Origin of the sequence: Mycoplasma razini (assembly GCF_048076865.1) — a bacterium.
Lineage (GTDB): Bacteria > Bacillota_I > Bacilli_A > Mycoplasmatales > Metamycoplasmataceae > Mycoplasmopsis.
The window spans coordinates 749,731-807,401 of record NZ_CP182212.1 but is presented as its reverse complement, the minus strand read 5'-3'; the positions used below and the strand labels follow the sequence as shown (position 1 = coordinate 807,401).

At 31.1% G+C, this 57,671-nt stretch carries 38 protein-coding genes, 8 tRNA genes and 2 rRNA genes (2 of these 48 only partly in view); 41 read left to right on the top strand and 7 right to left on the bottom strand.

Annotation, left to right across the window (positions count from 1 at the left end):
* A protein-coding gene (locus ACM0L0_RS03185; RefSeq protein WP_416738520.1) for an ABC transporter permease crosses the window boundary here: on the top strand, nt 1-1,690 show its end. The gene continues 6,752 nt to the left of window position 1, outside the view; 1,690 of the gene's 8,442 nt are visible here — the last part of the coding sequence; its start codon lies beyond the left edge, outside the window; the stop codon is at nt 1,688-1,690.
* Nucleotides 1,690-2,679: an ABC transporter ATP-binding protein gene (locus ACM0L0_RS03180; RefSeq protein ID WP_416738519.1), complete on the top strand. Its 990-nt coding sequence runs from the start codon at nt 1,690-1,692 to the stop codon at nt 2,677-2,679. The genes ACM0L0_RS03185 and ACM0L0_RS03180 overlap by 1 nt, the downstream gene beginning before the upstream one ends.
* Before the next feature lie 104 nt (nt 2,680-2,783).
* Here the strand turns inward: ACM0L0_RS03180 and ACM0L0_RS03175 are convergent, their stop codons facing one another.
* On the bottom strand, nt 2,784-2,996 hold the full coding sequence (locus tag ACM0L0_RS03175; protein WP_416738518.1) for a TM2 domain-containing protein: 213 nt from the start codon (nt 2,994-2,996) through the stop codon (nt 2,784-2,786).
* A gap of 93 nt (nt 2,997-3,089) precedes the next feature.
* Here ACM0L0_RS03175 and lysS point away from each other — a divergent pair, with 93 nt between their 5' ends.
* From lysS to fusA, 5 genes are all read left to right on the top strand, one after another.
* Nucleotides 3,090-4,553, top strand: a complete 1,464-nt coding sequence (gene lysS / locus ACM0L0_RS03170; RefSeq protein ID WP_416738517.1) for a lysine--tRNA ligase — start codon at nt 3,090-3,092, stop codon at nt 4,551-4,553.
* Between the two features lie 231 nt (nt 4,554-4,784).
* Nucleotides 4,785-6,593 carry a translation elongation factor 4 gene (lepA, locus tag ACM0L0_RS03165; RefSeq protein ID WP_416738516.1) on the top strand — a complete coding sequence of 603 codons (1,809 nt, stop codon included), beginning with the start codon at nt 4,785-4,787 and terminating at the stop codon, nt 6,591-6,593.
* Between the two features lie 914 nt (nt 6,594-7,507).
* Nucleotides 7,508-7,918, top strand: a complete 411-nt coding sequence (rpsL, locus tag ACM0L0_RS03160; protein WP_078747258.1) for a 30S ribosomal protein S12 — start codon at nt 7,508-7,510, stop codon at nt 7,916-7,918.
* A gap of 62 nt (nt 7,919-7,980) precedes the next feature.
* Nucleotides 7,981-8,451, top strand: a complete 471-nt coding sequence (rpsG, locus tag ACM0L0_RS03155) for a 30S ribosomal protein S7 (RefSeq protein WP_305938017.1) — start codon at nt 7,981-7,983, stop codon at nt 8,449-8,451.
* A 14-nt stretch (nt 8,452-8,465) separates the two neighbouring features.
* On the top strand, nt 8,466-10,556 hold the full coding sequence (fusA, locus tag ACM0L0_RS03150) for an elongation factor G (protein WP_416738515.1): 2,091 nt from the start codon (nt 8,466-8,468) through the stop codon (nt 10,554-10,556).
* 80 nt (nt 10,557-10,636) lie between these two features.
* Here the strand turns inward: fusA and ACM0L0_RS03145 are convergent, their stop codons facing one another.
* Nucleotides 10,637-12,346, bottom strand: a complete 1,710-nt coding sequence (locus tag ACM0L0_RS03145; RefSeq protein WP_416738514.1) for a hypothetical protein — start codon at nt 12,344-12,346, stop codon at nt 10,637-10,639.
* Between the two features lie 202 nt (nt 12,347-12,548).
* On the opposite strand from ACM0L0_RS03145, the gene parE reads away from it, so the two are divergent.
* The 18 genes from parE to rpmA all read left to right on the top strand — a co-directional run bounded on the left by parE (nt 12,549) and on the right by rpmA (nt 26,238).
* On the top strand, nt 12,549-14,474 hold the full coding sequence (gene parE / locus ACM0L0_RS03140; protein WP_416738513.1) for a DNA topoisomerase IV subunit B: 1,926 nt from the start codon (nt 12,549-12,551) through the stop codon (nt 14,472-14,474).
* 89 nt (nt 14,475-14,563) lie between these two features.
* On the top strand, nt 14,564-14,755 hold the full coding sequence (rpmB, locus tag ACM0L0_RS03135; protein ID WP_416738512.1) for a 50S ribosomal protein L28: 192 nt from the start codon (nt 14,564-14,566) through the stop codon (nt 14,753-14,755).
* Nucleotides 14,756-14,915: 160 nt separating this feature from the next.
* Nucleotides 14,916-16,420, top strand: a 16S ribosomal RNA gene (locus tag ACM0L0_RS03130).
* Nucleotides 16,421-16,688: 268 nt separating this feature from the next.
* Nucleotides 16,689-19,573: ribosomal RNA gene (locus ACM0L0_RS03125) — 23S ribosomal RNA — on the top strand.
* The 16S and 23S rRNA genes sit together here with 8 tRNA genes alongside, the layout of an rRNA operon.
* 112 nt (nt 19,574-19,685) lie before the next feature.
* Nucleotides 19,686-19,762: transfer RNA gene (locus tag ACM0L0_RS03120), tRNA-Pro, on the top strand.
* A gap of 5 nt (nt 19,763-19,767) precedes the next feature.
* Nucleotides 19,768-19,844, top strand: a tRNA-Ala gene (locus ACM0L0_RS03115).
* A gap of 5 nt (nt 19,845-19,849) precedes the next feature.
* Nucleotides 19,850-19,926, top strand: a tRNA-Met gene (locus ACM0L0_RS03110).
* A gap of 31 nt (nt 19,927-19,957) precedes the next feature.
* Nucleotides 19,958-20,033 (top strand) — tRNA-Ile (locus ACM0L0_RS03105).
* 1 nt (nt 20,034) lies between these two features.
* A tRNA-Ser gene (locus ACM0L0_RS03100) sits at nt 20,035-20,127 on the top strand.
* Between the two features lie 21 nt (nt 20,128-20,148).
* Nucleotides 20,149-20,223 (top strand) — tRNA-Met (locus tag ACM0L0_RS03095).
* A gap of 1 nt (nt 20,224) precedes the next feature.
* Nucleotides 20,225-20,301, top strand: a tRNA-Asp gene (locus ACM0L0_RS03090).
* A gap of 4 nt (nt 20,302-20,305) precedes the next feature.
* Nucleotides 20,306-20,381, top strand: a tRNA-Phe gene (locus tag ACM0L0_RS03085).
* A gap of 95 nt (nt 20,382-20,476) precedes the next feature.
* Entirely contained in the window at nt 20,477-23,140 is a 2,664-nt protein-coding gene (gene ileS / locus ACM0L0_RS03080; RefSeq protein WP_416738511.1) for an isoleucine--tRNA ligase, read from the top strand.
* A gap of 4 nt (nt 23,141-23,144) precedes the next feature.
* Nucleotides 23,145-23,798: a signal peptidase II gene (locus ACM0L0_RS03075; RefSeq protein WP_416738510.1), complete on the top strand. Its 654-nt coding sequence runs from the start codon at nt 23,145-23,147 to the stop codon at nt 23,796-23,798.
* Between the two features lie 47 nt (nt 23,799-23,845).
* Nucleotides 23,846-25,246 (top strand): YitT family protein, encoded by a 1,401-nt coding sequence (locus ACM0L0_RS03070; RefSeq protein ID WP_416738509.1) that lies wholly within the window; start codon nt 23,846-23,848, stop codon nt 25,244-25,246.
* Between the two features lie 65 nt (nt 25,247-25,311).
* Nucleotides 25,312-25,554, top strand: coding sequence for a hypothetical protein (locus ACM0L0_RS03065; RefSeq protein ID WP_416738508.1), 243 nt, complete (start codon nt 25,312-25,314; stop codon nt 25,552-25,554).
* A 116-nt stretch (nt 25,555-25,670) separates the two neighbouring features.
* On the top strand, nt 25,671-25,970 hold the full coding sequence (gene rplU, locus ACM0L0_RS03060; protein ID WP_416738507.1) for a 50S ribosomal protein L21: 300 nt from the start codon (nt 25,671-25,673) through the stop codon (nt 25,968-25,970).
* A gap of 7 nt (nt 25,971-25,977) precedes the next feature.
* Nucleotides 25,978-26,238, top strand: a complete 261-nt coding sequence (rpmA, locus tag ACM0L0_RS03055; RefSeq protein WP_416738506.1) for a 50S ribosomal protein L27 — start codon at nt 25,978-25,980, stop codon at nt 26,236-26,238.
* Between the two features lie 39 nt (nt 26,239-26,277).
* Here rpmA and ACM0L0_RS03050 read toward each other — a convergent pair whose 3' ends face one another.
* On the bottom strand, nt 26,278-27,006 hold the full coding sequence (locus ACM0L0_RS03050; protein ID WP_416738505.1) for a hypothetical protein: 729 nt from the start codon (nt 27,004-27,006) through the stop codon (nt 26,278-26,280).
* Between the two features lie 174 nt (nt 27,007-27,180).
* On the opposite strand from ACM0L0_RS03050, the gene ACM0L0_RS03045 reads away from it, so the two are divergent.
* The 4 genes from ACM0L0_RS03045 (at nt 27,181) to ACM0L0_RS03030 (ending at nt 32,857) form a co-directional block, all read left to right on the top strand.
* The gene (locus tag ACM0L0_RS03045; RefSeq protein WP_416738504.1) at nt 27,181-28,218 is read left to right on the top strand and encodes an NAD(P)-dependent oxidoreductase; all 1,038 of its coding nucleotides are present in this window, start codon (nt 27,181-27,183) and stop codon (nt 28,216-28,218) included.
* On the top strand, nt 28,196-29,338 hold the full coding sequence (locus ACM0L0_RS03040) for an aquaporin (protein ID WP_416738503.1): 1,143 nt from the start codon (nt 28,196-28,198) through the stop codon (nt 29,336-29,338). Before ACM0L0_RS03045 ends, ACM0L0_RS03040 begins: the two co-directional genes overlap by 23 nt.
* A 107-nt stretch (nt 29,339-29,445) precedes the next feature.
* Nucleotides 29,446-30,657, top strand: coding sequence for a hypothetical protein (locus tag ACM0L0_RS03035; protein WP_416738502.1), 1,212 nt, complete (start codon nt 29,446-29,448; stop codon nt 30,655-30,657).
* Between the two features lie 70 nt (nt 30,658-30,727).
* Nucleotides 30,728-32,857 carry a Tex-like N-terminal domain-containing protein gene (locus tag ACM0L0_RS03030; RefSeq protein WP_416738501.1) on the top strand — a complete coding sequence of 710 codons (2,130 nt, stop codon included), beginning with the start codon at nt 30,728-30,730 and terminating at the stop codon, nt 32,855-32,857.
* Nucleotides 32,858-32,921: 64 nt separating this feature from the next.
* On the opposite strand, the gene ACM0L0_RS03025 is transcribed toward ACM0L0_RS03030, so the two are convergent.
* Complete coding sequence (locus ACM0L0_RS03025) at nt 32,922-33,692, bottom strand: MAG0110 family membrane protein (protein WP_416738500.1); 771 nt, start codon at nt 33,690-33,692, stop codon at nt 32,922-32,924.
* 99 nt (nt 33,693-33,791) lie between these two features.
* On the opposite strand from ACM0L0_RS03025, the gene ACM0L0_RS03020 reads away from it, so the two are divergent.
* From ACM0L0_RS03020 to ACM0L0_RS03005, 4 genes are all read left to right on the top strand, one after another.
* Nucleotides 33,792-35,108 carry an aminopeptidase C gene (locus ACM0L0_RS03020; protein WP_416738499.1) on the top strand — a complete coding sequence of 439 codons (1,317 nt, stop codon included), beginning with the start codon at nt 33,792-33,794 and terminating at the stop codon, nt 35,106-35,108.
* Between the two features lie 140 nt (nt 35,109-35,248).
* Nucleotides 35,249-36,547 carry a potassium channel family protein gene (locus ACM0L0_RS03015; protein WP_416738498.1) on the top strand — a complete coding sequence of 433 codons (1,299 nt, stop codon included), beginning with the start codon at nt 35,249-35,251 and terminating at the stop codon, nt 36,545-36,547.
* 11 nt (nt 36,548-36,558) lie between these two features.
* Entirely contained in the window at nt 36,559-37,386 is an 828-nt protein-coding gene (locus tag ACM0L0_RS03010) for a deoxyribonuclease IV (protein ID WP_416738497.1), read from the top strand.
* Between the two features lie 243 nt (nt 37,387-37,629).
* Nucleotides 37,630-38,211 (top strand): hypothetical protein, encoded by a 582-nt coding sequence (locus tag ACM0L0_RS03005; RefSeq protein ID WP_416738496.1) that lies wholly within the window; start codon nt 37,630-37,632, stop codon nt 38,209-38,211.
* A 122-nt stretch (nt 38,212-38,333) separates the two neighbouring features.
* Here ACM0L0_RS03005 and ACM0L0_RS03000 read toward each other — a convergent pair whose 3' ends face one another.
* Both ACM0L0_RS03000 and ACM0L0_RS02995 read right to left on the bottom strand, forming a co-directional pair.
* The gene (locus ACM0L0_RS03000) at nt 38,334-41,789 is read right to left on the bottom strand and encodes a lipoprotein 17-related variable surface protein (protein WP_416738495.1); all 3,456 of its coding nucleotides are present in this window, start codon (nt 41,787-41,789) and stop codon (nt 38,334-38,336) included.
* Nucleotides 41,790-41,850: 61 nt separating this feature from the next.
* Nucleotides 41,851-42,750, bottom strand: a complete 900-nt coding sequence (locus ACM0L0_RS02995) for a hypothetical protein (protein WP_416738494.1) — start codon at nt 42,748-42,750, stop codon at nt 41,851-41,853.
* A gap of 455 nt (nt 42,751-43,205) precedes the next feature.
* Here ACM0L0_RS02995 and rpmG point away from each other — a divergent pair, with 455 nt between their 5' ends.
* The 3 genes from rpmG (at nt 43,206) to pip (ending at nt 45,476) form a co-directional block, all read left to right on the top strand.
* Nucleotides 43,206-43,358 (top strand): 50S ribosomal protein L33, encoded by a 153-nt coding sequence (rpmG, locus tag ACM0L0_RS02990; protein WP_078747366.1) that lies wholly within the window; start codon nt 43,206-43,208, stop codon nt 43,356-43,358.
* Between the two features lie 122 nt (nt 43,359-43,480).
* Nucleotides 43,481-44,542 carry a M24 family metallopeptidase gene (locus tag ACM0L0_RS02985; RefSeq protein ID WP_416738493.1) on the top strand — a complete coding sequence of 354 codons (1,062 nt, stop codon included), beginning with the start codon at nt 43,481-43,483 and terminating at the stop codon, nt 44,540-44,542.
* Nucleotides 44,526-45,476, top strand: a complete 951-nt coding sequence (gene pip / locus ACM0L0_RS02980) for a prolyl aminopeptidase (protein WP_416738492.1) — start codon at nt 44,526-44,528, stop codon at nt 45,474-45,476. Before ACM0L0_RS02985 ends, pip begins: the two co-directional genes overlap by 17 nt.
* Nucleotides 45,477-45,550: 74 nt before the next feature.
* Here the strand turns inward: pip and ACM0L0_RS02975 are convergent, their stop codons facing one another.
* Nucleotides 45,551-51,625, bottom strand: a complete 6,075-nt coding sequence (locus ACM0L0_RS02975) for an MGA_1079 family surface serine endopeptidase (RefSeq protein ID WP_416738491.1) — start codon at nt 51,623-51,625, stop codon at nt 45,551-45,553.
* 315 nt (nt 51,626-51,940) lie between these two features.
* Between ACM0L0_RS02975 and ACM0L0_RS02970 the strand changes: the two genes are divergently transcribed.
* From ACM0L0_RS02970 to ACM0L0_RS02950, 5 genes are all read left to right on the top strand, one after another.
* The gene (locus ACM0L0_RS02970; RefSeq protein WP_416738490.1) at nt 51,941-53,128 is read left to right on the top strand and encodes a phosphopentomutase; all 1,188 of its coding nucleotides are present in this window, start codon (nt 51,941-51,943) and stop codon (nt 53,126-53,128) included.
* Nucleotides 53,129-53,261: 133 nt separating this feature from the next.
* Nucleotides 53,262-54,245 carry a LacI family DNA-binding transcriptional regulator gene (locus tag ACM0L0_RS02965; RefSeq protein ID WP_416738489.1) on the top strand — a complete coding sequence of 328 codons (984 nt, stop codon included), beginning with the start codon at nt 53,262-53,264 and terminating at the stop codon, nt 54,243-54,245.
* A gap of 119 nt (nt 54,246-54,364) precedes the next feature.
* Entirely contained in the window at nt 54,365-56,251 is a 1,887-nt protein-coding gene (gadC, locus tag ACM0L0_RS02960; protein ID WP_416738488.1) for a putative glutamine/gamma-aminobutyrate antiporter GadC, read from the top strand.
* 9 nt (nt 56,252-56,260) lie between these two features.
* Complete coding sequence (glsA, locus tag ACM0L0_RS02955) at nt 56,261-57,199, top strand: glutaminase A (RefSeq protein ID WP_416738487.1); 939 nt, start codon at nt 56,261-56,263, stop codon at nt 57,197-57,199.
* 11 nt (nt 57,200-57,210) lie between these two features.
* Nucleotides 57,211-57,671, top strand: partial view of a glutamate decarboxylase gene (locus tag ACM0L0_RS02950; protein WP_416738486.1) — the beginning only. 928 nt of this gene lie beyond the right edge of the window; 461 of the gene's 1,389 nt are visible here — the first part of the coding sequence; it begins with the start codon at nt 57,211-57,213; its stop codon lies beyond the right edge, outside the window.

Genomic DNA, 57,671 nt, shown 5'->3' with positions numbered 1-57,671 from the left:
CCTCAAAGTTAGAGATAAAATTGGTAAAGCTTTAGAAAAAACTCAAGCTGGCATTGTCTATGATAAATATGGTGATGTTGATACTAATAAGACTTCTATCACAGGGCTACAAGGTTTCTTTGAATACTTCCCAGATAAAGAAAACATAATGAATGGTAAATTCTACTACATGGTGCTAAATAATTCACGTACTGGTTACGACATGAAGGCAATCAATACTACAAATTATAGAGATCCATATAGAGAATTCTTAGTACAAGGATATAAAGCTATTGCCCAAAGTAATGATGAAGCAATTGCAAAAGATCCTAAAGCAGAAACAATTAATGACTTCTTCATTTCATTTGGTGGATTATACTTCAACCCAATTTATGATGAGATTTATACTTATGTAGATGCTAATATCTTAGCTATTAAGAACAAAGAAATCAAAGAAAAATCTAATAATCAAAATATTAGATTATATGGTTACTCACCTGAATCTAAAGAAGTTAAAATCATTGGAACTAATGGTGAAGACTTGCTTAAGAAGATTAATGATCAATACAACCAAAATCCAACAGAAGATAGAATACCTTTAATTATTAATGAAGTGGTAGCTCAATCATATGGATTAGGAATTGGTCAAACAATTGAAATTAAAGCTAATAATACAGTTGATCGTTACCAAAACAAGATCAATAAAGAAATAGGTTCAAAAAATACTTCTGAACTTAGAAACAAGACTTATAAATTTGTAGTTGCTGGAATTAACCCTTCATATATTAATAATGAATTTATTATTCCTAAGGCAGCTGCAGATGAAATTGTAGGGTTAAATATGATTACATTTAATCCAGCATATAATAATGGAGCTGCATTTAATGGGGTCTTATCAAATAACCCATTACCAATGCAAATTCTTAACTCAGCTTCACTATACTCAATTAGTGGTTACTGAGCAAGTATTGATTCATTTGACACTGAAAGATTAACAAGTAAATCAATTGGTGAATTATTTGATGGATTATTTGGATCAACTACAACAGTTGAAAACTCAAAAGTTAATGGAGCAATGCGTAATATCGGATATAGTGATGTGCAAATTGCTAAATTCTTCAACCCTACATATAGTGGAAGTGAAGATGTTAATGCATTAAGAGACAGCTATATCACTGCTAAAGCAGATGCAACTAAATACATTCAAAAATTCGCTCGTATTTTTGAAGATAAGCTTTATGTGCCAAGTGCAGCTTCAATTGATTCTAAAGATATTGAAGTTAACTATACAATGACAATTGCCAAAACAGTGCAAATAGTTGTAACAATTATCTCAATTCTAACCTTTATAGTTTCTATCGTAATTCTAATTATTATTTCAACTATCTTAATTAATGAAAATGAAAAGAATATTGCTATTTGAGCAGTGCTTGGATACAATGAAAAAGAAAAACTTAAGATATTCTTTGGTATCTATATACCATTTATCGTAACTTCAATTTTAATCTCATTACCAATTGCATATGGATTAATATCTGTCTTTAGTTCATTCTTAACTAATGCAGCTAAAATCGCTATTCCACTTGCAATTACACCAGCTAATGCATTCTTAACAATTGGAGTTATCCTATTTGTATTCATTGCAACAGCTTCATTAGCTTGAATCGCACTTAACAAAATCAAAGCGATTGATTTATTGAAAGGAAAATAATGAACTTACCTCAAGAAGAACAAAACAAACAATTACCTACCTCAACAAACAATACAACTCAAGAAAACACCATTGAAACACAAATTGAAGAAGTTGTTTTAACTAAAAAAACTTCTGATGTTAAGATTACTGTTAAAAATGTTTTTGATGTTTTAGATGCTGATGGTGGTGCTAATAAAATTACTGTTGATAGATCAATTGCGAAAAAGCTAAGAAAAGCTTCTAACAAAAAAAGACCTAAAGATGACCATAAAGATTTAAAAAACTTTGATGGTAATATCATTGATGTACGTGATGTATCAAAATACTATCTAGCAGGAAATAGTGTTACTCGTGTGCTTAAGAATATTTCATTAAGCATTAAAAAAGGTGAATTTGTCATGATTTTTGGTAAATCAGGAGGTGGTAAATCAACACTTCTAAACCTAATTTCAGGACTTGATCGTCCTTCTCGTGGTGATGTTATTGTTTGTGATGATAACTTACCATATATGAGTGATACTCAATTAACTTTATTCAGAAGAAAACATGTTAGTTTCATTTTCCAAAACTATAACTTGCTGCAAAACCTTAATGGTTATGATAATGTTGAAACAGGTGCTTTCTTACAAACTGATAAAGATAAAAAGCTTGATATTGATCAATTATTTGAAGAATTTGACATTGTTGATATTAAAAATAAGTTCCCTTCACAAATGTCAGGAGGGCAACAACAACGGATTTCTATTTTAAGAGCTTTAGCTAAAAATGCAGAAATTATCTTTGCCGATGAGCCTACTGGAGCGCTTGATGAAGCAACTACAGAAATCGTACTTTCATATTTATATGATATTAATAAAAAATATGGAACAACTATAGTTATGGTAACTCACAACCCATTAGTTGAACCAATTGCTGATAGAATTTTCTATGTTAAAAAAGGTAGAATTTCTAAAATTAAAACCAATAATAAAACAATTCATCCAAAAGAATTGAATTGAACAGAATAAGAACAAAGCCAGGGGACTGGCTTTTTGTTTTATTCTTGTGTATAGGATTAAAAGTAAAAAAAGAAAATCCTGGAGATATCTTTGATATATCCAGGATTGAGTCTTTAAGGTTTGATATATAGACCTTGATTATCTTTTTGTCTTCCGGCAATAGCTAAAATTAAATCGATAATTCATCAAATCAAGAAGCCACCACCTGTTAAGAGTTTAAGTAGGAATAATCCAATACGCCCTCCGTATAAACGATCAATTCCAAATTCTCCAAGGAAGAGAGAAAGTAATAAGTTTACGATGTAACTGCGTGTACTTTTAATCATAAATATAACTCCTTTTAAATATTCTATATTTAATATATTATAAAATAAAATTAATGTATACTATAAATACTATTTTATTTTAGGAGATATTTTATGGAAAAATATACTGAACAAGAACAAATTAGACGTAATAAATTAGATTTTTATAAAGAAAATAATATTGAGGCATTTGCAAAAGCAGATGGATTAAAAGAACTATCATATTCAGATGATATTGAAGCTAAATACAATGCTTTAACAAAAGAAGAATTAGATCAACAAGCTATTCCAGTAGCGATTACAGGAAGAATCTTAACTATGAGAGGACCTTTTATTTTATTAAAAGACTACCATGGAAAAATGCAAGTTTACTTTAACAAAAAAGAACACAGTGAAGAATTAGCTAAATTAGTTGCTTCATTTGACTTAGGTGACATTATTTATGTTGAAGGTAGTGTAATGAAAACACATACAGGTCAAGTTACAGTTAAAGCAGAAAACATTAAACTATTAACTAAATCTCTTAAACCACTTCCTGACAAATACCATGGACTTGCTGATGTTGAAGAAAGATATCGTCACAGATATGTTGATTTAATTGTAAATGATGAATCAATGGCAACATTTTGAACTAGAACAAAAATTATTAGTGAAATCCGTAGATATTTTGATGAACAAGGTTATATGGAAGTTGAAACTCCTTTCTTACATGATTATTTATCAGGAGCTTCAGCTAGACCTTTTACAACACACCACAATGCACTAGATCAAGAATTTGTACTTAGAATTGCAACTGAAATTCCTCTTAAAAAATTACTTGTGGGAGGAGTTGATAAAGTTTATGAAATTGGACGTATTTTCAGAAATGAAGGTATAGATACAACTCATAACCCTGAATTTACTTCAATCGAGTTTTATGAAGCTTATTCAAACCTAGAAGGTATGATGCAACATACTGAAAAATTATTCAAGAGACTAGCTCAAAAATTAGGTAAAGAAACAGTAGTAAACAAAGGTGTTGAAATTAACTTAACAAAACCATTTGCAAGAGTAGACATGGTTGAAGCAGTTTCACAAGCAACTGGAGTAAACTTTAGAGAAATTAACTTTGAGCAAGCTAAAGAAGTAGCAAATAAATATGGTGTTAAAGTACAAAAATTCCACCAATTAGGTCACATTATTAATGAACTATTTGAAGAATTAATTGAAAAAACTTTAATTCAACCTACATTCGTGTATGGACACCCAATTGAAATATCTCCATTAACAGCTAAAGGAAGTGATCCTAGATTCACAGAACGTGCTGAATTATTCATCAATACTAAAGAATATGCCAACATGTATACAGAGCTTTCAGACCCAATTGATCAATTACAACGTTTCCAAGAACAACTTGAAGAAAAGAATAATGGAAATGACGAAGCTAGTGATATCGATTGAGACTTTGTGGAAGCATTAGAATATGGAATGCCTCCTACAGGTGGTTGTGGAATTGGAATTGATCGTTTAACAATGTTACTTGCTGAAAAAGATTCAATTAGAGATGTTCTATTATTCCCTACAATGAAAAGAAGATAATAAAAAAAGCAAAGCATTAGCTTTGTTTTTCTTTTTACCTAGATCACAGGCAAAAAGAAAAAAAGAAAACTCGCCGTGACGAGTTAATTATTAAATGAAAGGCGTGTATATTTAACGCAAGCAGCGATACCTTATAGATATCTCATTCTTGATTTCTCAAGCACTGACATTATTATACACCAATTTGGAAATTTACTAAAAAATTAAAAGAAAAAATATAAAATATATAACATGAACAAAGACAAGATTAGAAACTTCTCAATAATTGCACATATTGATCATGGTAAAAGTACACTTGCAGATAGGATCCTTGAATACACTAATACTGTAGCGAACAGAGATCTAAAAGCTCAGTTTTTAGACTCAATGGATCTAGAACAAGAACGTGGAATTACCATTAAATTGAATGCTGTGCAAATAAAATATAAAGATTATATTTTCCATTTAATTGATACTCCGGGACACGTGGACTTTAACTATGAAGTATCACGTTCTTTGGCTGCGTCTGAAGGTGCTTTACTATTAGTGGATGCTACTCAAGGTATTGAAGCACAAACATTAGCTAATGTTTACTTAGCACTTGAAAATGATCTTGAAATCTTACCTGTAATAAATAAGATTGATTTGCCAAGTGCTAATGTAGAAGAAGTAAAAGAAGAAATTGAAAATGTAATCGGAATTTCAACTGATAATGCAATTTTAGTTTCAGCTAAAACCGGACAAGGTGTTCCTGAGTTATTAGATGCAATAGTTAAATATATTCCTGCTCCAAAAGATGCTGATGATAATAAGCCTTTAAAAGCCTTAATTTTTGATAGCTATTTTGATCCATATCGTGGAGTTGTTATGCTAATCCGTGTCTTTGAAGGAAAACTTAAAACAGGTGATAGATTTATCTTTATGTCTCGTCCAGCTGAAGAGCAAGCCTACCACGTAATTGATTTAGGGGTAAGAAACCCTTATGAAACTAAGAAGGATGAATTAGTAGCAGGTGAAGTTGGATGAGTTTCAGCAGCAATTAGAGATGCTAAAGAAGTGCACGTTGGTGATACTATTACTCTAGCTGAAAACCCTACAGATAAAGCTCTACCAGGGTATAAAAAGATGAAGCCAGTAGTCTTTACTGGATTTTATCCAATTGATACTAGAGATTACATGGACTTAAAAGAATCACTTGAAAAAATTTCTTTAAGTGACTCTTCAATTACTTGAGAGCAAGAAACTTCAAAAGCTTTAGGATTTGGGTTTAGAGTCGGATTCTTAGGTATGTTACACATGGAGATCTTACAAGAACGTTTAGATCGTGAATATAAAGTAGGAATTATAGCTACCTCTCCTTCTGTAGAATATAAAGTAACTACTACAAAAGGTGAAGTCGAAATGATTTCTAACCCTACATTATTCCCAGATCGAACATTCATTGAAAAAATAGAAGAACCTTATGTGGAAGCAAGTATTTTTGTGCCTAATGAATATATTGGAAATGTAATGGAATTATGTCAAAATAAACGTGGGATTTATAAAGCATTAGAAACAGTTGATTCAAGACGTTCAAAAGTTGTTTATGAGCTTCCACTAGCTGAAACAATTTTTGATTTCTTTGACAGATTAAAGAGTACTACTAAAGGATATGCCTCATTTGAATATGAATGAATTGGATATCGCGAATCAGATTTAGTTAAAGTAGACATTTTATTAAATGGAGATAAAGTGGATGCTTTCTCAATTATTACACACCGTGAAAAAGCTTATGAAGCAGCAAGAGAACTATGTCAAAAACTTAAGGATGCTATCCCTAGACAAAACTTTGAAGTCCCTGTCCAAGCCACAATTGGTGGGAAGATCATTGCTAGAGAAACAATTAAAGCTTACCGTAAAGATGTTACTGCCAAACTATATGGTGGTGATGTAACTCGTCGTCAAAAACTTCTTAAGAAACAAAAAGAAGGTAAAAAACGTATGAAAAAACTTGGGTCAATTGAAGTACCACAAGAAGCCTTCTTATCAGTATTAAAAACTAATATTGATCCTAAAAAATAATATAAATCAAAGAATGGAACATTTGCTTCCATTTTTTCTTTGCCCTTATAAAGACAAAGAAAAAACCTTTTAGGAAGGTTAGAATAGAATTATAGGCACTATGAATAATTAATGTGACATGATGAAATATAGATTAGAAATTAGCACTTGTAATGGTGTCTAAATAGGTAAAAGTTTTTAGAAAATGATGTGGTTCTAATGCTTAAATAAAGTAAATACTAAATTATTTTTGAAAAAATTTCTTAAACTCTGTACTTTTAATAGTTTACAAATATTCTTTCAAACTATCTATTGAGGTAAAATACTGTTCAATTTTTCAAGATAAGTCAACATCAAGCACCCTATTTAAACTGATTTCTAAAAATCATCGAGATATTGTGTTTTTAAAATAAATTATCATGAACACTGTCATTAATATTCAAATTTTTTTTGCGATAAATTACTCAATTTATAATGTAAGAACCCTAATAAAATAGAAAATAACATTGTTAAATATTTAAAAGCTGATTGATGATTGGTTAAATATAAAATTAAGCTAGTTGAATCCATACACAAAAAGAAACTTATTAAAAATTGAATTCATATAGGCATTCAATAGAGAAAAAATGTTCCTAATTCTTGACATAATTTCTCCTTTTTAATGTCTTAACCAATATCTTATAAAATAAATGTTACTTTAATTATCGGCGTTTATAAATAAAATTAAAAATATGTCAATCTAACCTAAATAATTTTAGAAAAGTAAAATATACTTTCACAAAGTATCCCTAAAAATAGGAATAAAAAAAATAAAAAAGTTTGACACACTCGGCTAAGTTGTTATATAATAGTTTTGCTATTTTAGATAGCCTAAAATTTTTATTAGAATTAATCTTATTTTTATTACAAACAAAAATAAACGAAAGGAAGCAAAAATGCCAACAACTAATCAATTAGTTACAAATGGTCGTAGCTCAAAAACAAGAAAGCAAAATGCTCCTGCATTAAGCTTAAGCTACAACTCATTAATCAAAAAAGCTAAAAAAATGGCTTCACCATTTAAACGTGGTGTATGTACTCGTGTTGCAACAATGACACCTAAAAAACCTAACTCAGCTTTACGTAAATACGCTCGTGTTAAGTTATCAAACGGAATGGAAGTTACAGCTTACATCCCTGGTGAAGGGCACAACTTACAAGAACACTCTGTTGTTTTAATCCGTGGAGGTCGTGTTAAAGACTTACCTGGGGTTAGATACCACATCGTTCGTGGAACACAAGATGCTGCTGGTGTAGCAAAACGTAACCAAGGACGTAGTTTATACGGAGCTAAAAAAGCTAAATAATAAAAGCATAATTTTATTGAATTAATAACATAAACACACATTAAAAAATTAGGAGGACAATTATGTCAAGAAAGAAAAGTGCACCTATCCGTGAAGTACTTGCAGATCCAGTTTTTAATTCTGTAATCGTTACAAAATTAATTAACCAAATTATGCTTGACGGAAAGAAATCAATTGCTCAAGATATTTTATATTCAGCATTTAACATTATTAAAGAAAAAACAAATAGAGAACCAATGGAAGTTTTCTTAGAAGCTGTGGAAAACATTACTCCACAATTAGAAATTAGAACAAGAAGAATTGGTGGAACAAACTACCAAGTTCCTACAGAAGTTTCTCCACGTAGAAAACAAACATTAGCACTTAGATGATTAGTGCAATACTCTAGATTAAGAAACGAAAAAACAATGGATGTTCGTTTAGCTAACGAAATCATTGACGCATCAAACAAAACAGGTGGAGCTATCAAGAAACGTGAAGACACACATAAAATGGCAGAAGCTAACCGTGCTTTCGCTCATTTCAGATGATAGTTTTATAGGAATATATGGCTAGAGAATATGAATTAAAAGATTACCGTAACATCGGTATTATGGCCCACATTGATGCAGGTAAAACAACAACTACAGAAAGAATTTTATTCCACACAGGAAAAATTCACAAAATTGGTGAAACACACGATGGTGCTTCACAAATGGACTGAATGGCTCAAGAACAAGAACGTGGAATTACAATTACATCAGCTGCTACAACAGCTTTCTGAAAAGGAAAAAGAATTAACATTATCGATACTCCAGGTCACGTTGACTTCACAGTTGAAGTTGAACGTTCACTTCGTGTATTAGATGGTGCTGTAGCTGTACTTGATGCCCAATCAGGTGTTGAACCACAAACAGAAACAGTTTGAAGACAAGCTACAAACTACAAAGTTCCACGTATCGTTTACGTTAACAAAATGGATAAAGCTGGTGCAGATTTCGCTGCTTCAGTTGCTTCAGTTAAACATCGTTTAGGTGGAAATGCAGTTGCTATCCAATGACCTATTGGTGCAGAATCAGACTTCGAAGGAATTATTGACTTAGTTACTTTAGAAGCTATTAAATACAATGGGGAAGCTCAAGAAGAAGAATTCCCAACAGAAATTCCAGCTCACTTAGTTGACATCGTTAAAGAAAAACGTCAAGAATTATTAGAAGCAGTTGCTAACTTTGACGAAGACATGATGATGGTTGTTTTAGAAGGTGGAGACGTAACAGTTGAAGAATTCAAGAAAGCAATTAGAAAAGCTACATTAACATCAGAATTCTTCCCAGTAGTATGTGGTACATCATTCAAAAACAAAGGTGTTAAGAGAATGATCGACGCTGTTGTTGATTACTTACCATCACCACTTGATGTTCCAGCTATCCCAGCTTACGATGGAGAACACACAGTTCACGTTGAAGCTACAGATGATGGATACTTTGCTGGTTTAGCATTCAAAGTTATGACTGACCCATATGTTGGATCATTAACATTCTTCAGAGTTTACCGTGGAGTTCTAGAAAAAGGAAGCTACGTATACAACTCAACTAAAGAACAAAAAGAACGTATTGGACGTATCTTACAAATGCACGCAAACAACCGTGTTGAAATCGATGAATGTCGTGCAGGAGATATCGCTGCTGCTGTTGGTCTTAAATACACAACAACAGGTGATACTTTAATTGACGAAAAATCACCAAAAATCGTTCTAGAAAAAATGGTTTTCCCAGAACCAGTTATTTCACAAGCTCTTGAACCAGAATCAAAAGCTGCTACAGAAAAACTTTCATTAGGACTTCAAAAATTAGCTGCTGAAGACCCTACATTTAGAACATACACAGATGAAGAAACAGGACAAACAATTATTGCTGGTATGGGTGAATTACACCTTGACATCATTGTTGATCGTCTAAAACGTGAATTCGGTGTTAAAGCTAAAGTTGGAGCACCTCAAGTTTCATACCGTGAAACAATCACAATCCCAGCTGAAGTTGAAGGAAAACACATCAAACAATCTGGTGGTAAAGGACAATACGGACACGTATGAATTAAATTTGAACCAAACCCAGATGGTGGATTTGAATTCGTTGACAAAATCGTTGGTGGTAAAATTCCTAAAGAATACATTAAATCAATTCAAAAAGGACTTGAAGAAAAAATGGCTGCTGGTATTTTAGCAGGTTACCCAATGATTGATATTAAAGCTACATTATTTGATGGATCATACCACGATGTTGACTCTTCTGAAATGGCTTACAAAATTGCTGCTTCTAAAGCACTTACAAAAGCTAAAGATAAAATTGGTACAGTATTACTTGAACCTATCATGGATGTTGCAGTAGTTGTTCCTGCAGACCACATGGGGGATGTAATTGGTGACTTATCACGTCGTAGAGGACTTGTTAATGATCAAGAACAAAGAAATGATGGAGCTGTTATTGTTAAAGCTATGGTTCCACTTTCAGAAATGTTTGGATACTCAACAGAACTTAGATCTATGACAAGTGGTCGTGGAACATACCAAATGCAATTCGACCACTACGAAAAATGTCCTAAATCAATCGCTGATGAAATCATCAAACGTAGAAACATTCAAGATAAAGATGAAGATTAATTATCATTCATTCAATAATTTAGGTTGGCTTTAGCCAGCCTTTTTATTATTAAAAAAGCTACCATGAGGTAGCTTTTAACTTATTTATCAAGACTGATTTCAGACTCTATTTTATCTTTATTATCGTTTTTAGAAATATGTAAGGATTCTAATAAACTATTATTTAAATAATCTGTAATAAAGTATTTATTTGCACCAATTTGTTGAGTGGTAAAACTTTTAGAGATAAATTCTGTATATAATGTTTTATCGTTTTTATTATCTTTAGTAAGTTCATCATATTTCTTAGATATTGCAAGGATATCATTTCCTGTAATTCCAGTATTTTGTGTATTAACATAAACTTCTAAAGGCTTTCCTGTATCAATAATAGGTATAATAAATGACATAGTATTAGAAGATTCTTTTACTGGTTCATCTGCTTGATAAATGGTGTTGATCTCATCATTTAATACTTTTAAATAGTCAACAAATTTGGTATTTGAATTTTGTGCAAGAATACGAGTTGCTTGAGCTTGAAATACATTTTGATAATTTTCTTTAAATTGTTGATAACTTAATAGTGTTTTAGTTGCAAAATTTGGACCTGTTTTTTTAAAATTTGATGGTTCATAATTGATAAAGACTTGATTTTCATGTCCGGGATAAATTACTACGGAAGGAATATTACCTTTTTGAGATACATTTAATTGCATATCAATCTTATAGTATTTCACCTTTAAATTTGGATCATATTTCTTCATAATGTTATATCTTGATGAAGTGGTAAGGAATTTATCAAGATTAAATTTGGCTGATTTTGATGGAGTAACTTCTTGATATGAAATATTAGCAACAGGATTAATATTTTTCTTAGCTGCAACATTGTATGATAATGGTGATAAATAATCTGCCTTATTTTGTAATAAATCAGTTAAAAGATCATTATCTTTAATTTTAATGTCATAGTATCAATTAGGGATATTAATAGCTGTATTGTCAAATTTAGAAGTATAGTAATTATTTTCAGCTGTTCAATATGGCTTATATTCTAATTTTGAAGATATTTTAGCAAATAATGCATTAATTGGGATAGTTTTAAATCAATTTAAGTTATATGCAGGGAAGCGATTTATCACACTTAAAGTTTGATATTGACTAAGTTTTTCTTCATCTAATTTTAAATCTGTAATAACTTTTTCACTTTCTTTATTAATACCAATATCATGTTTTGTTTTATCAACTAAACTGAATTCATCAGTTGTATTGTAATAATATGGATCAATTTTGTTTTTAGTAATTAACTCACTCAAATAAATTCTAGGAACACTAATTCTAGAATCAAATTTAAAGCTTGTTCCAAAAGCATTTATATCATCATATATCACCGGAGTTTGTGCAGATACAGCCTTAATTAAGGAAGAATTAATGTTATACAATCAATATTCTAAAAAGTTATTAATAGTATTGATGTTGCTTCAAGCTTTGATCTTTTCGTTTTCTGTAAAGGTAGATATGTCATCATTGTTAATTGTCATATCAGTAATTAAAGCTTTTAAACTGTTTAGTTCGTCAGCTTTAACTTCTTTTTGTGCATTAAGATGTTTTACAACTGCTGATAAAGTATCCAAGTCATATAAATTTGATACTTTATCAGGTATTATTACATTTAATCCAGAAATTGCACTTAAATCAGCATTTATTTTATTACTTTGATTTTGGTTATTTTTATCATTACAAGCAGTGGTAATAGATGCAATTAATAATGCTTGTGTAGTTATAGCACCTAATATCAAATTTTTGAATTTCATTTTTTCCTCTATTCATATTAAAAAAATATTTATTTTATATATCTTAATGTTGCATTATTTTCTTTAAAAAATGAATTTGTGGAAAATTTTTCAATTTTTCACAAATATAACTATTGGGTAGTGCTAAGAATTTGAAAATTGTTCCACAATAAGAGTAAAAATGATATAAGAAATAAGAGAAAAAAGCTTTATAATTAAATTTATGAGTAAAACACAAGAATATAATGCAAGTAGTATTCAACAATTGAAAGGACTAGAAGCTGTTAGAAAAAGACCAGGAATGTATATCGGCGGAACTGATGTACATGGTTTGCACCATCTAGTTTGAGAAATTGTTGATAACGCAATTGATGAAGCGCTAGCTGGATATGCTACAAATATTGATGTTATTTTACATGAAGATGATTCTGTAGAAGTTATTGATAATGGACGTGGAATTCCAGTTGATAAAATGAAGGGGCAAAATCGTACAGCAGTTGAATTAATTTTTACTGAGCTACATGCTGGTGGAAAATTTAATTCAGGTGCTTATAAAACTTCTGGAGGACTACATGGTGTGGGATCTTCAGTAGTTAATGCCTTATCAACTAAATTAGTTGCTACAGTATCAAGGGATAAAAAAGTTTATGAAACTGTATTTCAGCAAGATACTATTTTAGTTCATACACACGAAATTGGTACAAGTAAGAGCAATTGAACTGCAATTCGCTTTTGACCAGACTATGCATTTTTCAAACGTGCTAAATTAAGCTTTGATAAAATCTCAGAAAGATTGAAAGAAAGCTCATTTCTAATTTCTAATTTAAAAATCACATTAGATGATCGTAAAAATAATAAAAAAGAAATTTATGAATATTCAAAAGGACTTGAATCATTTTTAAATTTTATAAATGATTCAAAGATCAGTATTACTGCTCCAGTTTCATATAAAGATAGTAAAAAGGATATTGAAGTAGATTTTGCTTTCCAATGAACTGACTCTTATAATGAAATTATTTTAAGTTTCGTAAATAATGTTAAAACGCGTGATGGTGGAACACATGAAATGGGGCTTAAGTCAGCTTTTACTAAAACCTTTAATGAATTTGCTATCCGTGAAGGAATTGTAAAAAATGGTAAGTTATTTGATGGTGATGATATAAGAGAAGGACTCTCATGTATTATTTCATTGAAGATTCCCGAAAATTTACTTGAGTTTGTGGGGCAAACTAAAGATAAATTAGGGACTCCTGAGGCTAAAAACGTAGTTGAAGAAGTTGTTTCTAAATATTTAGAAATTTGAATTAATGAAAATAAAACAGCTGCAAAAGATGTTTTAGACAAAGTAAAACGAGCTTATGAACTTCGCATGGAAGAAAGAAAGCTAAGAGAAGAAAGTCGAAAAACTAAAAAGATAGCCAATGAAAAATTAATCTTAAGTGATAAATTAACACCTGCTACTTCAAAAAACTCTGATGAAAAAGAATTATTTTTAGTTGAAGGGGATTCAGCTGGTGGTAGTGCTAAAAGTGGACGTGATAGAAAGTTCCAAGCTATCTTGCCACTTAGAGGAAAAGTAATTAACTCTGAAAAGAAAAAAATTAGTGAAGTGCTTAAAAATATTGAAATTAGTACAATCATTAATACTATAGGGGCTGGTTTTGGAAAAGACTTTGATCTAGAAAAAGCACAATATAATAAGATTATTATTATGACAGATGCTGATACAGACGGGGCTCATATTCAAGTTTTACTATTAACTTTCTTCTATCGTTTTATGAAACAATTAATTGAAAAAGGACGTGTTTATATTGCACTTCCCCCTTTATATAAGGTAAGCGGAAAAAATTCTAAGAAAATTCAGTATGCTTGAGACGAAGAACAACTAAAGGATATTTTAGAAACTATTAAAGAAGCTTATGAATTGCAAAGATATAAAGGTCTTGGCGAAATGAATGCTGATCAATTATGAGAAACTACAATGGATCCTAAGACAAGAACTTTAATTCAAGCTACAATTGAAGATGCTTCATTAGCCGAAAGAAGAGTTAGTGTACTTATGGGAGAAAATGCAGAATTCAGAAAAGATTGAATTGATAATAATGTAGATTTCTCAAATGAAGATGATTTTTTCGAACAAGTTTTATAAAAAAGAATTTTTTGTTATAATAAATGCAATTTAATTTATAATAATCTCGATAATCGATTTTAATTAGCTAACTAAAGAAAGGATTATTTATGTCAAGAAGAGATGTTCTAACAGGAAAAGGACCTCAATCAGGAAACAAACGTTCTCACGCTTTAAACGCATCAAAGAGAAAATTTAATCCTAACTTACAAAAAGTAAGAGTAATGATTGATGGTCAAAAGATGACTCTTAAAGTTAGTGCTAAAACACTAAAGACTTTAAAAAACAAAGGAATGATATAATAAAAAAATCATTCGTTCGAACGATAATAAAAAAATACCAAAAAAGGTATTTTTTTATTTTGCATTTCAAAAATCTGTTATATAATAATATCGCTTGTTAAATGAAAAGCAAATAAAGTTCTTTGAAAACTAGATATATACAATGTACATGACAGTCAATTTTTTCGAGAGTTTGATCCTGGCTCAGGATGAACGCTGGCTGTGTGCCTAATACATGCATGTCGAGCGGAGTTCTTCGGAACTTAGCGGCGAATGGGTGAGTAACACGTACTTAACGTACCTTCTAGATTGGGATAACGCTGAGAAATTAGCGCTAATACCGGATACTTATAAGAAACGCATGTTTTTTATATAAAAGGAGCCTTTAAAGCTCCACTAGAAGATCGGGGTGCGGAACATTAGCTAGTTGGTAAGGTAATGGCTTACCAAGGCTATGATGTTTAACGGGGTTGAGAGACTGATCCGTCACACTGGGACTGAGATACGGCCCAGACTCCTACGGGAGGCAGCAGTAGGGAATTTTCCACAATGGGCGAAAGCCTGATGGAGCGACACAGCGTGCAGGATGAAGGCCTTCGGGTTGTAAACTGCTGTTATTTAGGATGAAAAATAATAGAGGAAATGCTATTATCTTGACAGTACTAAATCAGAAAGCAACGGCTAACTATGTGCCAGCAGCCGCGGTAATACATAGGTTGCAAGCGTTATCCGGAATTATTGGGCGTAAAGCGTCTGTAGGTTGTTAGTTAAGTCTGGCGTCAAAACTTGGGGCTCAACCCCAAATCGCGTTGGATACTGGCTAACTAGAATTGTGTAGAGGTTAACGGAATTCCTTGTGAAGCGGTGAAATGCGTAGATATAAGGAAGAACATCAACTTGGCGAAGGCAGTTAACTGGGCACATATTGACACTGAGAGACGAAAGCGTGGGAGCAAACAGGATTAGATACCCTGGTAGTCCACGCCGTAAACGATGATGATTAGCTGATGGGAACCATCGGCGCAGCTAACGCATTAAATCATCCGCCTGAGTAGTATGCTCGCAAGAGTGAAACTTAAAGGAATTGACGGGGATCCGCACAAGCGGTGGAGCATGTGGTTTAATTTGAAGATACGCGTAGAACCTTACCCACTCTTGACATCTTCTGCAAAGCTATAGAGATATAGTGGAGGTTAACAGAATGACAGATGGTGCATGGTTGTCGTCAGCTCGTGTCGTGAGATGTTCGGTTAAGTCCTGCAACGAGCGCAACCCTTATCCTTAGTTAAATATCCTAAGGAGACTGCCCGGGTAACTGGGAGGAAGGTGGGGACGACGTCAAATCATCATGCCTCTTACGAGTGGGGCAACACACGTGCTACAATGGAAGGTACAAAGAGAAGCAATATGGCGACATGGAGCAAATCTCAAAAACCTTTCTCAGTTCGGATTGTAGTCTGCAACTCGACTACATGAAGTCGGAATCGCTAGTAATCGTAGATCAGCTACGCTACGGTGAATACGTTCTCGGGTCTTGTACACACCGCCCGTCACACCATGGGAGCTGGTAATGCCCGAAGTCGGTTTAGTCAACTACGGAGACAACTGCCTAAGGCAGGACTGGTGACTGGGGTGAAGTCGTAACAAGGTATCCCTACGAGAACGTGGGGATGGATTACCTCCTTTCTACGGAGTACACATAATAACAATTTATTGTTACTTTAATTACCTTTTTATAAAACAAATAATTTTGTCATGGGATATATCTAGTTTTGAGAGAACTTTCTCTCTATGTTCTTTGAAAACTGAATAGTAAAGATATTAATATAACAACGACATCAAAAAATAAATTAATTAGTCAATTTGTTTTGTGATACCGAGAAATTATTAGAAATAATAATTCGTTAAAATGTCTTTGAATACATCAACAACAATAGGAAAATATTGTTACAACTTTTAAATAAGTAAGAGTTTGTGGTGGATGCCTTGGGTCTGAAAGTCGATGAAGGACGTGATTACCTGCGATAAGCCTCGTGGAGCTGGATATAAGCAACGAAACGGGGATTTCCGAATGGGGAAACCTAACTAGAGTAATGTCTAGTTGCTATGGAATGAATAAAATAGTTCCATTTGCGAGACACGTTGTGAACTGAAACATCTTAGTAGCAACAGGAAGAGAAAATAAAAATGATTTCATCAGTAGCGGCGAGCGAACGTGAAAGAGCCCAAACCAGTTTTTAAACTGGGGTTGTAGGACTATCTACATAAAGTTACAAATCTTTGTTATAGCAGAATAGTTTGGGAAAACTAAGCACAGAGGGTGATACTCCCGTATGTGAAATGGCAAGGACTTTTGATAGTATCCTGAGTAGGGCGGGGCACGTGAAACCCTGTCTGAATCTGCCGGGACCATCCGGTAAGGCTAAATACTAATCAGACACCGATAGTGAACTAGTACCGTGAGGGAAAGGTGAAAAGAACCCCGGGAGGGGAGTGAAATAGAATCTGAAACCACTTACTTACAATTAGTCAGAGCCCGTTAATGGGTGATGGCGTACATCTTGCAGTATGGACCGGCGAGTTATGTTAACATGCGAGGTTAAGCAGAAAAAGCGGAGCCGCAGAGAAATCGAGTCTTAATAGGGCGACTAGTATGTTGACATATACCCGAAACCATGTGATCTATTCATGAGCAGGCTGAAGCTTGGTTAATCCCAAGTGGAGGGCCGAACCGTAGTACGCTGAAAAGTGCCCGGATGACTTGTGAATAGCGGAGAAATTCCAATCGAACTTGGAGATAGCTGGTTCTCCTCGAAATAGCTTTAGGGCTAGCGTGTGATGTTAAACTTTGATGGTAGAGCACTGAATATGGAATGGCCACGTCTAGTGGTACTGACTATAATCAAACTCCGAATATCATTGTGTATTATCATGCAGTCGGAACCGGGGTGCTAACGTCCCGGCTCGCGAGGGCAACAACCCAGATCGTCGGCTAAGGTCCCAAAATCGTGTTAAGTCAGAAAGGTTGTGAGATTTCATAAACAACTAGGAGGTTGGCTTAGAAGCAGCCATCCTTTAAAGAGTGCGTAATAGCTCACTAGTCAAGAGATCTTGCGCCAATAATGTAACGGGAGTAAAACACGATACCGAAGCCACGGGTACATTTAGTACGTTAGAGGAGCGTTCTTAATGCGGCGAAGTCAGACCGTGAGGACTGGTGGAGCGTTAAGAAGTGAGAATGCCGGTATGAGTAACGATTTGAGGTGAGAATCCTCAACGCCTATTGGGAAAGGTTTCCTGGGGAAGGTTCGTCCACCCAGGGTTAGTCAGGACCTAAGGAGAGGCTGAAAAGCGTATCCGATGGACAACAGGTTAATATTCCTGTACCACCTGCGTAAGTGATGGAGTGACGAAGAAGGATAGCACTACCTATTATCGGATTTAGGGATAAGTGATAACTGGTGAATATAGTTAAATGCGTATTCTACAACCGGGAGTCATTATGTAGAGCCACTTGTGGCAAATTGTGTGATTTCATACTTCCAAGAAAAGCTTCTAAGCGTTATAAAACAAAAGGTGCCTGTACCGAGAACGGACACACGTTCCCAAGATGAGTATTCTAAGGCGAGCGAGAAAACCAATGTTAAGGAACTCTGCAAATTAACCCCGTAAGTTCGCGAGAAGGGGTGCCAACTTCGGTTGGCCACAGTAAATTGTGAGGGGCAACTGTTTATCAAAAACACAGCTCTCTGCTAAATCGTAAGATGAAGTATAGGGGTGAAGCCTGCCCAGTGCCCGAAGGTTAAGCGGATTTGTTAGCTTACGCGAAGCATTGAAGTGAAGCCCGGGTGAACGGCGGCCGTAACTATAACGGTCCTAAGGTAGCGAAATTCCTTGTCGGCTAAATACTGACCTGCACGAAAGGCGCAATGATCTCTCAACTGTCTCAACATTGGACTCGGTGAAATTATGGTCCCAGTGAAAACGCTGGGTACCCGCATCAAGACGAAAAGACCCCATGGAGCTTTACTACAACTTCGTATTGAAACTTGGCCTAACATGTGTAGGATAGGTGGGAGACAATGAGGCTAGGACGCCAGTTCTAGATTAGTCGACCTTGAAATACCACCCTTGGTATGTTGAGTTTCTAACCTGCCACCGTAATCCGGTGGGGAGACAGTGCGTGGTGGGTAGTTTGACTGGGGCGGTCGCCTCCTAAAAGGTAACGGAGGCGTTCAAAGGTACACTCAATACGGTCAGAAACCGTATGCAGAGCGCAAAGGTAGAAGTGTGCTTGACTGCGAGACCTACAAGTCGAGCAGGTGCGAAAGCAGGACTTAGTGATCCGGCTGTACGTCATGGAACGGCAGTCGCTCAACGGATAAAAGTTACCCTGGGGATAACAGGCTTATCTTGCCCAAGAGATCGCATCGACGGCAAGGTTTGGCACCTCGATGTCGGCTCATCGCATCCTGGAGCTGGAGTCGGTTCCAAGGGTTTGGCTGTTCGCCAATTAAAGCGGTACGCGAGCTGGGTTCAGAACGTCGTGAGACAGTTCGGTCCCTATCTGATGTGGGCGTTGGAATATTGATGAGAGCTGCTCTTAGTACGAGAGGACCGGAGTGGACGTACCGCTGGTGTTCCAGTTGTTCCGCCAGGAGCATAGCTGGGTAGCTAAGTACGGAAGGGATAACCGCTGAAAGCATCTAAGTGGGAAGCCTCCTCAGAGATAAGTATTCCCTTGAAATTCCTTGTAGACTACGAGGTTGATAGGATGGAAGTGTAAGTGTAGTAATACATTTAGCTGACCATTACTAATAAATTGATAGGTTTAAAAGTTAATGTATTCAGACATTTTAATGAATTATTTAATTACTATTCAGTTTCCAAAGAACATAAAAAAATTTTTTGGAACTAAAAAAAGTTATAGTATAATATAAACGCAGTTCTTGGAGAAGTAGCTCAGTTTGGTAGAGCACTACATTTGGGCTGTAGTGGTCGCAGGTTCAAATCCTGTCTTCTTCACCATTTATGGGGGGTTAGCTCATTTGGCTAGAGCGCCTGCCTTGCACGCAGGAGGTGGTGGGTTCGAATCCCATACTCTCCACCATTTATGGCACTGTAGCTCAGTTGGTTAGAGCATCCGGTTCATACCCGGAAGGTCATGAGTTCGAATCTCATCGGTGCTACCATTTTTATACTATTTAAAACTGACTAACAGTCGGACCTATAGCTCAATGGTTAGAGCAACCGGCTCATAACCGGTCGGTTACAGGTTCGAGTCCTGTTGGGTCCACCAAGGGTGATTACCCAAGTCTGGCTGAAGGGACTAGTCTTGAAAACTAGCAGGGGCTTCACGGCCCGCGGGGGTTCGAATCCCTCATCACCCGCCAACTTAAATAGTATAAAGTTATAGCAGAGTGGAGCAGTGGAAGCTCGTCGGGCTCATAACCCGAAGGTCGAAAGTTCAATTCTTTCCTCTGCAACCATGGTCCAGTGGTAAAGTGGTTTAATACGCCTCCCTGTCACGGAGGAGATCGCGGGTTCAATTCCCGTCTGGACCGCCATTTTGGCCTTGTAGCTCAGTTGGTAGAGCAACAGATTGAAGCTCTGTGTGTCGCTGGTTCGATTCCTGCCGAGGCCACCAAAAATTCCTCTATTTTGTTAGCAAAAAAATGTTAATAAAATAGAGGAATTTTATTTTATTTTTAATAAAATTTTCATAATGAAAGGATAATAACAATGGATTACAAAAAAACACTCAATATGCCTAATACAGCATTTGAAATGAGAGCTAATCTTACTACAAAAGAACCTCTATTCAGAGAACAAATGTTAAAAAACCAAGTTTATAAAAAAGTACTTGAATTACATAAAAATGATCCTCATTTTATTTTACATGATGGTCCTCCTTACGCTAATGGCGATATTCACGTAGGTCATGCTTTAAACAAAATTCTTAAAGACTTTATTGTTAGATACAAAACCTTAAGTGGATACTATTCACCATATGTTCCTGGTTGAGATACACATGGATTACCTATTGAACACAAAATGCTTCAAGAAATGAATGTCTCAAAAGATGAATTAGATCCAGTTACATTACGTAAAAAAGCGCATGCTTACGCTTTAAGTCAAGTTGAAAGACAAAAGGCTCAATTTGTTCAACTTCAAATGTTTGCTGACTTTGAAAAAATATATGTTACACTTGCACCAGAATATGAAGCAAAACAACTAGAAGTGTTTGCTAAAATGATGCTTGATGGTTTAGTTTATAAAGGATTAAAACCAATTTACTGATCACCATCTTCACAAAGTGCACTAGCTGAAGCTGAAGTTGAATATCAAGATGTTAAAAGCCCTTCTATTTATGTCAAAATGCATGTTAAGCAATCTGACTTTGCAAAAGTACAAGCTGGAGATAGCTTTATTGTTTGAACTACTACACCTTGAACATTAATTGCAAATGCTGGAGTAGCTTTAGGTAGAGATATTGAATACGTTGTATTTAAACATGATGGAAGAAGATATGTAATGGCTAAAGACTTATATCAAGACTTTGTTGATAAAATTAATTGAGAAAGCGAAATTGTTGACTCATTTTATGGTCAAGAAATTGAAAATAAAGAAGTCTTTTATTTAACTCCTATTTTACATAAATTAGCACCAGCTGTCATTGGACACCATGTTACAAATGAATCTGGTACAGGTATTGTTCATATTGCTCCAATGTTTGGGGAAGATGATTTCATGATCGGATTAAAAAACAATCTTGAAAACATTATGCACGTGTCAGATAAAGGATACATTGAAAATACTAATACACAATTTGATGGTAAATTTTATGCTGATGCTAATAAGGAAATTTCAGAGTTTTTAGGTGATGATTTAGTTCACTTCCAATGAGTAAAACACTCATATCCACATGATTGAAGAACACACCAACCAATTATTTTTAGAGGGACACCTCAATGATTCGTTTCAATTGATAAAATTAGAAACCAAATCTTAGAACAAATTGACACTGGAGTTAACACTTATCCAGAATGAGCAAAACGCAGACTATTCCAAATGATTGAAAATAGACATGATTGAACTATTTCGCGTCAAAGAACATGAGGATTACCATTAATTATCTTTTACGATGCTAATGGTGAAGCAATTGTTGATAAAGAACAATTTGACCACATTATAAACCTAGTAAAACAACACGGTAGTGACATTTGATGAGAATGAGACACAGAAGCTTTATTATTACCTAAATATCAAGGTCAAAACTTTACTCGTGAAATGGATATCATGGATGTTTGATTTGACTCTGGAGTTTCATCAGTAGCTGCAAATATTGCTCCTAATGTTGCTTCACCTTATGATCTTTACTTAGAAGGAATCGATCAATACAGAGGTTGATTTAACTCTTCAATTATTACTTCTGTAGCTTATAAAGGAGTAACGCCATACCGTAATTTAATCTCACATGGATTTGTGCTTGATGGTAAGGGTGAAAAGATGTCTAAATCAAAAGGAAATATAGTTGCCCCAGTTGATGTAATTCAAAAACGTGGTGCTGATATTTTACGTCTTTGAGTAGCAAATAGTGAATATACAAACGATGTTTCAATTTCAAATGAGATCTTAGACCAAAATACTGAAATCTACCGTAAAATACGTAATACAATAAAATTTATTTTAGGTAACTTAGATGGTTACTCATACCAAGCAAATACAGCTAGAACAGGAATTCATCTATACATTAAAGAACAATTAAATAAATTAAAAGCTGATGTATTTGCTGCATATGATGAATACAAATTTATTAACGTAATTAAATTAATCAATAATTACATTGTTGACTTATCCTCTTTTTATCTTTCAGTAACTAAAGACATCTTATACATTAGAGAATTTAATGATGCTGAAAGACTTATGGTTCTTGCTAACTTATATGAAATTTTAGATTTCTTATTAATGGCTTTAGCACCTATTTTACCAACTACAATTGAAGAAGCATATTCACACTTTAATAAAGTTCAAAAACATGAATCAATCATGTTTGAAGGATATGATAAAAACTTTAGTGTAGATCAAAAAGTTTTAGAGCAATTTAATGAATTCTTCGACTTACGTAGCAAAGTTAATGTCTTAATTGATGAAGCAACTAAAAATGGTTTAATTAAGCGGTCAAATGAAGTAGCCTTAATCTTACCTCAACAATCAGAATTCATTAATTCACTTGATTTAAAAACCTTATTAATGGTTGGAAAAATAGTGCCTGGAAGTGAATTGAAACTTGAAACATTTAATTCGGTTAAATGTGCTAGATGTTGAAATCACTTCACAGCTGAAGAAATGCATGACGACTTATGTCCTCTTTGTTTTGAAATAATTTCTAAAATAGTAGAATAATACTATGAGTAAATTACAATCACATTGAACAAATTATCAAAAATACTTCAAAAGTAATTGAAAAAAGATTATTGCAGGTTATGCAATTTTGTTATCAGCCTTCTTTATCTTTTTTGCAATTGATCAAGTTACTAAAACCTTATTATTCTATCACGTAGATGTAAATGCAATGGAAGCTGCTGGGAAAAATACTTGACATATAAATGATGGCGCACTAAACAACATTAATCCTGAGTATATTTTTCCAAGTAAAGACCATTGAACAGTCTATGGTGGAATCTTTGGAATTAGAAGTATTTGACATAAAGGTGTTACTTTCTTAACTACAAATAATATAAGCTTTATTCAAACTGTTAGCTTTATTATTGCGATATTTATCTTACTAGTACCTTTATACCCATCAAAAAGAACTTTATTATACTGTGCCTTCTTTGGAATCTTGCTTGCTGGTGATTTAGGCAATGCGACTGATAGAGTTGCTTTTAGTGGCTATGTCAAAGACGAATTCTTCTTACCTTGATTAGACAGAGGAACATTCAATTTTGCTGATCTAACTGTCTTCCTTGGAGTAATTTTAATTATGTGTACAATAGTTGTAACAACTATTACAGAAATTATTAAAGAAAAGAAAGAAAAAACAACTAATACTGAATCATAGTTATAAAAACTATGATTTTTCTTTTCAAAATGTTGTAAAATTAAGCAATGATGAAGCAAACTAATTCAAATGAGACCAAACACAAATTTAAGTATCCTACTTCAAATGACAAGGTACGCAGAAAAATTTGAAAAGAAATGGTAAACAAAAAAGTAAATAATAATTTTTATCCCGTTGGACATGATTCTAACTCACTAATTAATACTGAAAAAGTTATCTGTGAAGAAGAATACTTAAAATACAAAATGGGTAAATATTTATTAAACAACACCAAGAATACTAAGAAATTAAGCTTTAAAGAATCAGTAAAAAGAAATTGATTTAAATTTGTTTTACTTTTTTTAGCTGCCTTTGTATTTAACTTTGGAATTCATATTTTCTTAGCCAAATCAGATACTATCCCTTCTGGAATTACAGGGATACCGACGATCTTGCAATATTTATTCCCAGTGTTACGTTCATACTTTGCATTGATTTATTTTGCTTGCAACTTACCTTTATTTTTAATCTTTTGAAAGAAAGTAAAACGCAGTTTCTTAATTTATACACTAGTTTTCATGCTCTTTTTACAGGTCACTAACTTTATTTTCACACAACATGATGTACATGTGTTCTTATTTGAAAAAATTAATTTTGTACATAATGATTTTAATGACTATAAATTAATATACAACAATGATTTAAAAGAATTAAGAGTGATTGAAGCAACTGATACGCTTCCAAGTTCTGAATGATTACAAGTTCCACTAAATAAAGTCTTTGATTATTTAGAAAATAATGTGCCATTGAGTTCTGATATTCCAATGAATGTAATTAATTCTTTAACACTTGAACAAACTAACCAACTTGTATGATATGCTAATGGCGAAACTTGACCAATTCTTCTTTATGGATGCATTGGAGCAGCTTTCATTGGGGTTGGAATTGCTCTTTCATGAAAAGCGGGTGGATCAACAGGTGGAACAGATATTATTGCTTACTTCTTCTCAACTAAATACAAAAAGAGCGTTGGTGGAATTCTAGCAACTGTTGCTTTCTTTACAGCTTGTGCCTTCTTAATTATTTATGGGTTTGTAAGACCTAATGTGAATGGTGAAATCTTTGGAATGAGAGAATTATCAACCTTTGCTTACTTACTTGTAACAAACTTTGTAGTAAGTCTTTTATATCCAAAATACAAGAAAGTTAAATTAACTATTATTTCAAGCGAACCTGAAAAAGTAATTGCCTACTTTAAACTAATTAATTACTGACACAGTTATAGACTAGTTAGATTTAAATCAGGTTACACAGGAAAATACTCATACAAAATTGAAACTGTAGCTTTATTACTTGAAACTAAAAATATTATTAATGATTTAAAACTGGTTGATCCAAACATTTGAATTTCAACGCTTTCAGTACGTAGTGTTAATGGATCATTCAATACAGAATTCGTAGAACAATAGTTTCTATTGTTCTTTTTTTGTCCACTTTATTAAAGAAATTATTTATATAATGAAAGGAGGTTTGTATGAAATTAAATGAGTTAGAAAAAATTGAAACTAATCAACTTAGTAACGTAACTCCTGGTATTGGTATTACTGCTATTTTATCAGTTACTGCTTCAGTTATTGGTGTTGTTTCACAATTTGTCAGCCTGTTTAAATCTTTTAAGTCTACCTCAGGGTCTTATAAAACAAAAGATGCAGAATATAAATGAGATAATGATGAAAAAAATTCTCCAAAAATCTTAGAAAATTACATTTTATTTTAACTTTTTATTTTTATTAAAGAGGGTATAATATGCATGTTACTTCAAGTAACCGTACTGAAAAGGTTATTAAGTGCATATGCCACCTTAAAGACGAGCCACTATTTTGGAGGTATTGCATGTTAGCAATTATCGAAACAGGTGGGAAACAACTTTTAGTTAAAGAAGGTCAAACAATCTTCATCGAAAAAATCGAAGGTGAAGAAAACTCAGAAGTAAAATTTGACAAAGTTTTACTTGTTGATGACAAAATTGGTAGACCATACTTAGAAGGTGCTGTCGTAACAGGAACTATCGAAAAACAAGGTAAAGCGAAAAAAATCGTTGTTTATCGTCACAATGCGAAATCTACTCACAAGAGAAAACTTGGACATCGTCAACCATATACACGTGTTAAAATCACAGGAATTGCAGGTTAATTAGACTATGGCACATACGAAAGCCGGTGGATCTACTCGTAACGGGCGTGATTCACACTCAAAACGTCTAGGTGCTAAGTTAGGTGATGGACAATTCGCAACAGCAGGATCAATCATTTATCGTCAAAGAGGAACAAAAATCTTCCCTGGACAAAATGTTGGTCGTGGTGGAGACGATACTTTATTTACAAAAATCGATGGTTATGTAAAATACGAAAGCAGAAGAAACAGAAAGTATGTTTCAGTATACCCTGAAAAACAAAATTAATATATTATAAAATGTGCTCCTTATGGGCACATTTTTTCTTTATATGCATTCTGAAATTTTAGTAATATAGTTTGCACCACTTTTAATTAAAATATCATTACCATCATTTGCTTGTGTGCTAGGAAAACAATTAATTTCTTTTCCAACATCATTAAAATAATTTATAAGATTAAAGGCTTTAGAATTTTCTAATAAAGAAAAAGCTACTAATTGTGTGGATAAAATAGATGCAATAATATTAGCTTCTTTAAAATAATGTCTTTTTGGATGAACACCTAGTGGATATTGTGTAATAAACAATTCATTATTTAAGTTAGCTTGTGCATAACTAATTTTATCAAGCCCTTCTTTTAAAATGTGGATAACTTTCCCGTTATTTTCACGAAATAGCTGAATAATTTCTTTTTCAGATTCATAATCATTTGTTACTAGTACACAGTTATTAACAAGTGTTTTAATATTTTGATCTAAGTAGGAATCTGTTATTTGATTTTTAATTTCATCAACTAAATAAAGTCGATGTTTATAAGTTAATAATTTATCATTCCCTTTAAAATATAAAACATATGGTGGATAACGCAAGATGTTAAAATCACTTGGATAGTTTTCATCTAAGATGGTGTAATATTGAACTCCACTGTCTGCATAAAGCTGTTTTCATTCTAACAATTGCTTGCGACTTAATTGCTTAAAGTTCTTTACTTCACGGAAGATTAAGTAGGAATCTCCTTTGTGCTTATTTGATGCATAAAATAATAAGTCATTCATATTTACCTCCACTATATAAATTATTTTTTTAGGTAAATGAACAAAAAGTGGAAAAAATGCATGTTTTAAAACTTTTAAGCCTTATATATAGTTGTCTTAAATGTTTTCTATTTTATTCTAAAATATTATAATATACACAAAATAAACTTATTTAATATTATAGTAGGAGAAAATATGAAAATAGCTTTCTTTGATTCTAAAGACTATGATGTAAAGTCATTCGACAAATACAACAATGGAAGACATGAAATTACATTCTTTAAAGAAAACCTTAACCTTGATACAGTGAAATTAGCTCAAGGCTATGACGCTGTTTGTGGATTTGTTAATACATACGGAGATAAAGTTATCTTAGAAGTATTAGCAAAAATGGGAGTTAAATACTGATTCCAAAGATCAATGGGATACAACAAAATCGATGTTGCTAAAGCTAATGAATTAGGAATTGAAGTATTTAGAATTTTTAACTATTCAGCAGAAAGTATTGGTGAATTTGCTTTTGCAGGAATGTCTGCATTAAACAGAAATTTACTAATTGCTAACTCAAGAGTTCAAAAATACAACTTCTCACTAAATGGATTAGATGGTAAATGTATTGGTAACTCAACAATTGGGGTTATCGGATCAGGGAAAATTGGTCAAACATTTATCAGAATAGCAAAAGCAACAGGTGCTAGAGTTTTAGTATTTGATGCCTTTGCTAGAGATAATTTCCCACAACTTGCTGAACAATTTGGTTTTGAATTCGTTTCATTAACTGAATTACTACAACAAAGTGATTTCATTTCAATTCACTGTCCTTTACTACCATCAACAAGATACTTAATTGATGAAGCAGCTATTAGCACTATGAAAGATGGTGTGATTGTAGTAAATACAGCTAGAGGTGAAATTGTTGATTTAAAAGCAATGATTAATGGTCTTAAATCAGGAAAAGTTCGTGGATTTGCTACTGACGTTCTTGAAAGAGAAGAAGGTAGATTTTACGAAGACGTTTCAGCACGTATAACTGAATTAAAAGCTATGGATCCAGAATGAAAAGAATTAATCGAAATGGATAATGTTTTAATTACTTCTCACCAAGCTTACTTAACAGACTTAGCATTAAGCCAAATTGCCTTGGCAACACTTGAAAATGCTGACAATGCAGAAAAAGGAGATTTCTCTAAAGCACTAAGAGTGTTAGAGAATGGAAAAATACAAAATGGATAATAAAGTAACCATACAAGATGATTATTTAAATACCCAGACTAGTTTAACTAAAAAACAAAAAGTAATTGAATTTTTTAAAGACCTCTTTAGTTTCTTTAAATTAAAACCATCTAAAAGAATGGAAGCACAAAAACCATGTGATTTTAAAACCTGAATGGTACATGGTATATCAGAATTTATAGGAACAATTCTTATTTCCTTAGGACTTGCAGGTCTTTCAATTTACACCTCTTCAGGTGCGGTTGCAGAATCATACTTGTTACACCCAATCATCGTTGGATTTTACGCAGGATTTATCGTAGTTGGATTTTGTTTATTTGTCTTTCTACGTTGAAGCTGTGATTTAAACCCATCAGTTTCGTTATATAGATACTTAAATGGAACAAATGATGGATGATATACTACATACAAAATCTTTTGTCAAACTTTAGGAGCTTTTGCTGCTGGTTCATTAATTTACTGATGAGGTTCATTATCAGCTAAAGATGGATTAATTTCAAATGCACCGATTGGAGCAATTACTGCTGCTCAAAAATCATTTGTTGACTATTCTAAGTTAACAAGTGTAAACCAATTAATTGCAGCAGGATCAACTTGAATCTTCTTTATTGAGTTAGTTATGACTTCAATCTTATTATTCCCAATCTTCTCACCAAACATTAATAACAAATATCGTGATTTATACATTATGTTTATTATTTCACTATCTGTTTGAATGGGACTTTTAGGAGGGACAGCTGCAATTAACCCAGCTCGTGGAATGGCACAACAAATTCCAGCCTTATTCTTTGAAGGACGTGGAAGTGATGCATTATTTACAACTCCTTCTGTTAACCCATTAATTGACGGAAATGGATTATTTGACAAAACAAAATGACCTAACATGGACTTAGGGGCTTCAGGGATTGAAATTACAGAAAAAGACTTGTTAACAAAAACAGTTTGAAACTCAACTGTTAACGCAACAATAGCAATGGTTTTAGGTGATTTATTTGCACCTGTATTCTATTTATTTGTGCAAGGATTAACAAAAACTGTAGTTAACCCATTAGTAGTTCACATTATTAAATTCAAGAACTTTAGAAGTCAATCAATGATTGATCCAACACAGAAAAAATAATTTTTATTCAGAGCACTGCTCTGATTTTTTTTATCTTATTTTAAGTGGTAAAAAATTTTTTATCTTTGTAAGATATGAAAATTTATAAGGTGTATAATGCTTCTGTTATGAAGTCAAATATAAAAGATAAAATATCAGCTATAAATACAAGCATAAAAGAGAAGATTTCAGCAACTCCTTTAGGTGTTAATGGAGTAGCAGTCGGGACAATGGGGATTGCTAATACAGGTACTTTTTTACTTGATTTACTCTATAGACAATTAAAACTTGATTATTACAATATTAGATACATACAACTTGCCTTACAAATTCTTTGTATAAGTATTTGTATATTCTATATTTCTTTAACTTGTTTAAGATATATTATGAATAAAAAACAAATTTGAGAAGAAATTAAAATTCCACACGTTGCTGGAATGGTTGGGGTTCTTTTCTTAAGTCTTTGTATTCTAGGTAACTCTTTCGGATGAATTTATGCTAACTTTGTTCCGGATGCTAAAACCAGATATATCTTGCTAATAGGGCCAAACATTTTAGTATTTACTACAACATTATGTCAAATTTGTTACATGATCTTATTTATTAAAATTGTTTTAATTAAAAAAGAAGTTATGCGTGGTGAAGCATTTGCTTCTTGATTCGTTCCTTTAATTGGGCTTGGACTTTCAACAGCATATGCAAATGATTTAGGTGATTTAATCCCATTATATTACTGACAAATTATTTGATTTGTGGCCTTTGGAATGTTTTTAATTATGTATCCATTTGTATTCTACAAATTCTTATTTAAACCACACAGTCGTGAATCTGATATTCCATCTATGGCAATTTTCGCTTCACCTGCAAATATGCTTGCTAGTGGTTTCTTGGTTTCATTTAGTCCAAATCGTGGCGACTTAACAGTGATACCTAAAATTATGGGTGATTCAGATCACCTAACTATGACATTATTTAATAATGATGCATTTTTCCAAATTGTAACAATTATTCTATTTTGTTATGGTGCTGTCAGTGTAGCTCTTTACTACTCAATCTTAATTAAGTCATTAAAACTATGAAAATATAATTTATCTTGAACTTCATTAACCTTCCCTGCTTCTATTTCTGCTTCAGGAACAATTCACTTTGCTTTATTCTACTTTAACGAAGCAAGATTTGATGCAATTCGTATCACATTAATTGTTATAGGTTTAATATTGTTTACAACTTCCTTAATATTAACTGTCTTTGTTAATGTTAAATATGGAAAAATTATGTACAACATTTGAGTTAAAAATGAATTAAAACCTACACATAAAAATTTACAACCTACTAAATAGTAACTTGATATAATTAAATTAAGATGTTAAAAGCCCATTATGGGCTTTTATTAACAATATTGGAGGATATATGGATACACAAGCAATCAAACTTGTTGCAGAAGAATTAAATATAAAAACAAATCAAGTAGAAATTGTTTTAGAAATGCTTGCTGAAGGGGCTACAGTTCCATTCATTTCACGTTATAGAAAAGACAAAACTGGCGGGCTTGATGAAGAACAAATTTATCGTATTGAAGCATTATTTAAATACAAAAATGAATTACTTGATAGACAACAAGCAATTATCAAGATTTTGCAAGAAAAAGACTTACTTACTGAGGAATTAAAAGCTAAGATACTTTCTACAACTGTAAAAAGCGATCTTGAAGCACTTTATGAGCCATTTAAAGTCGGAAAAGTCACAAAAGCTTCAAAAGCAATTGCTTTAGGTTTAGAACCTTTAGCTAAAAGAATTTTTGAAAATAAATCACCTAATTTTGATCCTAAGATCGAAGCTAAAAAATATTTAACTGATGAAGTTGAAACAGTTGAATTTGCCTTGGAGCAAGCTAATTACATTATTGCACAATGAATTTCACAAGATTTCGAAATCAGAGAAAAAATCAAGTCTGACATTATGAAATTTGGTTCATTAGTGACAAAACAAAATCCTAAAGTAGAAGACGAAGGATTGAAATTTAAAAACTATTATGAATACTCAATTCCAATAAAATATGTCAAAAATCACAATATACTTGCAATTAACCGTGGTGAAAAACTTGGAATTTTAAAACTTAGTTTCACCTATAATGAAGGATTTTTAGAAACTATTATTCTAAAGAAAATTGATAAAACAAGAAATAATAAAAACAATATTATTGAAGCAGTAAAAGACAGCTTAAAACGTTTGATTCTGCCTAGTGTTGAAAGAGAAATCTTTTCTGATTTATTTTCAAAAGCTGAAGCTTCAAGTATTCAAATATTTGCTAACTCAGTTGAAAAATTATTACTTGCACCAGCAATCTCTGGTCACAGTATTTTAGCAATTGATCCAGCTTTTGTTAATGGATGTAAATTAGCTGCCTTAAATGAAAATGGTGATGTTTTAGAGATTAATAAGATATTCCCAAATAAACCACAAGAACGTATTGCTGAAGCTAATAAAATTACTTTAGACATGATAAAGAAACACGGAATTGACATAGTAGTTATTGGAAACGGAACAGCTTCTCGTGAAACAGAAGCATTTATAGCAAACTTAATTCAGAAAAATGGTCTCAATATCAAATATGCTATTGTATCCGAAGTTGGTGCCAGCGTATATTCTGCTTCAAAATTAGCTATCGAGGAATTTCCTAATTTACATGTTGAAGAACGTAGTGCTATTAATATAGGGCGTAAATTCTTAGACCCATTAAATGAATTAGTTAAAATTGATCCTAAATCAATTGGAGTTGGTCAATATCAACATGATGTAAATCAAAAAGAATTAGAGCATTATTTAGACTTCAAAGTACAAAAAGTAGTAAATGAAGTTGGAGTTGATTTAAACACAGCTACTAAACATATTTTAACTTTTATTGCAGGTCTTAGTCCTAAGAATGCTGAAAACATTATTGAATATCGTAATAATAAAGCTGATAAAAGCTTTAATTCTAGATTTGAACTTAAAAACATCAAAGGAATTGGTGAAAAAACATTTGAACAATGTATTGGTTTCTTAAGAATTTTTACTTCAGATAATTTCTTAGATAAAACAATTATCCACCCTGAATCTTATGCACTTGCATTAAATATTATTAATGATTATAATTTAAAACCAAGTGATCAAGGAATTGATGTTTCAGCCTTGGAAATAGATAAATTAGTTACACAATATAATTCAGATAAGTATTCAATTGAATTAATATTGCAAGCCTTAGCTACTCCAACTAAAAAAATCTTAGATGATAAACAAGGGTTTATTTTAAAAGACAGTATTACAAATGTAGAAGACTTAAAAGTGGGCTCAATTGTCTCAGGGACAGTTGAAAATATAACTGATTTTGGTGTCTTTATGTACATTGGAATTAAGCAAAGCTTATTTATTCACGTAAGTAATTTAAAACTAGAAGCTGGAAATACTATTTTTGATCAATATTATCCAGGTATGATATTAAAAGCTGAAATTATTGAAATTGACTTACAACGTAACCGTGTAAATGGAAAAGAACTTTAATTTAGATTAACTGAAAGTTATATAAAAAAAGCTGACAAGGATGTCAGCTTTTTTATAAACTTTTTTATTTTCTACCTGAATTTCCAGTCATTAAGGTAATTACATATCATAATAATTGTGCATATGAAATAAATAGCATCACACCTGATATAATGGCTTGTGATCACATTTCTTTGCCATCCATGTATTGAGCCATATCAGCTGTTCTACGAATTTGTCATCATTGAATAATCATGTTAATTGAGATTAATGCTGTACCAATTACAATTACATATCAATCTGCCCTAAAGACAAAGAATGATACTAAGAAAGTAATTATAAAGGCCACAAATAAAAATGATGAAAAGATTCCTAATGCTCTAATGTTAATTAAATTAAATAGTCCTAATATGGCAGCCACAATCATTACACCTGCTGGAATTAGCATAACCCCAATCATTTGTGGAATTAGGTTTCATGTAATTTCGGTTATATTGTATCTAACCATAAAATAGATATAAAAGGCAATTCCGATTACTATTCCATAAAACAGAATAATTATTGGGAATAGTAACAACTTAATAACATTATTCTTTATCGCACTTATAAACATCGTTATGATAAAGGTTAATACAAAAAGCACTATAAAAGTCACAGTCATAGCTGTAAAGTTATTGAGTGCTATTCTTTGAAATGATTCGGTACCAAATCAAACACTAAAAGCTGCAGCTATAGAAAGCATAGCAATAAGCCCAACTAAAAAGGTTGAAAGCATTACTGCATAAAATTGTGCACTAGAAGCTACGCTTTGACTTTCAAAGGCTTCTGCATGTCTTTGTTTTCTAGTAATATTCATACATTTATTTTATCATATTTGTTTACAACAAAAAAAGCATAATATTACCTTGAAATAATGAAAAAACTGTATCATATATAAGACTTAAAGGAGAATGAAATGGAATTAAAATTAGAAACATTAAATAAATTTGCTCAAAAGTTTGATGCAAAAGAAAATAATAAATTAATTCAAAATGCTGTAATCAAAAATGGCATTAAAAACACTTGCATTAACCATGAAGTTTTAATCAAACATGACTTTGTTTTCGATATTGAAACAACACTTGGAGATATAACATCTCAAAATTCTAGTGGTAGATGTTGAATTTTTGCTTCATTAAATATGGCTAGAGTAGCAGCTATGAAAAATTTAAATGTTAAATCATTTGAATTTTCACAAAATTACTTTGCTTTTTATGACAAGCTAGAAAAAGCAAATACCTTTCTTAATTTAGCAATCGAAAATATTGACAAAGACACAAATGATAGATTAATTTATCATTTAATTTCACGTTCAACTGCTACTGATGGTGGTTACTGAGAATGATTTGCTTCATTATTAAGAAAATATGGAGCTGTTCCAAAAAGCATCATGCCTGAAACAGCATTATCAGGAAATACTAATGAAATGAATCAACAAATTGACTTACATCTAAAACAAGGATACAATGTGCTAAAACAAATGCACAAACAAGGCAAAAGCTTAGAAGCTATGCACCAATATAGAGAAGAAGTTTTATTTGAGGTCTATGACATAGTGGCAAAATGTTTAGGACGTCCACCTAAAGTTTTCACATATGAATATAAAGACAAAGATGATAAATACCAAAAAGTTCAAAACGTTACACCAAAAGAATTTTTTGATAAATTTGTTGGAAGTGATTTTGATAATAAAGTTGACTTAATTCACGATCCACGTGATTTATATCCAACAGGAACAAAATATGTTCTTAAATACCAAAATTCAATTTATCAAGATAGTGAAGTTTCAATGATTAATGCACCATTAAATGTAATTAAAGAAGCTGTTATTGCATCATTAAAAGATAATGTGCCAGTTTGATTTGGATGTGATATTGATCCATTTATTGATAATAAATCAGGTGTTTTAGACCCAGAATTATACTTATATGATGAATTATTTACACCAGTAAATAATCTAAACAAAGCAGCTAGAGTTGATTTATTTAATTCTTCATTAAACCATGCAATGGCTTTTGTTGGAGTTAAAACTAACGAAGGTAAACCAGTTGCTTGAAAAGTGGAAAACTCTTGAGGTGAAAAATCTGGAAATAAAGGTGTTTACTCAATGTCTGATTCATGATTTGATGAATATAATTTCTCAGTAATCGTGGATCGCAAATACGTTGATCAAGCTTTATTAAAAGAAACAAATCCAAAAGTTTACCTTGAACTTTGAGAACCACTTGCTTAAGAATAATATTATGCATCAATTATTGATGCATTTTTTATTAACTTTTAGCCCAAGGTGCTAGATTTAAAACATTATTTTGCCATTTAAATAAAGTCAGGCAAGGAATTTTATAAAAGTTAAAACTTTTATAAAATATATATATGGAAACAATTAAGCTTAATTTAGAAAATAAAAATACTATTTTAAAAATTATTTCATTAATGACTTGATCTAATTCAACTATTCCAAGCTCATTAGCGAAAGAAAAGAAAAAAATTCGATTAATTACTTATTTATATGCAGGAATCATTTCTTTTGCATGTTTTGTTTCTTTCTTATCATTAATTCAAGTGCCAACTGAAAACATTAATGCATGAGGAAACTTCCTTGCTACAATGCAAATTATCACATTCTTTGTTTTTATAATAGATTACATTTTACACATGGTAACTTATCGCATCCATTATGCTGATACTAAAATGCCAATCTGAAGAGCCTGTTATAAATATGTCTTTTCATTTACAGGTATTATTATTCTATTTTGTATTTTAGCTTCATTTAATGCAGTTGAATATATGTTACCTACGAACCAACAAGGAAATTACAAAGATAGTGGTGCTGCTAAATTCTTTAGTGACATTAAATCTTTAACCATTTTTAAAATGATCCGTTTCTTCTTTGTTTTAACTTTATTTGCACCATTTCACATTATTGCTGAAGTGTTTAATCAACAAAGAAGAGTGCTTACATATGTCTTTATTTTAATTATAATTATGATTGTGCTCTTTGCTTTAATTATCTGAAACAATGAAGCTACTTATTTACGTAGTCAAAAAATTGAATACATTGCAACTCAAAGAACACTAAAGGATTCAGAAATATATAATTGATATCAACAAAATCGTAATTTAGCAGAATTAGCTAATAAAACTGGTGATGAGTTAAATTTAGCGCTTTATAAATATTTCACAGAATTAAAAAGCACAAATGATCTAACTGTTGCAAATATTCAATCAAATATTGCTGCATTAGGGAATGGATATGCAATTAACTTCTGAAATGCTATTTACTTCACAACAATTACATTAACAACAATAGGATATGGAGATTTTGTGCCACATGCTCCTGTAACCAAAGGAATTGTGACATTTATTTCATTAGTTTCAATTGCAATTATTGCAATCCCTTCAGGGCTTATTGCTGGGTCATTTTTAAATGAAATGCAAAAGCACTTTAAAAACAATACTGAAACTACACATATAAAAGCAAAAGAAAAAATAGGTGAAATTAAAGAAGAGGTCAAAGAAGCTTTAGCTGAAGCTAGTGCAAAAGAAATCATTATTAAACCTATTAAGAAAATGAAAACAAAAACTAACAATAATTCCGAAGTAGCAAAAACTGAAGATATATCAAACTCAAATTCAGTTGCAAATAACATTGAACAAGAAGATAAAAAATAAAGGAGATAAATATGATACTTTTAGGTTCACATGTGCCTTTTAAGGCACCAAATTATTTAGTTGAATCATGTGAAACATCAATTGCAAATGGTGCTAATACAATGATGATTTATTTAGGGGCTCCACAAAATGTACGTAGAGTAGAAACTGAAAAATATAACCTTAAGGAATATGAAGAAAAATATCAAGATAAAATTGCTAAGGAAAATGTAGTAGTACATGCTCCTTACATTGTTAACCCTTCTAATCCAGAAAAAAGTGCATTTGCAATAGATTTCTTAGTCCAAGAAATTGAAAGAATGAATTATGCTGGATTTAAATATTTAGTATTACACCCAGGAGCTAGTGTTGGACATCCTGTAGAAGAGGCCCTAGATACATTAGTGGATTCATTAAAAGAAATTCTATCACGTACAAAAGATGTAGTAATCTGTATTGAAACTATGTCAGGTAAAGGAAGTGAAGTAGGAATTAATTTTGAACAAATTGCACATGTCTTAAAATGAGTAGATCATGAAAGATTACAAGTATGTTTAGATACTTGTCATATTTGGGATGCAGGTTATGATATTCAAGAATATGAAGCTTTTAAACAAGAATTAAGAGATTGAGACCTTTTAAAACATATAAAAGTTATTCACTTAAATGATTCAAAAAACGAAGTTGCATCACATAAGGACAGACATGCAAATATAGGTCAAGGAACTATTGGTTTTGAAACATTACAAAAATTTGTATTTGATCCTGATTTTGATAATATTCCAATAATCCTTGAAACTCCAATTCCAGAAACTGGACCTATTTACAAAGAAGAAATCGCAATGTTGCTTAATAAATAACTGGTTAAGTCCAGTTTTTTATATAAAAACACCACAGTTTTTCACTATGGTGTAGGTTTATTATTATTTTTATTTACCTGAGATTTATACATGAATGTTTATAAAATTCAGTAATTTTTTATAAATATTTTTCAAATACTGTTATTTATTGTCTGGCAGAAATATTAGTTGTATATTCTGATGATAGTAGTTTAAACAAGAGTATTATAATATTAATGGACGCATATAATAATAGGAGAAAACATGAATAAACTAACTAAATTATTTATTGCTTTAGGAAGCATTGCTACAACAAGTATTTTACCATTAGCAGCAATGTCTTGCGTAAATGAAAACACAGATGATAAAAAAGCAAGTGACAAAAAAACAAATCCAGAAAGTAAAGAAATTACTATCCCAGAATTTAAAGAATATTCTGAATTTAGAAACTACATTGATGACAATATTAGCAAACCTTTATACATCATGATTAAAAACTTTCAACCTGGTGGTCATGTTGATGTTGCTAAAATTCAAAACATGGCTAAATTATATGTTGAACTATTAAAAAATAAAGAATATGGAGTTAGCCAAGATGAATTAAATAATTTTACTACAGGGTTTTCATTTAAATCATCTTACAATAAAGAAAATTACTCACCAGCAATGGTTCAAAAATTAAAAGAACAAGGTATGTGAGAAATACCCCATTTCTGAGAAGAAGGGGATTTTGATAAAATTTTTTTACCAATTGCTAATGGAGAAAATAAAAACATTAGCTTTTTAACATTAAATATTATTGATAACTTTATTACTCAAAGTCGTATTCGTTTTAGTATTGATTAAAAGTAGTATAAATACTGCTTTATATCACCCAACTATCAGCTAAAATATCTGAATTTATATCAGGTATTTTTTGTAAATTTTATAAAAACACCACAGTTTTTTACTGTGGTGTAGGCTTATTATTATTCTCCGTTACCTGAGATTTTATATGCAATAGATAATAAGTCGTTATACATTACATTTGCATAATTAATTCCAATTTTAAAAATTGGTTCTGTTGATTTATGGATTAAATTTTTAATGAATTCTGCTTCTTGACCAGATAATTTATAAGTTTGTAATAATTTTTCAACTAACTTATCAGCACTTTCAACATGGCGATCACTACTTCAAATATCAGCTCATTTTGATACTAATCATGTACGACCAGGTTTTAAAGTAGGCCATGTTTCTTTTGTCTTTTTATATCTTTCGCTTTCTTTATCTTCTTTTCCATCTACCATGTAATGTCAATCTCTTGATAGATAGAAATCTGAATAATTATTAAATACATTTAATATCAATTCATTTACTGCTGTTTTTAATTGTTCCTTATTAACATCTGTAGTAAAAGTATGTTGATCAATAGATTTATTAACATATTGGTTAATTGGATTTGTAAATACTTTGTGATTTGTTTTTAAATAATTAAAAATATTATCGAATAATGGTTGTAAATAATAACCATGAATCATTTTTGCAGCAGTTACAACTGTACCACCAAAGAACTTAACAGCAAATGAAAGACTTGCAGTAGGAGTTGTATAAATTCCACCATACATATCTGAAATGATATTTAAGTTGTTTTGTATATATAATAATTTATCTAACGTTTTAAATATATTTTTTAAGTGATCTTTTTCTGTTAATAGTGAGTTAAAGAAATCTTTTGCTGCAATAGTTGAAGCTATACTCATTTTGTCTTGAATTTCTGTAAATAGTTGTTCTTTTATTGAATTAAATAGTTGTTTTTTATTTTCAGGAATTTTTGTAGTTTTGGTTAATGCAATGTTATAAGTTGATTGAGCTTCTTTTACTTCTTTCACTAATTCTTGTTTATTAGTAGCTTTTATACTATCAAATATACTTGAGTCAAATAGTTTATCATAACTTCCTGTAGCTATATCTGAAGATATAACTTCTTCAAAGTTTTTCTTGGTACTTTTTAGCTTATATTGAACTGTAAATGAATGCGTTTCTTTTGAGGTATTCATTGATTGAGGAACAATACTAATTTGTGCTTCTTTTTTCTTGAATACTATTGAATTTAGTAATTCTACTGTTATTTCGTGTTCCATTTTATTGTCAAGTTTAGCAGAAATATCTGGATTTGATTTTCAATCAATTGTTTTTATAAATTGATTCAATTCTTCTCTAATTTTGTCTGCTTCTTTTACACGTTCAGTATATTTTTGATTATTTAAGAAACCAGTAACTTCAAAGTCTTTTGAATGAGAATATGATCCAATTTTTGCTGTAACAGCAATTACAACACTTCCTGTTTCATCATCAAATGATTTTATAGTAATTGTATTACTTGCTCTTTTTGTACTGAAAAATTTATATGATATTTCAAATAAAAGAGATGGGTCTTGAGTAATCATGCTTGGTTTTATTTTTTCAGCTAAACTATTTCCATAAGTTGTTTTTCGAATGCTAGATATATTATCATTGATATATTTTGGAAGGAATCTATTGGCAATTATTGGAATCATATCAATTTCAACATTTACAACTTTTGAAACTGCTGATTCATTCACGGTACTTTTTAATTGAATTCCAAATTTGAATTTAAAGATATCTTTTTCAAGATCAATATCATAACTGAAACTTTTGATCTCAATAGCAACTCCTGATATTTGTTTAACAATTAATGACTTAATTTTATCTGTGATTTGAATTGGCTCTTTCTCATTTTTTGATAAATAAGTCTTTTTAAATGTTGAATCATCATAAACACTAGCATCTAATGAAATGTTTGATGTATCTATGCTAAAGCTTGTAGCTAAGTTATTAACTTTTTCTTGTTCGTTTGTTAAGAAACCATCGATTTCTAAGGATTTAGCTGATGATTCCAATTCTCCAATTCCTGATTTAGTAGTTATTAATTTAAATGAAACATTTAATTTTCCAGTTTCATCATTTGGTGTAAAAATTAAGCTAATATTTGTATCAGCAGGTAAAGCATCTAAATTAAAATCAGTTTTAGAGATAGTGCTTGCTTTTGTTGTTTGCTTATTTACTGTTTCTAATAATAGTAAATTGAATTTTTCAATTTCAGATGCTAAGCGACCTTTTTCGGTATCAATTTCTTGTTGTTTTTGAGTGTAAAATCCTGTAATTTTTGCAACTTGTTCTTCGTTTGTTTCTACAATGTTGTTTGTTTTTGGATTTGTTTTTGAAACTGTATAAACAATTGAAGCTGTTCCATCAACATCATTTTTATTTACAGATTTAATTTTTACATTTAAAACTTCTTGAGAATTTACAACTGTATAATCTGCATCCATTGTTGATGATGGTAATATATGAGTATGGTCTTCATTATTTTTGTATTTAAAGGTAATTGGGTTGGCAACAATTTGAGCATGAAGTTGTTTTCTAAATGCATTGTCCATTTTATTTATAACTTGCCCATTGGTTAAAAATCCTGAAATTGTAATTGTTTTTTCAGCAGAAAATAATTCTGGATAAGTTAATGAGTTTAATTTAAATGTTACTTTTAAAGTACCATCTTGATCATTATGTTGTTTACTAATTACGATCCCTTTAGCATTTTGCAACCCTGTAAATACAATCTTTTCATTTTCTATTTGGCTTGCTTTAGTTTCGCTTTTATCAATTGTTTTATCAACAGCAAGTAGAGCAATAGAACTTAAATCAGCATTAAGTTGATTTTGTGCTTGTTCCTTATTAGCTTGTAAGGTAGTTTTAAACCCTTTTATAACGTGTGATTTCTTTGATGTGATATATTTAGTTGTTTTGTTTTGTAATTTGTAGTATATGTATAATTCACCCTTGTCATCACCAGGTACTAATTCAAATGTTGCCTCATATAAGTCTTTATTAAATTTAGTTAATGTAACAAAATCTTTTTTGAGAGCTTGACTAGGTAAGCTAGTTTTGTAATCAAAAGGTTTAACTACTAATTCAACTGTGGCTAAGGCTTCATCAGTTAAATTATTATCATTTTTAAAGCCTGAGATTTCAATGCTTTTAATTTCAGAATAAACTCATTTTTGATTTTCAGTATCTAAAGCTCTAACATAATATTTGACTTGTAAAGTTCCAGTTGTTTGATTAGGAACTAATTTATCAGCGAATTGGAAAATAAAATGTGGTTTTCTTTCTTTAATTGTAGGTGTCAGATCATTAAAAGTAATTTCTGATGGTAATTTTGCTAATAATCCTTGATCTTTTAAGGCTACTTTATAGTTATTTACTTCAGAATCTAATTGTGACTTAAGATCTGTCTTTTCTATTTGCACATTTTGCGAATTAGCATAAGTTCTTGCTGTGTCATTACACGAAACTGCAAGTGCTGTTAATGAGCATACTGGCAATAATGATAAGATAATTTTGCTTGTTTTCTTTTTCATAATAAAAAAGTTAATGTAAATAAGGTTACATTAACTTTTCCTTTCTTTTTATTTATACCAATTATTTGGCACTTGTTTTTGAATTGCTTGATGCTGTTAATGTATCAATTAGTGTTGCAAGTTCTTTAGAAGTCGAAACTAATAATTCAACGTTTGATTTAACTGCAGCTTCTAATGCTTCATATTTTAATTTTAAAACTGCTTTAACTGCGTTGTATTCAGTTTCAACTGGTAGTAATTCTTTGGCTTTAGCAGCAGCTTTTGTTTTTAATTCTGGCATTAAAGCTTTGAATTGTTCTAAAACTGCCATGCTTGCATTTCCTTCAATTTTCATTGCTTTTACTTTATTAGCAACTTCTTTAATTTCAGTATTAAAGAATGTTGTCATTCCATTAACAAATTTATCTAATGTTGTAATGTTTTTTGTAGTTTCATTTGTTTTTAATGATTCAAAAATTGCTTTTGCAACATCAGAAATTTCATCAGCTTTATTAATTAAGGTATCTGCTAGATCATCCTTAATTTGTGTCATTTTTTCTGCATTTAATGCATTTTTAACTCTTTCAAGTCCTGTACCTGTAGCTGTTGTAGCTAGTGAAGTTGTTAAGACATCAACAAGAGCTCTATTAAGTTTATTAGCTACTAAGTTGTATAGTTCTGCAACTTTTTTGTTGTGTTTAGCAGGTAAAACATCTTCTACAGCTTTTAATACTGCTAAGCTTTGAATAGCTAAATTTTCTGCTTCTTTATTTACGTGAGCGTCTAAAGCTGCTTTGTGAGTGTCAGATGTTAATGACTCTCTCACAGCTTTGTAAGCTTCAATAATAGGTGCTTTAACAGTTGCTGAAGCATCTACTTTGTCAACTGGTTTTTCTTCTGGTTGACATTGCGCAGCTACCATTGGAAGTGCTGCTACGCTAGTTAATCCTAGTGAAAAAATAATAGTTTTAAAGTTTTTCATATTTTTTTCTTCGTCCTTTTGTTTATTTAAGAATGATCGCTTTCAGGTGCGAACATTACTGTTGTGTGTTATTCTATAAATAATTGTATTGAAAAAACTTTAAATATTTATTTGTCAAACTAGAAAATTTATCCAAATAATTTTTTATGCACGATATTTGCAAATGCGCCTATTTTTTAGAATTAGAAATATGATTTTTATTTTGCTCTTTGTTTTAATTTTTACTATTAGCTAAAAAATTTTTTTAAATTTCACAGACTAAATTAGAAATTTTCCTAAAAAAGCACTTAAATTTGACAAAATCCTCTGTAATTTATTATAATAATATCTTAAGGATTTTTATTTATAGTAAAAAACTACCTTAACATTTGAAAATAATAAAAAAATTCAGTTTTTTTGCTATAATTGTAAAGAATTTTATTGATATCAATTAAAAAATAGAAAAGGAGCAAAATATGGCAAGAGAAGGTTATACATTAGTGTGCACAGAATGTAAAATGGAAAACTATATTTCTAAGAAAAATAAGAAAAACCATCCAGAAAAAGTTGAACTTTCAAAATACTGTTCAAAATGTAATGCTCACACAAACCACAAAGAAAAGAAATAATAATTCTTTTCAAATTTCCAATTCAGCTAATGCTGAATTTTTTTATTATGTAAACGAATTTACCACTTAGTAATATAATTTAGACACATAATATATAAATTAATAAATTAAGGAGATTTTTTATGAATAAGAAAAAATTAAATGAAATGTTTGAACAAACAGGAGTAGAAGTTTTAATTTCAGAAGCTCCTCAAACAAGATTATGATATGCTGGTGTTCAAACTACAGATGGATTTATTGCAATTGAAAAAGATAAAGCTACATTATTTGTTGATGGAAGATATATTGAATACTGCAGAAACAATGCTAAAAATGTTGATGTAGTTTTAATTAAAGGAAATTCATTAGCAGAATGATTTAAAAAGAGAAATTACAAGAAGATCGCTTTAGAAAAAAATTATTTAACTAAAGAAGTTCAAGATCGTATTGTAAGAATGGTAAATCCAGAAGAAATTAAATGAGTTGATGCTCAAGCATTAAGAGTTCTTAAATCAAAAGATGAATTAAAAATAATGCAAGAAGTAATCGATATATCACTTTCTGCTTTAGAAGAATTCAAATCATGAGTAAAACCTGGAGTTACAGAAAAAGAAGCTGGAGCTTACTTAAACTTCTTACTTAAAAAACATGGTGGAGACAAAGAAGGGTTTGATGAAATTATCGCAACTGCATCATCATCAGCTGAACCTCACCACCACACAACAGATAAAAAATTAGAAGAAGGTTGTTTATTAAAAGTTGACTTTGGTGCTAGATACAAGGGATATACAGCTGATATAACAAGAACATGAATTTTAGGTGGTGAAGATAAAGTTAAAGATCCTAAAGCACTTGAAATCTTAAATATTGTTAAAGAAGCAGCTGCTGCAGGTAGAGCAAGTGTTAAACCTGGAATGAAAGCAAGCGATGTTGATAAAGTTTGTCGTGAATACATTAAAGCTAAAGGATACGGTGAATACTTTGTTCACTCAACAGGTCATGGATTAGGAATTGATGTGCATGAATGACCATCAATTTCACCAATGTCAGAATGAATTTTGGAACCTGGAATGATTTTAACAGTTGAACCTGGAATTTATATTGAAGGTCTAGGTGGAGCTAGAATTGAAGATGATGTTTTAGTTACTGAAAAAGGTCACTACGTATTCTCAAGACAAGAAGAAAACAATGAAACTATATTCTAATATTGAACCTTATGAATCAGGATACTTACAAGTAGACAATATCCACAAACTTTATTATGAAGTAAGTGGAAATCCTAATGGGCAAGCTGTATTCTTCTTCCATGGTGGTCCAGGAGGAAGCACATCTGCTAAATGTAGAAGATTCTTTGATCCTGAATTTTACAAAATTGTTTTATTTGACCAACGTGGTGCTGGAAAGTCATTGCCATACTGTGAATTAAAAAATAATACTACTGATCAACTTGTAGAAGATGTGGAAAAATTACGTAAGCATCTTAATTTAGGTAAAGTTGTAATATTGGGTGGATCATGAGGTAGCACACTTGCTATGTGCTATGCAATTAAATATGCTAACAATATTAAAGCTTTAATTTTACGTGGAGTCTTTTTAGCTAGACAAGAAGACATTGATTTCTTATATGAAAAAGGTGCAGATGTCTTTTATCCAGATTATTTTGCAAAATATAAAGCTTTTGTGCAAAATGAAAAAGGAAATAGTATTTTAGAAAAATATTACAACTTGCTTATAGGCAAAGATGAAAATAAACGTAAACAAGCAGCTGATTTATTTGCTAATTGAGAATCCGAAGTTGTATCAATTAATAAAGCTAAATTAAAACCAAATTATAAACATGACTATCAAATAGCTTTATTAGAATCACACTATTTTATGCATAATTCATTTTTCCCAAATGATAATTACATTTTAGATAACATTGATAAATTTAAAGATATTCGTACAATTATTGTACATGGACGTCAAGATATTGATACTCGCCCAATTGGAGCTTGATTAGTTTCACAAAAACTTACAAATGTTGATTTACATTTAGTAGATGGTGCTGGACATACTCAATGAGATGCTAGAAACCAAGCTTTACTTGTGGATGCAAGTGAAACAATTAAAGAAGAAATAAAAGCTGGAAAATTATAATTACAATCTATCCCAATCTATGGGATAGATTTTTATATAAAAACAACACCCTGAAATAGGGTGTTTTTGTATTTTTATTTAGTTCATTTTTTAAAGAATCATGGAATATCATAAAGGTCTGGATCAAATGCATTCATACGCATAATGTTCCGTGCCATTGAATGGTAATTTAATTGATCTAATGGATTAGTTCCTTCTTCATTTACTCCGTAGAAGTTAAATGATTCTTTACCAGTATTATATGCACCATTTTTACCAACTAATAGTCATAATGGTCCACCAGAGTTGATTGTAGTTACATATTCACCATTATTATTCATAACACCTGTTCCTGAGTTACCAGCATTATAGTAAGTAGGTTCATAAGGGGTTTGTTTTCTGAAACTATCTACCTCATAGCCACGTTCATCACGGTGAATAATATAAGTTGATTGTTTTCCATATGGGAAACCATTAAATAATCCATGTTGCACATTTTTATTTCTATTTGGAGATTCATTATTTAGAAATGGTAAGTAGTTAAGGTTTTTGAGGTTAAATCAATTTTGATATCATGCTGCTGTTTGATATTTACCATCAGCTTTTAAGTTTTTAATCATAGGGTTAATATCAAAAATAATTAAAGAAACATCTAAAAATCTATTTGTTTCAAGTATACCTGTTTTAAAGACTTGAGTTCTAGGATCAAAGTTTGAAGATAGTCCTATTTGATTTATACCTGATCAAACAACTTGAGCTTTAGTACCTTGTGTATATAATCCATCTCAGTAACTAAATCCTGCATTAACATTGTTGCCAAAATCTAATCCAGCAATGGTTGGAGTAGTTCCAGCATTTAATGTGCTCTTTTCAGGGGTTAGGTTGTTTTTATCATTATTAATAACGTGGTGGTTGGTTAAAATGTAAAATCTACCATCATTTGGATCTGAATTTACTTTTGCTACCATCATTGCACTACCATAGTTCATTGCAAATGATCTTGACATTAAGTCCTTAGCCACAGGAGAAGTAGCAACATAAGAACGATTTAGATATTCATTATTAAATTTATATCCATCTTGTAGTTTATAACTTAACATTTGGTTAGGGTTATATTTAAATGGATCGCTAAATGAATCTTTGTTTGATAAAACAATAGGCATGTTTTCTTGTGTATAATCCATATTTTTGTAGCTAATTACATTAGTTGAATTTGCATTTCCAAAATCTTCATTAGCAACATTATTGATATATTCATAAGTAATGTTACCTGCGAAATAATCAAAGAAGAAAGCTTCATTTGCATCAAATTTATTTTGTAAATGATTAGGAACAAAGAAGAATGGAGGTTGATATAAGGAAGCTACTGGATTGTTTTGAACAATCTTGTAATTTGGATTATCTAGTCCAAATTCAAAGTGCATCCCATCTTCTTGTAATGTCACTGTCATTGTATAGGCGATTGATAATGGTGTTCCATTGCCATTTGGACGAACAGGATCAGTAGTTTGTTTAATTACTGCTTTGCCTTTTGTTTTTAAATCATTGTAATTAAATGAAAGTCAAATTCCGCCAGGTCTTCCATCTGTAAATCCATAAACTCTTGCATAACTTAATGAGTCTAAGAACTTAATATTAGCGTCTAAATGAATTTTAACTTTTGCTTGTTTATTATCTTGATCAAGAATTGGTTTAAAGTATTTATTTGGTAAAGTGTATTCGATTTTACCAGTAGTTTTATTAAGTAATCAGTAGTTATCTCTAGCAGTAATTTCATTACCTCTGACTCTTAAAACATCGCCATTAGAACGCACAATTTTTTTCATTTTTTGGTTAAATGGTAGTTTTAAAAGTTCATCATCGCTATATGAAACATCTGTTGCATTTGGATTTGCTCTAAATCCTGAAACTTCATATCAAACATCACCTATATATTTTCTGCCCCCTACTTCTGGTCTTTGTTGATAAGCGATACGAATCATTGCACGACCATTTTTATCATCAACCATTTGTACATCTGCAATACTAAAGTTTTGAGGATATAATGAGTATCCTTTATAAGATGGCACACGTACATTTAATGATCATAATGATGAAGTCTTATTTTTGACATTTTGAGCAAATTCAGAAGGCAATATGCCTGCTATACTAGAAAATGATAAATTATCATTTGAAATTTTATTTAGCATAATTTCAGGGTAAAATTCATCAGCAAAATCATTTTTTAGATTTCTTAAAGTAATTTCACCAGTTGTATAACGATCATTTCAATTTCACTTATTAATAAATCCAACCTTAAAAGTCATGCTTGAAACTCTATGTCTTTGGTTATATGATGCCTTTACATCATAATAGTAAACAAAATAGCTGCCAAGTAATGAGTTAGGGTCAACTGTATGGGCTTGGTCACTTGGATTTGCAATATTATTAGTATTTGGTTGAGTTGGAGCACTTGGACCTTTATCCACTTGGTCATAGCCATTATTGTCAAATTTACCATTGTTGTTTTCGGCTGCTTTTTCACCCTTAAATTTAAATAAATAATTTAATTTGTCAAAAGCTTGTTCTTCCATTAATGTGTTGGCATCAAAAACTCTTTTACCAAAAAGGGTTTGATATTCAAAATTATGTGAATTAATTAACGCAATTTTATCTTTCACTTGTTGATTTGAACCAACAGATGCAAAGTCCTCTGCAGTAAATCATGCTTTATTATTTTTAGGTTTGATATCTGTATAACGTAATGGTCTAAAGAAATTTAACTTAAATTCAGGTGATTTAAGTAAATTATTGTTGACAACTTGTCCATTTAAGGTTACTGCAAAACGAATATTTGCACTTCCTGCTACATTATCCACTTTGTAATTTTTAGGATCACTAACATCAAAAATTATTTTATATTTTCCAAATGTAGGTAAGGTGTAAAGTTCGTTTAATTTAGCAACACCTTCCCCGGCATAAAAGTTAGAGTGTGTAACTTTTGGATCCTTAATAGTAGCTTTGGATAAAATTTCGTTTGTTTTCTTTAAGTAGTCAGATAATTGGAAGATTTCTAAATTATCTTGGTAATTTTTAGCTCCATTTGCAGTTTGTATTTTTAAGTCATAAATAAATGGTTCTTTATTTGGACCTGTAAATTTAACCTTGAATGTTGCTGCATGCATACGATCATTATAAACAAAGATATTGCTTTGTGAATAGTTAATTAATTCTCAATTGTTATATCCTTCAAGAGATAAGTTAACAGCATTATGCAATGCATTTTGAAGTAATTGCATTTTTTGAGGATTATTAACACCACTATATCTGCTTGGGAGATTTTGTGTAGACATTAGGTTTTCTACATATGTTCAATCATTTGCATTAAATCCTGTGGTTGAGTTTGGATCTTGTCTATAAAGAGCTCTAATAAAGAGTTGTGCGATTGCATATAATAAATTATTAGGTTGATTATTTTTAAAGTAAGGGTTATTTGATAATGAGTTTTGAATAGAAACGCGAACTTTACGGTTCAATGGATTTTGGAAACTTGGTGATTGTTTACTTGTTAAAGTAAGAGTTTTAATAGTTTGTTGCTTATATTTAATAGTTACTTGCAAAGTAAATTTATTATTAGTAAATTGAACTGAGTTTGGTACTAATTGGTAAGTAAAGTATTGTTCAATTTTTGCTTCTTTAGGGGTAATTTGAGCTAAAAAGTTTTCATTTAAATGAGTTGTGAAATCATCTTGGTATTGACTGTTAATAGCATTGTAATTAATGTTGTATAAATCTTCAATATTGCTGTAATTGATACTGTTAATTTTAGCTGTTAGCTTAGTTGGAAATTCAACATTTTTTAAGATATAAGTAGAAGTGTTTTGGGATACTAAATTATATTTAACTTGTAATAGATCAAAATTATCTGGATTTAATTGAAATTCTTTTGATGAAATTGTAATTTCATTATTTTTGTTAGTTTGCAGTAAGTAAAGATCAAAGTTTTTTGAATTAATAGAAGCACTATTTACATTTAAATCATATCCTTTATCACCTGCTGTAGCTTTAGGATTTAAAATTAGGTTAATTGCATTTTGTCCTTGTTCCTTAAGTTGAATAACATTAGCCGGATACTGAGACAATATTTCAGTGGATAAATTTTGCACAGATTGAAATGCTTGAGCTTTTTGTGACTCTGATAATGAAGCGAAAGTTTCTGGTGTGATTAATAATTTAGATTGATATGTAGTTGCTTGATTGTGAGTTGAAGGCAATGCAAGTAGACGTTTAATAAGATTATTAACATCATTGTATGCAGTCTCATATGAATTACCCACTGTTTGTTGATATTGTTTTTTAAATTCAGCAACATTTAAATCAAAGGCTTGCTTGATATCATTTATTTGAGATTCAGATAAGATTTTTCCTTGTTTAAAATTATTTTCAAAAGAACTTATAATGCTTTGAGCAAGACTTGTAAGTTGTTGATTTAAGCCTGTGTGAGTTGCTAATCAGGTTTTAAATTCAGCATCATAATTAATTGCATTGGCTTCTAGTGTAATTGCTGCAAAATTATTTTCAGCTTTTTGTAATTCAGTAGATATTGCAGATACATTTTGAGCAGAAAGATCATAATCTAGTTTTACATTAGATTGAATTAATCCTAATAATTCAGGATAATTTCCATATTTGACTTTAAAATTAGCTACTTTAGAATTTAAAGCTTCTATTCTTTGTTTTAATTTATTGATTTGAGCCTTGCTTGAATCACCTTCAGAAATAGCGCGATCATATAAATCACTTAATTTTGTAATATCACTAAGTATGTTTGCTAAGTTATTATTTGTTATATCGTTTTGTGACTTAGTAATTGTGGATTTTATTTCTTCTTTTGTCTCTTTTGAAACATTTGACAATATTTCTTCGGTAAATAAATTTATTTTATTTTTTAAAGAAGTTATTGTGTTACTTAAGGCAGTGTGACATGCTTGTAAGAATTTTTCTTTTAACTCATTAGCTGAATTTGCTAATTCTTGGTATTGTTGCTCAGAAATATTATTAGATAAGATATTTTGATTCAATGTAGCTATTAAATTATTTAGGTCACTGGCATTAACTAAGTCATTTTTTACATAAAAGTTATTTTGAGTTAGAACACTTTGTAAACTCAATAATAATGTTTGATATTGATTTTTTAAAGCTTTTAAATTTTGATCTTGAATTATTGATAATAAATTAGTTATTTTGCTTTGGTCAAGTAATAATTGTTCAAGATTTTTTGTCTCAATATCTTTAACAGCTTTCAAAATAGCTTGAGATATTTCTTGCTTTAATGCTTCTTGCATGTTTAATGTATTAACTGAAGCAAGAGTAGTTTTTAAAGCAGTTACTTTCTCAACAAGCTTGTTTAATGCAACCTCTGCTTCTTTGTTAAATGCTTGAATTGCTAATTGTACTTTAGAAGTTGAATCAGCTACTTCTTGCGTTGAAATATCAGCTTGATGATTAAGTTGTAATAATTCATCTTTAAGTTCATTTAAAGCATTTGCATTAACTAGTGAATTGCTTAAATAAATTCTCTTATTTGCAAGAGCATCATCAATTTGACTTATTAATGTATTTATTTCATTATGAGCAGCAGAACTTGTTTCTCTAGCTACCTGAGCTAATAAATCTTGTAATGTTTTTTGATCTTGCAATAATTGATCAACATTTTTTAATTCTAAATCTGATGTAGCTTTTTGGGTTGCAACCCGAATTTGGTTTAATAATTCAATTCCTGTGTGTTCAGAATTTAGCACACTTAATTTAGCAACTAAATTTTTAATTGAGCTAACTAAATTGTCTTGAGCAGTTGTGACTTGTTTTTTAAATATTTGCAATTCATTTGCGATTTTTGAACTTAAGTCATCATATTGAGCTTTTGTAATATTTTTTAAACTTAGATATTGGTCAATTTGATTAATTAAATCATTTAGTTTAACACCACTTACTAAATTATTGCTAATAAAACTAGCTGAAGAATTCAATTCTAATTGAATTTGTTCTTTATCTAATTTTAGTTGAATTTGATATGCATTGTCTTTATCTTGGACAGGTGCGCTTTGATCTGTACAACTTGCTGCTAGCAGAGCTAAAGAAGAAGCACTAGCTAATATTGTGATATTTTTTATTAAATTTCTCTTTCTCATTTTTTCACCCCTTTTGTTGTTTTTATATAAAAAGTTAATTTAAACTAAAGATAAACTACTTATATACATTTTTTATAACTATTATATATGCAAATTAAGTTACTTAATTATTTTTTTATTTCTAAGTTTATAGGTTAATTTTATTTAGGTTATTCCTAAATAATAAGTATCTAAAACAAATAAAGCAAAATGTGGAATATATTTCTCATTTTTAGGAATTTTTTTCCTTAATATTAGTTATAGAATAATAAAAAAAGTTTTAAAATAATATCGATGTTATTAATTGAAATAACGTCCACTTATAAAGGAGAAAATATGGCTAAATTTAGACGTGTGTTTATGATCGTTACAGATGGTCTAGGAATCGGACCAGATAAAGACCAAAAACGTTTTGGTGACGATGGTGCAAACACAATTAGATCTGCTTCAATGGTAGAAGAATTCAAAATCGATACATGAAAAAAACTTGGAATTGGTAACATTACTAATTTAAATGGAAATTACCATGTTAAACAACCAATGGCTTACATGGCTAAAGTTCAAGAAGTGTCAAATGCTAAAGATACATTAGCAGGACACTGAGAAATGATGGGAATTAAAACATTAGTACCTTTCCCTACATTTACAGAAACAGGATTCCCACAAGACTTAGTTGATGAATTATCAAAAGCATTCGATGGTAGAAAAATCCTTGCTAATAAATCAGGTTCAGGAACAGAAATGATTTCTGAATATGCACAAGAACAAAAAGAAAATGGTGGAATCATTGTTTATACATCAATGGACTCTGTTTTACAAATTGCTGCTCACGAAGAATGAGTTGGATTAGAAAACTTATACAGATATGCAAAAGCTGCTCGTGAAATTTGTTCATCACGTCCAGAATGAAACGTAGGAAGAATTATTGCTCGTCCATTCGTTGGTGATAACGGAGAATACACAAGAACATTCAATCGTCATGACTATGCAAACAAACCAAGAGAAATGATTTTAAACGAATTACAAGCAAAAGGTGTTGAAGTTATTTCAGTTGGAAAAATTAATGACATTTTCGTAGGTCAAGGAATTACAAAACACTACCCAAGTGGTTCAGATGCTAAAGGACTTGACATTACAATTGAATTAGCTGAACAAGATGGTGAAAACCAATTTATCTTCACAAACTTAGTTCAATTCGACTCACACTACGGACACAGAAGAGATGTTCACGGATATGCACAAAACATTTCTGACTTAGACGTTAAACTTGGAAAATTAATCAACGCAATGCGTGAAGATGACTTATTAATTATGACAAGTGATCACGGAAATGACCCATTATATCCAGGATTCAACCACACAAGAGAATTCTTACCAGCTACAATTTATTCAAAATCATTCAAATCACCTAGAGTATTACCTAACTTTACAGGTTTAGGAACACTTGGAAACATCGTAGCAAGAAACTTCGGTGCTGACATCATTACTGAAACAGGTGACGATGTATTTGAAGAATTAGTATAATTTAAAAATATTTTATTTCACACTACAAATAATGCACAGTAGTGTGATTTTTTATTTAACTTTTAAAAACGTTAATAATTGTAAAAAAGTGCTGATGTGGAACAAAATTTCCACAAAATGCTATAATACAAATATGAGTGAAGCTAAAAAAAATAAACAAATTTCTTACAAAGACATATCTTCAATAGCTAATGTGTCAATTTCAACTATCAGTAGATATTACAATGGTGGCTATGTTTCAGGCAAAACAAAACGTAAAATTGCATCTGTAGTTAAAGAATATGAATATGTTCCTAATCATGGAGCTAGAATGATTAGGGGTAAAGATAATTCTATTTTTGTTATTGCTCCTATCTTTGGAAGTAACATTTATCAACACATTATAAATGGGATTATTGCAGCATGTTCAAAAAGTAATAAGAGGGTTATTACAACTTATACAAACCCTTCAACACAAGAATACATAGATACAATTAAATACATTTTGTCATGAAGACCTACATCATTAGTAATTTTCGTACCAGAATATGATGAAGTTTTATTTAGTTATTTAAAATCAATTGATGGAATTGCTATTGTCGTTTATGGATACCAAATTGATGGATTAAGTTGAATTGCACCTAATGAAGTGCAAGGATTTTATGATGTCACAGTCGACTTATACAATCAACTACCAAAAGAAGACAATAAGATTTTATTCTTAGAAGACAAAAAACTTTTAAGTCGTCAAAAAGACAAGAGATATGAAGGATTCTTACAAGCTTGTGCCAAACTTGGTATTAGTCATTCAAAATATGAAATCAGTACAAGAAAACAAGAAAGTGAAGTTAAGGATCTTGTCCGTTTTGCACAAAAACACCATTTCTCAAATATCGTTTGTTCAACCCATGACTCATTTATCTCACTTATAGCACTTGCTAATAATACTTTTAGATTAACTGATATCGGATATCAATCGATTTATGACAACTTGAATGTATACAAGAGCAAAATTTTTGTTGATTATCCTTTAATTGGACTTGAAATCGAAAAAATGATTGTTGAGCAAAGAGAAACTAAAATGAAACAACAAAAAGAAATTGATTTGAAATTAATTTCAGATTACAAAAAAAATTAAAATATATCTAAAATGTGGGCTTATCCACATTTTTTCATACCATCTAGCTTGACTTGAAAAAGTTTATAATATTTATATGGCAAAGATAGCTGTCATAATATTATCTAAAGGAGGAACACTTGTTTAAATTTAAGTCAAAAAATTCTGCAGATTCCCAACCAGTTGCTGGTGGGAAACCTAAACAAAAATCAACTAAAGCTTTAAGTTTATTAAGCTTAGTGTTAATGAATATAGTTGCTGTAGTAAGTCTTAGAGGTTTACCAGCAGAAGCAGAATATGGTCTTGGATCAATTTTCTACTATATTTTTGCTGCTATTTTCTTCTTAATACCTGTGGCACTTGTGGCTGCAGAACTAGCTTCCACTTATACAGAAAAAGGTGGAGTATTTAGATGGGTTGGAGAAGCATTTGGACCAAAACTTGCTTTCTTATCCATGTTCTTATTATGAGCAGAGGTAACAATATGATTCCCAACTGCTCTTACTTTTGGTGCTGTATCATTGGCTTATTTGGCCCCGGACACGCAAATAGCCAAGGATATTGCAAATAATAAAGTATTTGTTTTAATAATTGTTCTTGTTATTTATTGATTAGCTACAATTCTTTCTTCATTTGGAACAAAAGCTTTTGCTAGAGTTGCAAAATGAGGCGGAATAATTGGAACAATTATCCCTGTTGTTATTTTGATCGGATTTGGGTTTGCTTACATCATTGCAGGAAACCCATCTCAAACAACTATGAATCCTTCAGATCTTATACCTGCATTCAAAGGATTTGACTCTTTAGTGCTTGCTGCTAGCGTTTTCCTATTTTATGCTGGTATGGAGATGAATGCTATCCACGTAACTGAAATTAATAATCCAAAAAGAAATTATCCAATAGCTATCTTAATTTCTTCATTGGTAACTGTTTTAATTTTTGTTCTTGGTACTCTTGCAATTTCATTCCTTTTACCTAAGGATGATATCAACCTTACTCAAGGACTATTAGTTACTTATATTAAAGCCTTCACGTGAGCTGGTGTCCCTTGAATGGCACCAATATTAGCTGCGATGTTAGCTATTGGAGTACTTGCTGGAATTGTTACATGAGTATCTGGACCAAGTGCTGGTATGTTAGTAGTTGGTAAAGCTGGTTACTTACCAAGATGATTCCAAAAAACAAATAAAAAAGGTATTCCAACTCATTTATTATTAATTCAAGGACTTATTGTAACTGTATTATCTGTATTATTTGTGGTACTACCATCAGTACAAGCTGCTTACCAAATTTTAAGTCAATTAACTGTTATCTTATACTTAATTATGTATATCTTAATGTTTTCAGCAGCCATTTATTTACGTTATTCACAACCAAATCGACCTAGACCTTATAAGATACCAGGCCCTAAAAACATTGGTATGTGAATAGTTGCTGGACTTGGTCTTATTGGCTCATTACTAGCATTTATTGTAAGTTTTGCACCACCAAGCCAAATTTCAGTTGGTAGCCCAATAGCATATGTTGCTATATTACTTGTGGTTTCAATTGTATTCTGTGTAATTCCATTTATTATTTATGCTTTAAGAAAACCACACTGAGTTGATGAAAATTCTGATTTTGCTCCTTTCACATGAGAACTTGAAGGAACACATCCAGGTATTATTAATCATTCAAATTCAGGAAGCAGTGAATTAGCCAAAACATATTTTGACAATAAAGTAAAAGGTGATTTCCAAGCCTTTGAGACAGATGTACAAAGAAAAATTAAAGAATTAGAAACATATATTAGCAAACGTGAAGAATTACTCTTAGCCAAAATTGGTAAAGAAAGTCTAGCTTACGAAATGGCTGAAAGTAAAATCTTAAATAAAATTGAAAAAGAAAACGACAAAACTTTAAAAACAATTTCTAAAGCACATGATTCAGTAGTAAAAGTTTTAGACCTAAAAGATAGTGATAAAAATAATCCTACTGCTGTAAGTGCTCCTGAAGTATCTAATAATAATACAGATACAGCAAAATAAAGAGTTTATATGATTGATAAAAAACTAATTGAGCAAACATTAAAAGAATCTTATCTTAAATATAAAGATCACCAAGAAGGCAAAAATGCAAGCTATATTCCATTCTTAGCGAATGTACCTTCGAAATTATGTGGTGCTACAGTAGTAACTGTAGATGGTGATGTATTTAGTTATGGAGACGATTCTTATCCATTTGCTATTGAATCAATTTCTAAAGTTTGCACCTTAGCACTTGCTTTAGAAGAAACTGATGGACAAACAGTTAGAGAGAAGATTGGTACCAGCCCAACTGGTTTACCATTTAATTCAGTAATTGCTTTAGAATTACATAAAGACAAACCATTATCACCATTAGTAAATGCTGGTGCGATGGCTACAACAAGTTTAATTAAAGCTAATGATAAAAATGAAAGATGAAATAAAATTTTAGCTTTTCAACAAAAAATGATGTCAGATGATGTAACTCTTTCTCAAGAAGTAAACACATCTGAACAAACAACTAATTTTCATAATCGTGCTATTGCTTGGTTGCTTTATTCAGCTGGACAAATGTATTGTGATCCAATGGAAGCTTGTGAAGTATACACACAACAATGTTCAACATTGGTAACAAGTAAGGACCTAGCTACTTTAGCGGGGACACTTGCTAATAACGGAATTAATCCAATTACTAACCAACATGTTATTTCATCAAAAAATATTCCACATATTTTAGCTGAAATGACTATGGAAGGACTTTACGATAAATCTGGTGATTTTGCCTATTTAGTTGGGCTACCGGGTAAAAGTGGAGTTGGAGGTGGATTAATTGCAGTAGTACCAGGAAAATTAGGAATTGCAGTTTTTAGTCCTCCACTTGATGTTTATGGTAACAGTGTGAGAGGATTTAAGATTATTAAAGATTTTTGTAACAAAATGAAATTTAACTTATATTTAAATGAAAAATAAAGGAGGTACAAATGCCACTACACAAAGTAAAACTAGATAACAATGATAGTATTTTTGGTTCAAGACTTGCTGATATTGAATTACCTAAATACAAAATGCCAGAAAATGAATCTGACCCAGATGTTGTACTAGAAGTTGTTAAAGATGAATTATTTTTAGATGGTAATGCAAGACAAAATTTAGCAACATTTTGTCAAACTTATGAAGAAAAACAAGTTCATGAATTAATGGATTTATCTATTAACAAAAACTTAATTGATAAAGATGAATACCCACAAACAGCAGAAATTGAACAACGTTGTGTATCAATTATTGCGAACTTATGGAATGCTTCAAAAGACGAAGAACCAATTGGAACTTCAGGTATTGGTTCTTCTGAAGCTTGCATGCTTGGAGGAATGGCTTTACTTGAACGTTGAAAAGAAAAACGTAAAGCTGCTGGAAAACCAATTGATAAACCAAACTTAGTTTG